52 protein-coding genes, 3 tRNA genes, 1 other RNA gene, 1 pseudogene and 1 riboswitch (1 of these 58 cut by a window edge) are annotated in these 57671 nt (G+C 56.6%); of the genes and pseudogenes, 12 read left to right on the top strand and 45 right to left on the bottom strand.

Annotated elements, in window-relative coordinates:
• Positions 1-135: 135 nt before the first annotated feature.
• Both NOR51B_RS11040 and NOR51B_RS11035 read right to left on the bottom strand, forming a co-directional pair.
• Positions 136-978, bottom strand: a complete 843-nt coding sequence (locus NOR51B_RS11040; protein WP_009020207.1) for a hypothetical protein — start codon at positions 976-978, stop codon at positions 136-138.
• Positions 979-999: 21 nt separating this feature from the next.
• Positions 1000-1896: an EthD domain-containing protein gene (locus tag NOR51B_RS11035; protein WP_009019615.1), complete on the bottom strand. Its 897-nt coding sequence runs from the start codon at positions 1894-1896 to the stop codon at positions 1000-1002.
• A gap of 491 nt (positions 1897-2387) precedes the next feature.
• Between NOR51B_RS11035 and NOR51B_RS15940 the strand changes: the two genes are divergently transcribed.
• From NOR51B_RS15940 to NOR51B_RS11015, 3 genes are all read left to right on the top strand, one after another.
• Positions 2388-2741, top strand: coding sequence for a hypothetical protein (locus NOR51B_RS15940; RefSeq protein ID WP_040482045.1), 354 nt, complete (start codon positions 2388-2390; stop codon positions 2739-2741).
• A 2-nt stretch (positions 2742-2743) separates the two neighbouring features.
• A complete protein-coding gene (locus NOR51B_RS11025; RefSeq protein WP_040482044.1) occupies positions 2744-3592 on the top strand; it encodes an SPFH domain-containing protein in 849 nt (282 codons plus the stop codon).
• A gap of 575 nt (positions 3593-4167) precedes the next feature.
• Positions 4168-4255, top strand: a riboswitch (cyclic di-GMP riboswitch).
• 88 nt (positions 4256-4343) lie between these two features.
• Positions 4344-4889 (top strand): Hcp family type VI secretion system effector, encoded by a 546-nt coding sequence (locus NOR51B_RS11015; RefSeq protein WP_081443950.1) that lies wholly within the window; start codon positions 4344-4346, stop codon positions 4887-4889.
• 350 nt (positions 4890-5239) lie between these two features.
• Here NOR51B_RS11015 and NOR51B_RS11010 read toward each other — a convergent pair.
• From NOR51B_RS11010 to NOR51B_RS10960, 11 genes are all read right to left on the bottom strand, one after another.
• A tRNA-Cys gene (locus NOR51B_RS11010) sits at positions 5240-5313 on the bottom strand.
• A 196-nt stretch (positions 5314-5509) separates the two neighbouring features.
• A tRNA-Gly gene (locus tag NOR51B_RS11005) sits at positions 5510-5585 on the bottom strand.
• A 34-nt stretch (positions 5586-5619) separates the two neighbouring features.
• Positions 5620-6189 (bottom strand): CDP-diacylglycerol--glycerol-3-phosphate 3-phosphatidyltransferase, encoded by a 570-nt coding sequence (gene pgsA / locus NOR51B_RS11000; protein WP_009020604.1) that lies wholly within the window; start codon positions 6187-6189, stop codon positions 5620-5622.
• Positions 6190-6249: 60 nt separating this feature from the next.
• Positions 6250-8076, bottom strand: a complete 1827-nt coding sequence (gene uvrC / locus NOR51B_RS10995) for an excinuclease ABC subunit UvrC (protein ID WP_009020175.1) — start codon at positions 8074-8076, stop codon at positions 6250-6252.
• Between the two features lie 2 nt (positions 8077-8078).
• A complete protein-coding gene (gene murB / locus NOR51B_RS10990; RefSeq protein ID WP_050759468.1) occupies positions 8079-9104 on the bottom strand; it encodes a UDP-N-acetylmuramate dehydrogenase in 1026 nt (341 codons plus the stop codon).
• Complete coding sequence (gene kdsB / locus NOR51B_RS10985; RefSeq protein WP_009020826.1) at positions 9101-9856, bottom strand: 3-deoxy-manno-octulosonate cytidylyltransferase; 756 nt, start codon at positions 9854-9856, stop codon at positions 9101-9103. The genes murB and kdsB overlap by 4 nt, the downstream gene beginning before the upstream one ends.
• Entirely contained in the window at positions 9841-10866 is a 1026-nt protein-coding gene (gene lpxK, locus NOR51B_RS10980) for a tetraacyldisaccharide 4'-kinase (protein ID WP_009018945.1), read from the bottom strand. Before lpxK ends, kdsB begins: the two co-directional genes overlap by 16 nt.
• Entirely contained in the window at positions 10863-12692 is a 1830-nt protein-coding gene (gene msbA, locus NOR51B_RS10975) for a lipid A export permease/ATP-binding protein MsbA (protein ID WP_230198454.1), read from the bottom strand. Before msbA ends, lpxK begins: the two co-directional genes overlap by 4 nt.
• On the bottom strand, positions 12689-13117 hold the full coding sequence (locus tag NOR51B_RS10970; protein WP_009020843.1) for an ExbD/TolR family protein: 429 nt from the start codon (positions 13115-13117) through the stop codon (positions 12689-12691). Before NOR51B_RS10970 ends, msbA begins: the two co-directional genes overlap by 4 nt.
• Positions 13114-13737 (bottom strand): MotA/TolQ/ExbB proton channel family protein, encoded by a 624-nt coding sequence (locus NOR51B_RS10965; RefSeq protein ID WP_040482042.1) that lies wholly within the window; start codon positions 13735-13737, stop codon positions 13114-13116. Before NOR51B_RS10965 ends, NOR51B_RS10970 begins: the two co-directional genes overlap by 4 nt.
• Positions 13738-13794: 57 nt before the next feature.
• Entirely contained in the window at positions 13795-16038 is a 2244-nt protein-coding gene (locus NOR51B_RS10960) for a DNA internalization-related competence protein ComEC/Rec2 (RefSeq protein WP_009019681.1), read from the bottom strand.
• 176 nt (positions 16039-16214) lie between these two features.
• Between NOR51B_RS10960 and NOR51B_RS10955 the strand changes: the two genes are divergently transcribed.
• Positions 16215-16733 (top strand): DUF2062 domain-containing protein, encoded by a 519-nt coding sequence (locus NOR51B_RS10955; protein ID WP_009021577.1) that lies wholly within the window; start codon positions 16215-16217, stop codon positions 16731-16733.
• On the opposite strand, the gene NOR51B_RS10950 is transcribed toward NOR51B_RS10955, so the two are convergent.
• The 12 genes from NOR51B_RS10950 to NOR51B_RS10895 all read right to left on the bottom strand — a co-directional run bounded on the left by NOR51B_RS10950 (position 16730) and on the right by NOR51B_RS10895 (position 28747).
• The gene (locus tag NOR51B_RS10950; protein ID WP_009021005.1) at positions 16730-17956 is read right to left on the bottom strand and encodes an FtsX-like permease family protein; all 1227 of its coding nucleotides are present in this window, start codon (positions 17954-17956) and stop codon (positions 16730-16732) included. The two genes, NOR51B_RS10955 and NOR51B_RS10950, sit on opposite strands and share 4 nt — an antisense overlap.
• Positions 17957-18634: an ABC transporter ATP-binding protein gene (locus NOR51B_RS10945; RefSeq protein WP_040482040.1), complete on the bottom strand. Its 678-nt coding sequence runs from the start codon at positions 18632-18634 to the stop codon at positions 17957-17959. It lies immediately after the preceding gene.
• Positions 18627-19862: a lipoprotein-releasing ABC transporter permease subunit gene (locus NOR51B_RS10940; RefSeq protein ID WP_009021539.1), complete on the bottom strand. Its 1236-nt coding sequence runs from the start codon at positions 19860-19862 to the stop codon at positions 18627-18629. The genes NOR51B_RS10945 and NOR51B_RS10940 overlap by 8 nt, the downstream gene beginning before the upstream one ends.
• A 15-nt stretch (positions 19863-19877) precedes the next feature.
• Positions 19878-20096 (bottom strand): (Na+)-NQR maturation NqrM, encoded by a 219-nt coding sequence (gene nqrM, locus NOR51B_RS10935; RefSeq protein ID WP_009019159.1) that lies wholly within the window; start codon positions 20094-20096, stop codon positions 19878-19880.
• Positions 20097-20144: 48 nt separating this feature from the next.
• On the bottom strand, positions 20145-21188 hold the full coding sequence (locus tag NOR51B_RS10930) for an FAD:protein FMN transferase (protein WP_040482039.1): 1044 nt from the start codon (positions 21186-21188) through the stop codon (positions 20145-20147).
• Complete coding sequence (gene nqrF / locus NOR51B_RS10925) at positions 21172-22395, bottom strand: NADH:ubiquinone reductase (Na(+)-transporting) subunit F (RefSeq protein ID WP_009020796.1); 1224 nt, start codon at positions 22393-22395, stop codon at positions 21172-21174. The genes NOR51B_RS10930 and nqrF overlap by 17 nt, the downstream gene beginning before the upstream one ends.
• A 32-nt stretch (positions 22396-22427) precedes the next feature.
• Entirely contained in the window at positions 22428-23036 is a 609-nt protein-coding gene (nqrE, locus tag NOR51B_RS10920; RefSeq protein WP_009019715.1) for an NADH:ubiquinone reductase (Na(+)-transporting) subunit E, read from the bottom strand.
• Complete coding sequence (locus NOR51B_RS10915) at positions 23036-23695, bottom strand: NADH:ubiquinone reductase (Na(+)-transporting) subunit D (RefSeq protein WP_009020520.1); 660 nt, start codon at positions 23693-23695, stop codon at positions 23036-23038. Before NOR51B_RS10915 ends, nqrE begins: the two co-directional genes overlap by 1 nt.
• The gene (locus NOR51B_RS10910) at positions 23695-24471 is read right to left on the bottom strand and encodes a Na(+)-translocating NADH-quinone reductase subunit C (protein WP_009020724.1); all 777 of its coding nucleotides are present in this window, start codon (positions 24469-24471) and stop codon (positions 23695-23697) included. Before NOR51B_RS10910 ends, NOR51B_RS10915 begins: the two co-directional genes overlap by 1 nt.
• Positions 24458-25660 carry an NADH:ubiquinone reductase (Na(+)-transporting) subunit B gene (locus NOR51B_RS10905; RefSeq protein ID WP_009020502.1) on the bottom strand — a complete coding sequence of 401 codons (1203 nt, stop codon included), beginning with the start codon at positions 25658-25660 and terminating at the stop codon, positions 24458-24460. Before NOR51B_RS10905 ends, NOR51B_RS10910 begins: the two co-directional genes overlap by 14 nt.
• 3 nt (positions 25661-25663) lie before the next feature.
• Positions 25664-27007: a Na(+)-translocating NADH-quinone reductase subunit A gene (locus NOR51B_RS10900; RefSeq protein WP_009020105.1), complete on the bottom strand. Its 1344-nt coding sequence runs from the start codon at positions 27005-27007 to the stop codon at positions 25664-25666.
• Positions 27008-27262: 255 nt separating this feature from the next.
• The gene (locus NOR51B_RS10895; protein ID WP_009019350.1) at positions 27263-28747 is read right to left on the bottom strand and encodes a glyceraldehyde-3-phosphate dehydrogenase; all 1485 of its coding nucleotides are present in this window, start codon (positions 28745-28747) and stop codon (positions 27263-27265) included.
• A gap of 159 nt (positions 28748-28906) precedes the next feature.
• Here NOR51B_RS10895 and mfd point away from each other — a divergent pair, with 159 nt between their 5' ends.
• The gene (mfd, locus tag NOR51B_RS10890; RefSeq protein ID WP_009018963.1) at positions 28907-32374 is read left to right on the top strand and encodes a transcription-repair coupling factor; all 3468 of its coding nucleotides are present in this window, start codon (positions 28907-28909) and stop codon (positions 32372-32374) included.
• Positions 32371-33774: a hypothetical protein gene (locus NOR51B_RS10885; RefSeq protein ID WP_040482038.1), complete on the top strand. Its 1404-nt coding sequence runs from the start codon at positions 32371-32373 to the stop codon at positions 33772-33774. The genes mfd and NOR51B_RS10885 overlap by 4 nt, the downstream gene beginning before the upstream one ends.
• On the opposite strand, the gene NOR51B_RS10880 is transcribed toward NOR51B_RS10885, so the two are convergent.
• Positions 33769-34887 (bottom strand): mechanosensitive ion channel family protein, encoded by a 1119-nt coding sequence (locus tag NOR51B_RS10880; RefSeq protein WP_040482037.1) that lies wholly within the window; start codon positions 34885-34887, stop codon positions 33769-33771. The genes NOR51B_RS10885 and NOR51B_RS10880 overlap by 6 nt on opposite strands.
• Positions 34888-35036: 149 nt before the next feature.
• On the opposite strand from NOR51B_RS10880, the gene lexA reads away from it, so the two are divergent.
• The gene (gene lexA / locus NOR51B_RS10875) at positions 35037-35633 is read left to right on the top strand and encodes a transcriptional repressor LexA (protein WP_040482036.1); all 597 of its coding nucleotides are present in this window, start codon (positions 35037-35039) and stop codon (positions 35631-35633) included.
• Positions 35634-35639: 6 nt separating this feature from the next.
• Here the strand turns inward: lexA and NOR51B_RS10870 are convergent, their stop codons facing one another.
• From NOR51B_RS10870 to NOR51B_RS10855, 4 genes are all read right to left on the bottom strand, one after another.
• The gene (locus NOR51B_RS10870; protein ID WP_040482035.1) at positions 35640-35903 is read right to left on the bottom strand and encodes a hypothetical protein; all 264 of its coding nucleotides are present in this window, start codon (positions 35901-35903) and stop codon (positions 35640-35642) included.
• Positions 35904-35983: 80 nt separating this feature from the next.
• A complete protein-coding gene (locus NOR51B_RS15030) occupies positions 35984-36448 on the bottom strand; it encodes a hypothetical protein (RefSeq protein ID WP_050759467.1) in 465 nt (154 codons plus the stop codon).
• Positions 36449-36451: 3 nt separating this feature from the next.
• Positions 36452-39205: a type I DNA topoisomerase gene (topA, locus tag NOR51B_RS10860; protein WP_009021608.1), complete on the bottom strand. Its 2754-nt coding sequence runs from the start codon at positions 39203-39205 to the stop codon at positions 36452-36454.
• Between the two features lie 166 nt (positions 39206-39371).
• Positions 39372-39812 (bottom strand): hypothetical protein, encoded by a 441-nt coding sequence (locus NOR51B_RS10855; RefSeq protein WP_009019699.1) that lies wholly within the window; start codon positions 39810-39812, stop codon positions 39372-39374.
• A gap of 87 nt (positions 39813-39899) precedes the next feature.
• Between NOR51B_RS10855 and NOR51B_RS10850 the strand changes: the two genes are divergently transcribed.
• Positions 39900-40337 (top strand): universal stress protein, encoded by a 438-nt coding sequence (locus NOR51B_RS10850; protein ID WP_009019713.1) that lies wholly within the window; start codon positions 39900-39902, stop codon positions 40335-40337.
• Positions 40338-40369: 32 nt separating this feature from the next.
• Here NOR51B_RS10850 and NOR51B_RS10845 read toward each other — a convergent pair whose 3' ends face one another.
• The gene (locus tag NOR51B_RS10845) at positions 40370-40585 is read right to left on the bottom strand and encodes a glutaredoxin family protein (RefSeq protein WP_040482034.1); all 216 of its coding nucleotides are present in this window, start codon (positions 40583-40585) and stop codon (positions 40370-40372) included.
• Between the two features lie 74 nt (positions 40586-40659).
• Between NOR51B_RS10845 and NOR51B_RS10840 the strand changes: the two genes are divergently transcribed.
• On the top strand, positions 40660-41412 hold the full coding sequence (locus tag NOR51B_RS10840; protein ID WP_009020943.1) for a TrmH family RNA methyltransferase: 753 nt from the start codon (positions 40660-40662) through the stop codon (positions 41410-41412).
• A 72-nt stretch (positions 41413-41484) separates the two neighbouring features.
• Here the strand turns inward: NOR51B_RS10840 and NOR51B_RS10835 are convergent, their stop codons facing one another.
• From NOR51B_RS10835 to NOR51B_RS15410, 11 genes and pseudogenes are all read right to left on the bottom strand, one after another.
• Complete coding sequence (locus NOR51B_RS10835; RefSeq protein WP_009020164.1) at positions 41485-42660, bottom strand: vWA domain-containing protein; 1176 nt, start codon at positions 42658-42660, stop codon at positions 41485-41487.
• A 9-nt stretch (positions 42661-42669) separates the two neighbouring features.
• A complete protein-coding gene (locus tag NOR51B_RS10830) occupies positions 42670-43515 on the bottom strand; it encodes an AAA family ATPase (RefSeq protein ID WP_009021106.1) in 846 nt (281 codons plus the stop codon).
• A gap of 68 nt (positions 43516-43583) precedes the next feature.
• The gene (locus NOR51B_RS10825; RefSeq protein ID WP_009019329.1) at positions 43584-43901 is read right to left on the bottom strand and encodes a hypothetical protein; all 318 of its coding nucleotides are present in this window, start codon (positions 43899-43901) and stop codon (positions 43584-43586) included.
• Positions 43902-43924: 23 nt separating this feature from the next.
• Positions 43925-44179: a YcgL domain-containing protein gene (locus NOR51B_RS10820; RefSeq protein WP_009019804.1), complete on the bottom strand. Its 255-nt coding sequence runs from the start codon at positions 44177-44179 to the stop codon at positions 43925-43927.
• Positions 44176-45294: a ribonuclease D gene (gene rnd, locus NOR51B_RS10815; protein ID WP_009020147.1), complete on the bottom strand. Its 1119-nt coding sequence runs from the start codon at positions 45292-45294 to the stop codon at positions 44176-44178. Before rnd ends, NOR51B_RS10820 begins: the two co-directional genes overlap by 4 nt.
• Positions 45291-45896 (bottom strand): recombination mediator RecR, encoded by a 606-nt coding sequence (gene recR / locus NOR51B_RS10810; RefSeq protein WP_009021336.1) that lies wholly within the window; start codon positions 45894-45896, stop codon positions 45291-45293. Before recR ends, rnd begins: the two co-directional genes overlap by 4 nt.
• A gap of 14 nt (positions 45897-45910) precedes the next feature.
• Complete coding sequence (locus tag NOR51B_RS10805) at positions 45911-46228, bottom strand: YbaB/EbfC family nucleoid-associated protein (protein WP_009019949.1); 318 nt, start codon at positions 46226-46228, stop codon at positions 45911-45913.
• Positions 46229-46236: 8 nt separating this feature from the next.
• Positions 46237-48006 (bottom strand): DNA polymerase III subunit gamma/tau, encoded by a 1770-nt coding sequence (gene dnaX / locus NOR51B_RS10800; RefSeq protein WP_040482561.1) that lies wholly within the window; start codon positions 48004-48006, stop codon positions 46237-46239.
• A 54-nt stretch (positions 48007-48060) separates the two neighbouring features.
• Positions 48061-48157: signal recognition particle sRNA small type (gene ffs, locus NOR51B_RS15260), an RNA gene on the bottom strand.
• Positions 48158-48373: 216 nt separating this feature from the next.
• Positions 48374-50497, bottom strand: coding sequence for a choice-of-anchor U domain-containing protein (locus NOR51B_RS10795; protein ID WP_009021512.1), 2124 nt, complete (start codon positions 50495-50497; stop codon positions 48374-48376).
• A 237-nt stretch (positions 50498-50734) separates the two neighbouring features.
• Positions 50735-50874, bottom strand: a pseudogene (locus NOR51B_RS15410) (IS3 family transposase); the annotation flags it as partial.
• Between the two features lie 281 nt (positions 50875-51155).
• Here NOR51B_RS15410 and NOR51B_RS10790 point away from each other — a divergent pair.
• Positions 51156-51232: transfer RNA gene (locus tag NOR51B_RS10790), tRNA-Arg, on the top strand.
• Positions 51233-51420: 188 nt separating this feature from the next.
• Here NOR51B_RS10790 and NOR51B_RS10785 read toward each other — a convergent pair.
• From NOR51B_RS10785 to NOR51B_RS10775, 3 genes are all read right to left on the bottom strand, one after another.
• Positions 51421-53202: an amidohydrolase gene (locus NOR51B_RS10785; protein ID WP_009018877.1), complete on the bottom strand. Its 1782-nt coding sequence runs from the start codon at positions 53200-53202 to the stop codon at positions 51421-51423.
• 429 nt (positions 53203-53631) lie between these two features.
• Positions 53632-54228 carry a DUF4136 domain-containing protein gene (locus tag NOR51B_RS10780; protein ID WP_009018941.1) on the bottom strand — a complete coding sequence of 199 codons (597 nt, stop codon included), beginning with the start codon at positions 54226-54228 and terminating at the stop codon, positions 53632-53634.
• Positions 54229-54524: 296 nt separating this feature from the next.
• The gene (locus NOR51B_RS10775; protein ID WP_009020453.1) at positions 54525-55319 is read right to left on the bottom strand and encodes a ThuA domain-containing protein; all 795 of its coding nucleotides are present in this window, start codon (positions 55317-55319) and stop codon (positions 54525-54527) included.
• Positions 55320-55553: 234 nt separating this feature from the next.
• Between NOR51B_RS10775 and NOR51B_RS10770 the strand changes: the two genes are divergently transcribed.
• Both NOR51B_RS10770 and aguA read left to right on the top strand, forming a co-directional pair.
• Positions 55554-57293: an amidohydrolase gene (locus tag NOR51B_RS10770; protein ID WP_009019128.1), complete on the top strand. Its 1740-nt coding sequence runs from the start codon at positions 55554-55556 to the stop codon at positions 57291-57293.
• Between the two features lie 101 nt (positions 57294-57394).
• Positions 57395-57671 carry the start of an agmatine deiminase gene (gene aguA / locus NOR51B_RS10765; protein ID WP_009019361.1) on the top strand. Its footprint extends 830 nt past the window's final position, so only the first 277 of its 1107 coding nucleotides appear in the window; the start codon lies at positions 57395-57397; its stop codon lies off the right edge, out of view.

The raw sequence follows: 57671 nt of genomic DNA, 5'->3' as shown, positions 1-57671 counted from the left end.
CCTCTTTTGTTATGCGAGTTATTAACCAACTTTCAGCTCACGATTCTATGTTGAGGCCGCGTTTAACCTCCGCGGTAATCAATCAATACCTTAGTTCTGTACCCTCCAGCAATAACATAAACCTTTTACCACCCATTATCGATGATAGAAGCACGGCGGCTCCGAGCGATCAGGAAGAACCACGACGGTCTCGTCGACTTCGCAAAAAAAACCAGTTTCAAAAAGACGTTTCTCCTCCTCGCGTAATTCAGCCCTCATACTCGATTGCCATGACGCCATGGCGTCAGGGTCAACCCACCAGTACTCGGTAATAGCGTCGAATCCAGCACGGAAGGCTTCCCTACGGACAATTTCACTATCGTCAAAAGCGCCCGTCTCTGGCGCAAAAAAACCAGACATAACGTCTAATGAAGTCGGAAAATTGATGATCATTCCAAGCAATCCCGGAACCTGGCCAGATAGCTTGCCGCAAGCGCCGGTCCAATCCCTCTGAAACATTTCGTTCGACACATCGCTTCGTCGCTTCGCAAATTGAAGCACTTTAAATATCTTGTGCTCGGGTCGCCCAACGGGCTGTAACACCTCCTCAATCACCTGAAACTGAATAGGCGGATGTCCGAACAGGAGCGACAAGTCTCCGCCGACGTCCGCAACGCGATCATCTTGCTCCAGCCCTTCGGGACCAGGCTTGTCCAACGCAGGACTTTTACCCTGGAAGTAGTCCTCCAATGAATCAAACATCAGTTGGCCGAAACCACTCCAATAGTCATCAAAATCCGCAGGCTTTTCTGCAACTAACTCGGCCGCATTTTTTCCAAGAGGTTCATCTAGAAGCCGGTTGACACGTACATTAAGAATATAACCTCGAATGTTCCTAAGTCGGCGCCCATAAGAATTGTGGAAACCAACATGACCACAACGATATTCATCATGGCTTAGGGAAGGGTGGCGTCGTACAAATCCAAATACTTTTAGCATGAGCTTACCAATCCCCTCAATTCAACGGTAATAGAACGATGGAGCGGCCTGGCGGTTCGGCATGACGATTACATTCTCATCCACATTCACATACCAAAGTGCATCAAAAAGCTGATCCTCTAGGGCAATAATCTGGCGCCAATCAGGGTGTTCGCTTCGGGCACTCTCGAAGTCCTCCAAAGCATCTACAAAGATTTCGTTTGCGCCATCCCAGAGCGAATAGAAGCTCTCGCGAAAATCTCGTCCCTCATCACTGAAGCACCAGTGATCCGCGGGATAGTAGCCGTTCACCGCCGTGTCAATGTCGCGATAACGCACATTCGAAATGTACCCATTTAAGCTGGGCAAATTGGCACAAAGGGGTAGATATTCATTGAAAAAACGCGAGCGAAAATCATGCTCCGGCAATGATTCACGCCGGCGGAAGAACTGAATCAGCTTGCACGGTCGCGATTCCTTTCTCACGACTGGCAATAAAACATGCTCCTCCATGCGAGTATGGTAGGAACGAAATTCATTACTTTGTCCAATCCGGTCAAAGAGATAAGGCGTGTCACCCAACGAAAAATCTTCATCGACGACTAATCCTTCTTCAGTTACCCGGGTCGGCTCGGGCTCGCTGCTCGTTACCCAAGCGTGTCGATCGTCAAAGTGTACGGCGGGGAACCCATCCCATAAATCCAAAAAACCGGCAGGCTCGTTTCGAACTAGTATCGAGTCCAGTGATGCAAGCCTGTCTCCAAGCCCAGTGTCTTCGTCATGGATATTTACGGTATAGCCGCGAATGTCCTTCAAACGGCGAGTAATACTGCAGTGGAATCCTACGTGTGCAGCCCGGTAGTCATCGTGACTGAGCAGCTCAGCGTTGCGCCTGAGGAACGCGAAGACTTTAAACTCTGCGGGACTATCATTGGACATAACACTCTCGCTGTATTTATTTTTTTACACATTACCATACAGGTTGCTAGCGTCAAGCAAGTAAGTCTAACTTGATGTGAAGCGTCATCATATTGCCAGCACCGGCCAGCCATACTGGATTAGCCTGAATTTGGAGGCGACTTCCCAGCTTTGATTTAAAGTTTTGTGGAGCTTAAATAAGAAGCATCCGTGCAGGTAACTGATCCCGGCAATAGCGAGCTCGAATGGGGTATAAATATACGCTGATCGAAGCTCGTAATGGTTTTCGTGGTGGGGAAGTGGACACCAGCATTACCGCCACACCGCTTCTTCATCGCCCTGCCCTTCACAACAAATTTCCGCTATCGGCTGTGGAATCAATCGGTCATGCAACACCGAGACTCTGCTAACACAGAGAAGGAGGTTGCCAATGTCGTACCCGACCAGGATTCGTTACACCGAGACGGATAAGGCCCTGATGTGGGAACGCTGGCGTAAGGGCGAGTCTCTCAATGAGATTGGCCGTCTTTTTTGCCTTAAACATTGATGTTCATTTGCTCTACCAAATTTTGATAGGAATCATCAGCTGGTTCTTCTTCGTCGCGTTTCATTACAGTGTTTGGCGGAAAATTTTGGTATCAATTGCTGACAAGGTCCTTGCGCCCACGATTACTCAATCGGGTGTTGATGGGTTAATTGGAAGAAAAGCAATTGTCAAAGAAGTAGACGGCAAGATTTTGGCATCTATACAAGGTGATCTTTGGCCCTTTAAAAGTGACGAGAACTTAGCGCCAGGCGGGGTATGTCAGGTTGGGAGCGTAGACCATGGCACCCCTATTTTAAAGCGGCACTCTGAGGAGAAATAATCATGTCGTTGTTCTATACAATTCCTCAAAATCATAAAGTAGTTTTGGAACGATTCGGAAAGTTTGCGCGAATTCAAGAAGCTGGTTTACGAATGCGCCTGCCAATCTTAGAGCAATTTCGTACGGTAAATGATTGGAATGGTATAGCAAATAAGCGCGGTTTCATCCTAGAAATGAGTGAGCAGCAAATCGATACTCAGCCGCGCACCTGCCATACTCGCGACAATGTGGGCGTGACCGCTAATGCCTCGGTTTATTGGGCAATTGTTGATCCCGAGCGCGCTTTGTATGAAGTTGATGTTCTGCCAATTGCGCTGGCAGATATTACATTGAATTCACTCCGCTCTTATGTGGGCAGCATGCAACTCGATGAGGTGCTTACGAATCGAAAGCAGCTAAATGAACGCGTTTCTGCAGATTTGATAGATACTGGGCAGAAATGGGGAATTCGAATTTCTCGAGTTGAGATACAAGAGCTTGCTGTAAACGACGATACCAGCCGCGCAATGCTTCAACAAATGGAGGCTGAACGTAAAAGCCGCGCTACTGTTGCTGAGGCGGAGGGGCAAGCAAAAGCGATCCGTATGACTGCCGAAGCTGAGCGAGACGCTGCCATTGAGAAGGCTAGAGGTGAGGCCGAGGCGCTGGCCTTGATTGCCCAGGCAGAGACGGCATATTTGGCGCAAATCTCGCAGCATTTGAGTGAAGAAAAAGCCGCGCAGCTGCTAACTGCTCAAAAGGTCTTGGCGGGTTACAACACCATTTCTAAAAACCCGGCAGATAAAGTGTTTTTACCCAATCATTTCTCGGGGGTCTTCACGCTCCCGACAAACAACAACCGCACCACCTGAAAGACTAGTTATCACATAGGAAAGACTCGTGGCACACTCGACAATAACCTTTAAGCACCCAAATACAGGAGCCATAAAGTAAGCTCCAGTCGGTTTTTCTTGGACTACTCTTTTTTTTGGTGGGATCCCTGCTCTCATTAGAGGCCATGTCGGCATGGGGATATTGCAAATCATAATACAGATTATTACGTGGTCATTATCAACAATCGTTTTTGCGTTCATCTACAATAAGATGTATGTAAAGTATCTCGTTGGAGAAGGTTTCAAAGTCAAAGAAATCTCCTCTACTAAAGACAAAGAAGCTATTTACTTAGAAATTGGTATCGAACCTGAAGAAGTGGTAGCTGGATAGTTTTTTGAATATTCCCGGATATCCAAGAAACCCCTTTTTTTGAGAGGATACGATCGCCCGGCTCCACGGTACGCGTAGGGGGCCTCTTCGATGTCCGCCTTCGGCCAACAACGGAATCGCTCCCGAGAGGGCTGAAAAAAACTCAGCTTACTGTTCGGCACCTGTTGACCACTACAGTGGCCTAAACTTCATTATCTGCTATCTTGATCGAGGCAGCGCCATTGCTGCTTAAAGGCAACCCCGCTGAAAGGCGGGCAACGCAAAGTCACGGGTCTAACGGGCGCATGCCCTATGACAGCCGGACTGCCGATAATGCCGCCCTACGGGTGGCATTAACGTCAATCTGACTAGTGACATGCGACAAACCATGACGTGGTCTTGGGCCACTACGGAGAACGCATGAAATCTAAGAGTAAAAATACCTTACGAGCGGCGGCTTTAGCTTTTGGGCTAGCCAGTTTCAGTGCAACGGCAGCAGTCGATATGTTCTTGCAAATTGGTGAAATTAAAGGGGAGTCTCGAGACGAGAAATTTAAAGATGCTATAGACGTGCTTGCATGGTCATGGGGCGCTAGCAGCGGGTTTGACGGAAGGGGAAAAGGGAACATCAGTCCTTGCATACAGGATTTATCGCTTACAAAGTGGATTGACTTGGCGACTGGCGACTTAATGATGGGAATGATGATGGGGATAGAATACCCAAGCGCTACCCTTACTGTTCGAAAAGCTGGCCAAGACCCACTCGAATACATTGTTATCACTTTTAATGATGTGAGAATCTCAAGCGTTTCAACAGGCGGTAGTGGTGGTGAAGATCGCCTAACCGAAAACATCTCGTTAAATTTTGATTCGGCAGATTGGACTTACACACAGCAAGATGAAAGGGGGGGAGCCAGAAACCAGTCTAAAGCAACCCTTGAAGGCAGCACTGGTGCTTGTAGGTAGAAATCGTAATCGGTTTTGTTCTAAAACGTGTCGAGTTATCGCAACTAGCACAGCACTCTGAGAACCCGCCAAGGCGGGTTTTTTGTGGCCCTGCGAACCTGGGCGTGACTAAAATTCTGGAATTAGGCGAAAGCCGACCTCCAGCGACACTTAGCTGACCGTCTCTGAGGGGTCGTGGACATTGGCTTCTCTGGCTCCACGGTGTGCGTACGGGGCTACCTCTACGACAGAGAACCGGAAGTAGGAGCTAATCCCGTGGGACAAGTGAGGCACGCTTTCCCGATTCGAGTATGGAAAAATAAAACCCGATTTTCTAAGTTATTGGTTTAAAGAATATTTGTTCAGAAATCTGGAGGCTCGGGTCGGAATCGAACCGGCGTTGACGGATTTGCAATCCGCTGCATAACCACTCTGCCACCGAGCCTTTTTAGAAATCCAGAACCGCCAATCGGCGGTTGTGGGCACGACGCTTGGAACCTGCTCGTCGATGCGGCGCGCAGCATACCAAAGCCCGCAGCGGGAAGCCATGCCCAGACCCGTAATCTATCGAAAGCGTTTTGCTGATAATCAAGCCGACTTCAGGGCCCGCCCAACCAGCGGCCTGAGAGCCGCCTTAAAAATGGAGCGGGAAACGAGGTTCGAACTCGCGACCTCAACCTTGGCAAGGTTGCGCTCTACCAGCTGAGCTATTCCCGCTTATCGCCCCATTCTACGATCACAGGGTAGCGGGTCAAGCCGAGCCGTCTTTTTCTTTCACCACCCGGTAGAACGCCTGCAGGTAGACAATCATCGACCACAGGGTCAGTACTACGGCGATAAGCAGCAGCACCTCACCCATCAACAAGAGCGGTGTAGCTGTTCCGGGCAGCTGAGCCAGAAGCACGGTGATCGCAATCATCTGCAGGGCTGTCTTGAACTTGGCGATGGTGTTTACCGCCACCGACGCCCGGTGACCCAGCTGCGCCATCCATTCCCGTAGCGCACTGACAACAATCTCGCGCCCAATCACCACACAAGCCGCGGCGGTGATAAACCAATCGTCATAACGCTCGGCCAGCAGCACCAAGGCGGTGGCCACAATCAACTTGTCCGCCACGGGATCCAGAAACGCACCAAAGGCGGTAACCAGACCCGCGCGCCGGGCGAGCCAGCCATCGAGCCAGTCGGTGATGGCGGCCAGAGTAAATATCGCGGCACAACCCCAGGTGGCAATGGGCGGAGATAGATAGAACAGGACCACCAGCAGCGGAATGGCAGCCACCCGCAGAAGGGTCAGTATATTGGGGAGATTTAAAGGCACCGGTTCGTTCTACATGGGATAAGTGGTAAGTATCGCACAACCGCTCGCAATACCGGGGCTTTAACCCTCAACGGTGTGTAAGGTATCGTAAATGGTCTGCGCCAGATTCGCATTGATACCGGACACTTTCCTGAGTTCAGTAATGCTCGCGTTCTCAACCCCTTTGGCGCTGCCAAAATGCCGCAGCAACTCGCGCCGGCGTTTGCTACCCACGCCGGGAATCGATTCCAGCGTCGAGGTATTGCGTGCCTTGCCTCGCCGGGCCCGGTGCCCGGTAATCGCAAAGCGGTGGGACTCATCCCGGATCTGCTGAATCAGGTGCAACGCGGGGTTGTCGCCACGCAACACGGTTTCGCGCTCGGTATCGCCGTCGATCAGGGTTTCGAACCCCGCTTTGCGGGTGGTGCCCTTGGCCACACCGATAACCCTGACCGTCGTAATCTCCAGTTCGGACAACACGGACATCGCCTGTGAAACCTGGCCTTTGCCACCATCGATGAACAGGATATCGGGCAATTTACCCTCCCCGCTGACAATGCGACGATAGCGACGACTTAGCGCCTGGTGCATCGCGGCATAGTCATCTCCCGGCTCGATACCATCGATATTGAACCGCCGATAATCGGCCTTGTTGGCACCATTGGCATCGAAAACCACGCAGGAAGCCACCGTGGCCTCTCCCGAGCTGTGGCTGATATCAAAACACTCCATTCGGGCGGGCGGCTCATCAAGCTGTAACTGCAGTCGAAGGGCCTCAAAACGCCCCGCCATGGTCTGTTTCCCCGAGAGATGCGAGGTCAGATTATTCTCCGCCGTCTGGACAGCCAACTGCAGCCAACGAGCCCGCGCTTCACGCACCCGGTGCCGAATCGTTACCCGCCGCTCCGATTGCACCGAGAGGGCCTCGGCAAGTATCTCCGCATCCTCCAGGGGCGTACTCACCAGTACTTCACGGGGAATAGTCTGGCGACCCGAAAGATAGAACTGGGGGATAAACGCTTCGAGCACCGCGCCCTCCTCCTCGTCCAGCTTGATCGGCGGATAATAGCTGCGGCTTCCCAATACCCGGGCTTCTCTGACGAACAGCACCTGGACGCAGGCGTGCCCGCCTCTGGCGCTGGCGGCAATAATATCGAGATCCCCGTGCTCACCCTCGATGCCCTGACTGGCCTGGACCTGCTGAAGCTGCGCCAGCTGATCCCTCAGGTCGGCGGCACGCTCATAGTCCAGTTCAGCGGCGGCGGCTTCCATATCATCGGCAAGCCGAACCATCAGCTCCTGAGAGCGTCCCTTTAAAAACAGTACCGAGTTTTTCACTTGCTCGGCATAGGCGTCGTCGGAAACCAGCCCCACACAGGGCGCCGTGCAGCGCCCTATCTGATGCTGCAAACAGGGCCGAGACCGATTGCTGAAGTAGCTGTCCTCGCACTGGCGAACCTTGAATACCTTTTGCAGGATATGCATCGTCGAGCGCACGGCGCCCGCGCTCGGATAGGGACCGAAGTACTCACCTTTGCGACGCTTGGGACCCCGATGGAGGCTCAGGCGCGGCCAGCGATCCTGACTGGACAGATAAACGTAAGGGTACGATTTATCGTCCTTCAGCAGGATATTAAACGGCGGCTTATGTTGCTTGATCAGATTGTGCTCAAGCAACAAGGCATCGATTTCTGTGGTAGTGACCGTTACCTGAATATCGTGAATACGCCGCACCAGCGCCATGGTTTTGGCGGTAAGGCCACTGGCGCGGAAGTAACTGGTGACACGGTTTTTAAGGTTTTTGGCTTTACCGACGTAGAGCAGTTGCCCGTCGACGTCCATCATCTGGTAAACACCGGGGCGCGTCGTCAACCGTTTCAGGAACGCTTCGTGATCAAACTCGGCCACGGTCAATGGATACGGTCTGTCCCGATGATGCGCGGCTCCATAACCAGGTTGACCCCGAATTCGTCTGCGACCGAGCCTGCAATCTGGTCGGCAAGTTCGAGAAACGCCGAGGCATCGGTGGCTCCGCGACCGATCAACACCAGCGCATGGCGATCAGAGACCGCCGCTCCCTGGTGAGATCGCCCTCGCCACTGGAGTTGGTCAATCATCCAGGCGGCCGATAATTTGGTGTTGTCATCATCGATCGGGTATTGCGGCATTTCAGGGGCCACGTGCAAAAGCTCCAGCGCCTTGGCACGGCTGACCACCGGATTTTTGAAGAAACTGCCGACATTTGGGTCAGTGGCTGGATCGGGTAAACGCTGCTGTCGAATGCCGATCACTGCATTCATGACCGCTTCCGGTGTTGCCGACTGGTCTTTCAATGCGTGCTGCAGCGCCGGATACCCCACGCTGACCGCGGCGTCCCGGTGCAGTCGGAAATCGACCGCGGTAATAATGTACTGGGCACCCGCCTCGCTCTTGAAAACGCTGGTCCGATAGCCAAATTGGCAATCTTCGGGACGCAGTGCGAGGGGCGCCTGGGTTTCCCGGCAGTAGACGTGGACGCATTCAATCATGGCGGCTATTTCAATGCCGTAGGCACCGATGTTCTGGACCGGCGCAGCGCCCACGGTACCGGGAATCAACGCCAGGTTTTCGAGGCCATAAAGGCCATTGGTGACACTCCAGTGCACCAAACGATGCCAGTTCTCCCCCGCACCGACACGAATCAATACATCGTGCTCGTTATCGGCAAGGAGCGAAATCCCATGGTTTTGAATAGCGAGCACCAACCCGGGCACCCACGGCCTGCAAACCACGTTACTGCCCTCGCCGATGGGCACCACGCTATGGCCGGCATCAGCCGCCCAGCGGAACGCATCCATCACCTCGGATGCAGTCTGGGCGCGCGCAAAAAACTCGGCCGTAGCATCAAGACACAGAGTGTTGAATCCACGTAATGAGTGTTGTTGTTGTGGTATCAATGGTCCCCCTCCATCAACCCCTGAACATGCGCCAGATCCTCCGCAGTATCAACCCCAATAGGAATAGGGGCTTTCGCGGTCTCAACGCGAATCCGGTGACCGTAATAGAGTGCCCTAAGTTGCTCCAAGGATTCCAGCACTTCCGTCGGAGCGGGAGCCAGCTCCACAAAACGGCGCAGAAAGCCCGCGCGATAGGCATAGAGGCCTGCGTGTCGGTCTGCAGCGATTGCAGCGTCTTTGTTGTCCGCGGCAAAAACATCTCGGTGCCAGGGAATCGACGCGCGAGAAAAATACGCCGCGTAGCCATCCGCATCGGTAACGACCTTAACGACTGAGGGATCAAACATCTGGGATTGCTCGGTAATCGGTACACTCAGCGTGGCCACTGCAGCATCGGCGGAGACTTCCAGAAGTGCCGCGACCTGGCGCAAATTTTCCGACGGCATGAGTGGCTCGTCACCCTGTAAATTCACCACAATCGCAGCATCCGACCAATCCCTGATAGCAGCGACCTCCGCAAGGCGGTCGGTGCCCGAGGGATGGTCTTCCCGTGTCATCACGACATCAGCGCCCCGGGCCGACATCACATCGGCAATGCGTTGATCATCGGTGGCGACGACCACACTCAGGGGAGAGGCTTCGAGCGCCCTCTGCCAGACCCAATAAATCATAGGCTCGCCGCAAATATCAGCTAACGCCTTACCGGGCAATCGGGTGGAACCATAACGAGCGGGTATTACAACGTGGAACATACGTCTCTACCGTTCTTATTCTGTTGCAGCATACGATCCAGCAGATTCTCCGTGAACCGATCGGGCAGCACCGTAGCAATCTCCGCGACCCACAACCGCTGGTCAATGGCTGGGGGAAGCTTGACGGCGTCTTTTCCAGTAATCAAGACAATCTCGGCATTGATTGTTGCCAGCTGGGCCCGGCTAATAACCCGATGGTCGGGAAGCGATAATCCATCGACAGGAAACCCGGCGTCACGAAGGCTGTGGAAAAACTGGCCTGGCTGGCCAAGACCCGTAATGGCCTCAAGGGATTCGGTGTCCCACTGTTCACGTGCCTCGTTGGCGCCAAGCCTGACGCCGGAAGACAGTTGGCGAAACCCTGAGAGCTGATAATAAAAACGGCGCTCGGGGTTGCGCCCGTTGCGCTCAAGCACCGCATCGACGCTGGTGAGTCGCTCAGCCGGCTCCCGCAACGGCCCGGCGGGGAGGAGAAAGCCGTTACCGAGACCGCGGTCCCCGTCCAGCACCGCGATTTCAACATCGCGGGGAAGGCCGATATGTTGCAAGCCATCATCGGCCAGGCAAATATCGGCACCCAGTGTTGCGACGAGGCGCACCGCCGCTGCTCGATCACGGGATACCGCCACGGGAACACCGGTGAGGCGAGAGAGCAGCAGTGGCTCATCGCCGACAACCGACGCCAGCGAATCCGGAGCGACTGCCAGGGGTACCGATGGCATCGTGCCCCCGTAGCCGCGACTCACCACACCGGGACGGTAACCCCGCCGCTGGAGTTCATCAATTAAGGCCGTTATTACCGGTGTCTTTCCCGTACCGCCCACGGTAATGCCACCGACGACAATCACCGGAATAGGAAGCCGCTGATGACGCGTCGACTGCAGTCGGCGAGCGCGTATAGACACAACAATGCCAACGATGAAGGATAGCGGTAGCAGCAACCACAGCCACGGCGCCTTCGCATACCAGGCTCGGCTGATGAAGCTCTCCAGTTGACTGATAGCGCTCACACGTCGTTGAAGGACTGCCGATAGAGACTGGCATAGAGCCCCTCCTCTGCCAGCAGACTGCGATGGGTACCCTGGGCAACAACCCGGCCGGCATCGAGCACGACAACACGATCAGCGGCCTCTACTGTAGAAAGCCGGTGGGCAATAATCAGCGTGGTCTTGTCGCGCATCAGTTCATTCACCGAGTCCTGAATTTTTGCCTCCGACTCGTTGTCCAGCGCCGATGTCGCTTCATCAAGAACCAAAATCGGCGCGTCTTTCAGGAACGCCCGCGCTATAGCGAGCCGCTGCCGCTGGCCGCCAGACAAGCCAGCGCCGGCGTCTCCGAGCAGCGTATCGAAGCCCTGCGGTAATCGCTCAATAAAGTCCAGGGCATTGGCTGCGCGGGCAGCTTCCCGAACCGCCGATTCGGGTGAATTGCGCAGCGCACCAAAGGCAATGTTGTTGCGGACCGTATCGGCAAAAAGAACCACGTGCTGCGATACCATCGCAATCTGGCGTCGATAGTCGAGCAGCGCGTAATGCTCAATTGGCACGCCATCAAGGCTGATCTGACCGGAGCCTATAGGATAGAAACGCGCCAACAACTGCACCAGCGTGGTTTTACCACTACCCGAGCGACCGACGAAGGCCACCGTTTCCCCCGCGGGAATATCGATAGAGACGTCCTGCAAGGCGTGGCGCTCGCTTCCGGGATAGGAAAAAAAGACCGATCTCAAACTGATATCCCCGCGGGCACGCTGCAGCGGGATGTGGCCCCGATCCGGCTCAGGGGGCGTATCGATCTGCGAAAATACGTCCTCTGCGGCGGCCAGCCCCCGCTGGATCACGCTTTGAATACCGCTCAACGTACGAATGGGTTTACCCAGTTGTGCAGCAGCGGTCAGAAATGCCACCAGCGAGCCCGCGGAAAAACCCGCGAGGATTGTGGGATCCAGCGCGAACCAAAACAGCGAGCCCAGTGCGAGCGCCAACAGCGTCTGTATTACCGGGGTCGAGATCGCCTCAACGAGTGCGAGTTTCAGGCTCTGGTTGCGGTTGAAACGACTGGCATCACGAAAACGTCGGCTCTGCTGCTCGGAGGCCTCGAACATCCGGACTTCTTCGAAGGAGGTCATGGTTTCGCTGGTGACCTCGGTCACCGACCCCATCGAATCCTGAATTCGCCGGCTATACCGACGAAAGTGCCTGCCGACAACAACGACCACAATACCAATCGCGGGCGCTACAGCGAAAAATATAAGGCTCAGGCGCCAGTTGAGAAAGAGCATGTAAGAAACAAGCGCTGTAATCGTGAGCCCTTCGCGCAAGATAACCTTGAGTGCATCCGATGCCGCGCCACTCACCTGCTCGACGTTAAAGGTAATTTTTGAGATGAGCGCACCGCTGCTATGGTGATCATGATGCCGCTTGGGCACACGGATCAAAACATCAAACAGCTGGGTGCGCAGATCGTGTATTACCGATCGTGCCACACGATTCATAAAATAATTGCCGGCGAAATATCCGAGCGCCCTGCCCAGTGAGAGAACCACGGCGGCAACCGGCACCGCAATCCGTGCATAATCGAGTGCGGATTTATCGCCGGGTGGCCAAATCGCATGGGCCACCGAAGCGACAATGCCAAGGTTGCCCGGTGTGGACTCCCCGAGTGAATCGAGCAGAAACTGGGTCAAGTCCGCAAGCAGTACATTGCCCGCGGAATACACAATAAAACCAACGATACTCAGGCAAAATATAGCCACATAGGGCCTGACATAACGGAGCAGCCGACCATAAAGCGCCCAGTCGCTCGCGGTTTTGGGAGACGATGCGCCCTCCATCATTGCGCTTCCGGACTGGCCAAAGTCGGCGTTTGGGCAGCGATGGTCAGTTGCTGGAATCCCAGTTGGCTGGCGACATCCAGTGCTCTGACCACATAGCGATGCGCCGCCTCACCATCCGCTGCGATCGTCAGCGGTGTGGCTCGAGAATCCCCCGCAGTCGTGGTCAATGCCGTTCGCAGCCCCTGTGGTGATCCGGGAATCGGCGTCCCGTTCAGCGCAAAGCTACCCGCCGCATCTATGGTGAGTTTTAATCTCGCCGGCGAAACCCCTTTTTCACCCTTTGCCTCGGGAAGGTTAACCGACAGTTGGGTCTGGGTGGTAAAGCTGGTCGACACCATGAAAAAAATTAGCAACAGAAACACAACATCGATCAACGGCGTCAGGTTGATCGCCAGGTCATCTCTACGTTGGCGGCGAAATTTCAAGCGTCGTATTCCGTCTGATTCTTGCTGTGGAGCGCGTCAACCAGCTTGATTGTCTCCTGCTCGAGCCCGACCACGATAGTATCGATACGGGCGGTATAAAACCGATGCATGACCAGCGCCGGAATCGCGACCGCCAAACCTGTGGCGGTGGTTATCAAGGCCTCCGAGATGCCGCCTGCGAGCGCATTGGCATTGCCGGTACCCTGCACGGTGATTTCCGTAAATACCCGAATCATTCCAAGAACCGTACCCAACAAGCCCAAAAGTGGCGAGACGGCCGCCACGGTACCCAGGGCATTGAGAAATTTTTCGAGATCGTGGACCACGTGGCTCGCCGCCTCCTGAATACTCTCCTTCATGACGTCACGACCCTGACTACGATTGGCAAGCCCGGCAGCGAGAATCGTGCCCAGAGGCGAGCCCTGGCGCAGTTGCTTCAGGCGCATTCCGTCGAGCTCGCCATTCTGAAGCTGACGCCAGACCGTTGCCAGCAGGTGCGGCGGCGCAATTCGACGCGGATTGAGCGCAAAATAACGCTCAATGCAAATCGAGAGCGCAATAATCGAACATAAAATAATGGGCGGCATGAGCCAGCCCCCGGCCGCTAACAAGTCAAACACTGTGGTTTCCTCTGCTGAAGGTCGCAGTATATATGCTCCGCCGCGAGGACCCCAATGTCAGCTTGGGGGTACGCGAAGCCAAAATGGCGTCCACCGATTCCTCATGGGCTTGAAACAGAGTGCGCCCGGGGCATCGACCTCGAAGCGGAGCGTGCCAAGGTGGGCCGTTGATACCATATCGCGTGTATGAACTTGTAGCCGACTCACGACATTGGCATCGGGGTGACCGAAACGGTTCGCCAACCCGTGGCTGAGCACCGCATAGGCCGGCTTGACCCATTTCAGAAAGCCGTGACTCGATGAAGTCCCACTACCGTGATGGGATACCAACAACACATCCGCCGCAAGCTGCTCTCTCCAGTATTGCCCAAGGGCGAGCTCAACCCGGCTCGGTATATCGCCGGCAAGTAGAAAGACAACACCAAAGGCCTCTATCCGCAGCACACAGGAATGGGCATTACGGTTTGATTGAGCGTGCCCATCACCGTGTAAGACCTCGAAATTCACGTCCTCACCCCAGGACCATCGTGCACCCATCCGACAGGGTTCGCCGCCCCAGCCGAGATCTCTCTCGCTAGCAAAATTCGACTTGATCGTGCCCAAACCGGCGCTATGGTCAAGGTCACCGTGGCTGATCATCAGGGTATCGATGGCATCGGCCCCCGCAGAGCGCAGCAAGGGTGCAACGACCTTAACCGCCTGATTGAATCCGGACGCCGAGCCACCACCGGTATCGTAAAGCAGATGGCGCCCGTTGGCTTCGAACACCACCGCGGTTCCCTGGCCGACATCCAGCACCGACAACCGGGCGAGCGGCGGTGGTGTCCGCACCACAAAGCTCATAAAGATAAGCAGTGCAACGGCGAGCCAGCGGGTGTGCCGGACAAAAATCAGTAGCCCACCCAACGCCGTCAAGGCCGTAGAAAAACTCAGATGGCGTTCGATCCACACCCATTCACCCAGGTGCTGGTCCATCCAGTGCAACGCGTCCAACATCAGTGGCACCGGCCACAACGCCGCCCGCCAGAGCATCGCGGCGGATACCTCCATAACTGGCGCGAGAACGACCCCAAGCAACCCCAGCGGTAGTACCCAAACCGTGATGAGTGGGTTGACCAGCAAATGGGTAATAATCGCCCCCAGACTGCCACCGCCAAACCAGAACCAGGACATCGGCAGCAATACGATCGACATTACGATCTGCAGCAGAAAAAGCCTGGCCGCGAGCCCACCCGCCCACGGACGCTGCGATAACCACAGCAGTAGTGCAGTTGCCGTCACGCTCATCCATAAACCGGGCGACAGCGCTGCAAAGGGATTCAGTACGAGTATCAATACCACAGCAAATAACAGGCCATTTACGGGCCGGGTACTCCACCCCAGGATTCGCGCAATGCTGATTCCCAGTAACATGAGCAGAGCCCGCTGCGTCGCGACACCAAAGCCGGCCAGCCCGGCGTAGGCAAGCGCCATAAGTAGTGTCAGAACGATCCGCGGTCGTAACGACCCCGCCGCACCCCTTCGGTTCACCACGCGGGACAACACTCCGCCAAGCAACCAGCAAAAGCCCGCCACCAGACCGATATGCAATCCGCTGATCACCAGCAGGTGGAGCAGACCCATGCGACGCATCAGGGTCCAGACCTCCTCGTCCAAACCGGTGCCATCAGCCACCAGCAACGCTCGCAGCAGGCCTGCCCCGACCCCGGAGGGAACCGCGCGGTTGAGCGTGTCGACGAGTTTCTGCCGCGTCGCATCCAATAACGGTCTGGCAATACCCGCGTCGATACGGCCGACGGTGAATGATGCTACGGCGTCAAGCCCACTCGCCGCGTTACGTGCCTGATCGGGAATCATCCCGGGGCTCCATTGCGACGGTGGCGGGCGCAATAGCGCCTCACCGGCAACCAATGCGCCCAAGGGCAAGTCCCGGTTATCCCCATAGACCGCCAACAGAAATTCGCGGGGCAGTCCACAGTGACGGGGCAACCCGCTGACCAAACGGGCATGGACCCGTTGTACAGGCGTACCGTCTTCCAGGGTGCTGATCCGAGCGAAGGAGCTAATTCGGAAGGTCGCGGCATACTCTCCTCGATAGCAGCTGGAAGTCAGTTGCTGCTCCTGCCAGAAAAACGCGTGAAGTGTCGTGACAACGGCTCCAATGCAAAACCAGACGGGCAGTACCCGCCCACACCGGTGCGCAATAAGGGCCGCAACCAGGGCTGGAACCAGCACCACTGGCAACCAGCGAACGTCGGGGGTCGCCAGGGGCAGGATGAGCCCAGCGGTAATACCCAACATTCGTTCAGGTCGTATTTGGGATCCGGCTGTCACCGACCCGGAACTGAGGGCATAATTAGCGCTCTGCACCATGAACAGCAGGCAGTGACCCCGTTCGTGGGCGAAAAGGCCAGACCGGTGCCTGGAAAAGATCGCGAAACCAAACCGAAAAAGGGATATCGGCGGGCGCCGCTCAAATGCCAAAGAAAACACTAAAACGGCTGGCGATGACGCCGCAACGCCTGCGCGAGATGAAGGGCTTGAGCGTTTTCGGCGAGTGGATCTATGAGCCCAATCTTTGGCACATCAACCGACTGTGTGCCGCAAAGGCCTTCGCAATCGGGCTGTTCTGCGCCATGTTACCGATCCCGGGACAGATTTTTATCGCGGCGTTTCTCTCCGTAAAGTGGCGTGCCAACCTTCCGCTGAGCATCGCGCTGATCTTCGTTACCAACCCGGTCACGCTGCCCGTCATCTATTTTTCGGCCTACAAACTTGGAGCGTTAATCCTTGGCACCGAAATGCAGGATGTGGGCTTCCAAATCAGTATTGACTGGGTCACTCGTACCCTGGTCGATATCTGGAGACCGTTTTTGCTGGGGTGTTTTATTATTGGCGTTGCGATGGGAGCAACCGGTTATTTCATCATTGATGTGACGTGGCGCTGGCGCGTCATCAGACAATGGCGGAAACGGAACCAGGCCCGACGCCGTTAGCCCGCACTGGCCAGCGTAGCCGCTACCGGCAGCTTTGCAGCGCGGAGTGCAGGAAGCACCGCGGCGGCCAGGCAGAGAATAATCGACGCACAAAATACCAGCCCAACGTCCCCGATCCGTATATCAACCGGTAAAAAGTTGAGCGGGTAGACATCCGTATTCAGTAATTTCACGCCGAGTGCCCATTCGAGGGCCCTGGCGAGCCCCGGAGCACTATATGCCATAGCGAGGCCAGCAAGCGTGCCAATACCCGCACCGAGGCTGCCGATGATCGCGCCCTGGATCAGAAAGATCCAGCCGATATCGCGGGAAGTGGCTCCCATCGCCGACAGGATGGCGATCGAGTAACGGCGATCGGTAACAACCAGGACCAGACTGGACACAACATTGAATGCCGCCACCGCCACGATGGAGAGCAACAGAATCGAGATCAAATTACGCGACAAGCGTATCGCTGCGTACAAATTACCCTGGGTCAACGTCCAGTCACTCACATAAAGCGTAGCGTCAAGCTCTCGAGATAACTGCCAGCGCACTGCGGGGGCCGCAAAAAGATCATCGAGCTGTATCGACAGACCGGACACGCCAGTCTCGATTCCAGCCAGATCCGCGACAACGTCGATATCGGCCAATACCAAACGCTCATCAAGTTCGGTTCCCGAGTTGAGTAACCCGTTCACCGTCAGCCGACGGGGTTGTGCGCTTGCGGGCGATACCGGGTTACCCCCCGTGGGGACAAGCAGGGTTAAACCTGAGCCCGCTTCGACATTGAGACGCCGGGCAAGGGCTGCGCCGAGAATAATTCCACCGTCGGCAAACAGCTCAGCACCGCCGGGCGTCACCAACGACGAAAAGCGATCCGCCGAGGTCGCACCAATACCCAGCAGGCGAGTCGCCTCAACCGAACGGCCTCGCATCAGAAGCGCATCGGCCTCGACAAAGGGCTGCACCGATTGCACCCCGGATAACGCGGCGATATCGCTACTGCGCTGTGCCCACTCTTCAATCGGCGTGAAGCCGCGAACGGTCACGTGCGGAACCAGCGCCAGAATGCGTTCCCGCATTTCGCGCTCGAAGCCATTCATGACCGAGAGCACAGCGAGTAGCAGTGCGACCGCGAGAATCAACCCCACCATTGATAAACGGGACAGAAATGCGCTTAGTCCATCACCTCTATCGAGGGTTTGGCGCAACGCCAGATGCCATCGTTCTGACCAGGGCATTTAGGCGGGGTGCAACGCGCGATCGCGCAATTCGAGCCGACGATCCATCTGCGACGCTACAGCGGGGTCGTGGGTGACGACGATAAAGGCGGTGTTACGCTCGCCGAGCGCACGCATCATTGCCAACACCTGCTCAGACGCCTCCGGGTCGAGATTCCCCGTGGGTTCATCCATCAATACACACCCCGGACCGTTCACCAGTGCACGGGCGATGGCGACCCGCTGGCGCTCGCCACCGGATAGCGCCCCCGGTCTATGGTCGAGCCGATCACCCAGGCCCACTTCCTCCAGTAACTCCCGGGCTTTCGCCAACGACTGACGACGGGACAAACCCGCAATTCGCGCGGGCATGGCGACAGCCTCAACCGCAGAGAACTCGGGTAAGAGGTGGTGAAACTGGAAGACAAAGCCAAGATTCTGGTTGCGCCATCGACACCGCGATGCCTCAGAAAGACTATTCATTCGCTGGCCCGAGACCTCAACATACCCGGAGGTTGGAACATCAAGACCACCCAGCAAGTTGAGCAGCGTCGATTTACCCGCACCCGATTTACCGATAATGGCCACCCGCTCCGACGCCTTGAGGTCAAATTGAACCCCACTGAGCACGGACACACTGCGGCCTCCATCTCGATAGTCTTTGGCCAGGTCAATACAGCGCAAAATGGATTCAGCCACGATTCAAAACCTCTACCGGCGAAATCCTGGATGCTCGCCATGCGGGATAAAGCGTACTGAGCAGACTCAACAGCAACGCCACAATGACCGTCGCTATGACATCGTCCCAGAGCAGTCGTGCCGGCAGCCGCCCGATGTAATACACCGTCGGGTCGAACAGCGTTACGCCCGCAACCTGTTCAATCCAAACGGCAAGATCACTGACATTGATCGACAGGAGCACGCCCAGGGCGGCACCGAGAGTCACGCCGATAACGCCCAACAACATGCCGTAGCCTATGAATATACCGAGGATCGACGACGAGCGGGCGCCGAGCACTCGCATTACCGCGATATCGCTGCGCTTTTCGGTCACCGACATGGTCAGGGTAGACACGATGTTAAAGGCAGCCACTGCGATCACGGACAACAGCAACAACGCCACCGTCACCTTTTCCATCTGTACGGCGGTAAAGAGCGAGCCCTGGGTGTCTCGCCAGTCACTCAGCGCGATGGTGGACGGGAGCTGTGAGCCCAGTGCGTCGATAATTTGCGGCGCGGCCATCAGGTTGTCGGTCCTCAACTGCAATCCCTGTACGCCCTCCACACCCAGCAGGCGTTGCGCCGTCTCCAGCGAGACATAGCTGTGCGAGGCATCGGGCTCTGCACCGACCTCAAACTCGGCGACAACCTCCAGCCGTTTAATTCGCGGAAAAAGACCTAGCGGCGTCACGGTCAGCGAAGGCACCGTCACTATCACGCTATCACCGACGGAAACGCCCAGCAGACGCGCCAGTGATTGCCCGAGCGCCACCGTAAAGCGACGTTCCTCGATAGCGTTCAGTGAACCCGACACGATATGGGTGTGGAGCTGATTGATGTCGCGCTCAGCCTCGAGGTCAATACCTTTCATGATCGAGCCGCGGCTCTGACCCCAGGCCTGCATCAGTACCGTCTCGTCGATATAGGGCGCGACGGCCTTGATACCGGGTTGCCGCATAATCTTCCGTTTTAATTCGGGCCAGTCGGTCAGCACACCGCTGCTGGCGGTGAGTTTGCCGTGAGGCACCACCGCAAGAATGCGATTGTGTAATTCATCGGAGAAGCCATTCATGATGGACATAACGGTGATCAAACTGGCTACCCCAAGCACCATGCCAAAGGTCGACACCAGCGCCACCACGCGAGTAAATCGCTGCTGGCGGCGGCTTAAGCCATAGCGCAGCGCAATATCGCTAACAAAGGTCAAAGCGGCGCTGTTCGCTCAGTCTCGGGGGTTATATTGGCTGACACCCTCGGTACCGTCCCGGGTTTCGGTCTCGCATACCTGAGGGTCGCCACCACACAGTTCGCATTTCTGATCGATTCCCAGGGCACCCACGCCACCGCAGGAACCCTTGATCGGCTCGCGGCCCGCAATAACACCCACCGCCATGGCGGCCATGACTGCGGCAAAAGCGACGAAGGTCACAATAAAGATCACGAAATAAACTCCCAGATATTAAGTAAAGCGATGACCCGCACTCTAATACTACTCGGGTTGGGGTAACAGGTATTTTACCAGCGGCCCGGTCCAGACATCGACCAGATCATCCCCGTCCCGACTAACCATGTACACGGCCAGGCCCCTGGATTCCGCCAGTGCCAGCCCACGCTCGCTGCCCAAAACAATAAGTGCTGTCGCCCAGGCATCGGCCATCATCGTCGATGGGTGCAGCACCGTCACCGACACCACATCATGTCGGATAGGCCGGCCGCTTCTGGGGTCGATAAGATGCGAATAGCGCTGACCTTCAAGGATAAAAAAGTTCCGATAATCCCCGGAAGTCGCAACCCCAATATCGCTCACTGAAAGCGCCGCCTGTACACCCCGGACCGTGCCGTCGGGTCGCTCAACAGCGATTCGCCAGTCGTCCCCACGAGGGCTTTGCCCCCCTACCCTAACTTCCCCACCAATTTCAAAGAGGTAATCAGTTACACCCAATTCCTCGAGTGCATCGGCGCCCAGATCAACCGCATAGCCCTTCGCAATCGATGCCAGGTCAATTCCGACCTGATCGTCGGTTTTACCCAGTTCGCGGCGGGTCGGCGACCACACCAACTTATCGGCGCCGACCAGCGATCGAGCACGCTCAACAGCGGCATCGTCGGGGACGGTCGGTGTACCCCCGGGGGCAAAACCCCATGCGGCCATCAGCGGGGGGACGGTCACATCGTAGGCGCCATCGGTCAAGGCGCCAATAGTGAGTGCCTCGGTAAGTACGTAGGCAAAGTCCCAGTCTACGACGATGGTTTCCGTTGCCGGCAATCGATTGAAAGTGCCGATCGTGGATTCGGGATCGTAGTTGTTCATGCTGACATTGATCAGCGCGAACACCTCCAACAGGCGTTCTTCGATCGCTTGGGCATCGACGCCACTGTCAGGCGAACGATAGCTCAGGCTCCACGTGGTGCCAAAGGTCTCTCCCGAGAGGGACGGAAACTCAGGCTCCCGTGCGCAGCCCGAAAAAAGAAAGGTGAGAACGAGGACCGACAGAAGCGCCAGTCCGTTCTGTTTCTTAGCCACCAAAGTCATCCAGCAGGATATTTTCGGGCTCAACGCCGAGATCAAGCAGCATCTTGATCACAGCAGCATTCATCATGGGTGGGCCACACATGTAGTATTCGCAGTCTTCAGGCGCGGGATGATCCTTCAGGTACTGCTCGTAAAGTACGTTGTGGATGAAGCCGGTCAGGCCGTCCCAGTTATCCTCAGGCTGAGGATCAGAAAGCGCGACATGCCAATCGAAATTCTCGTTCTCCTCGGCAAGCCCATCGTAGTCCTCGACATAGAACATCTCCCGCAACGAACGTGCCCCGTACCAGAAGGAGATTTTACGCTTGCTGTTCAATCGCTTGAGCTGATCAAACAAATGCGATCGCATGGGGGCCATACCCGCACCACCCCCAATAAAGACCATTTCCGCATCGGTGTCCTTGGCGAAGAATTCACCAAAGGGTCCGTACACGGTGACCTTGTCACCCGGCTTCAGACTGAATACCCAGCTGGACATAATACCGGGCGGGATGCCCTCACTGCCGGGGGGCGGGGTTGCGATCCGAATATTGAACTTAACCACTCCGCGTTCTTCCGGGTAATTCGCCATGGAATAGGCACGGATTGTTGTCTCGTCACAGCTGGACTCATGTTTAAAGAACCCGAAACGCTCCCAATCACCGCGATACTCTTCGTCGACATCAAAATCGCTGTATTTGATGTGGTGCGGCGGGCATTCAAGCTGAACGTAACCTCCCGCGCGAAAGTCAACGCTCTCGCCCTCGGGAAGCCTCAGCGTCAGCTCTTTGATAAAGGTCGCGACGTTCGGATTTGACTCAACGGTGCATTCCCACTGCTTGACACCAAAAACCTCTTCGGGGATTCGGATCGACATATCCTGCTTGACCGGCGTCTGACAGGAGAGGCGCCAGCCAGCATTGGCGTCACGGCGGGTAAAATGGCTCTCCTCGGTGGGTAGCATCGCACCACCACCCGCATTAACCACACATTTACATTGCGCGCAGGTACCGCCACCGCCGCAGGCACTGGCGAGAAACAGTTCTGCATCGGCCAGTGTCTGTAAAAGCTTGCCGCCTGCGGGGACTTCAATCGTTCGCTCCCCGTTGATTTCGATACTGACGTTACCGCTGGCAACCAGCTTCGAACGCGCCGCCAAAATAATCATTACCAGCGCAATAACGATAGTTGTAAACATCGCAACGCCATAAACGATTGTCATATCCATACTGAAAATCCCCTGAACTCGCTATGGTTCGATCAGATATCAATGCCGCCAAACGACATAAAGCCGAGGGACATAAGCCCCACGGTGATGAACGTTATGCCCAGCCCCTGCAATCCGTCGGGGACGTCGCTGTACTTGAGCTTTTCACGAATACCCGCGAGAGCGACGATAGCCAGTGCCCAACCGACCCCTGAGCCGGCACCGAACACCATGCTCTCAGCAAAGTTGTAGTTGCGTTCCACCATAAACAGCGAGGCACCCAGGATGGCGCAGTTAACTGTAATGAGCGGCAGAAACACGCCAAGCGCCGCATACAGCGCGGGTACATACTTATCGAGAAACATCTCGAGTATCTGCACCAACGCGGCGATGACACCGATATAGCTCAGCAAACCGAGGAAGCTAAGATCCACGTCGGGAAGCCCTGCCCAGGCGAGTGCGCCATCGGCCAGCAGGTACTGGTAGATCAGATTGTTGACGGGCACCGTAATGGTCAACACCACCACAACGGCAACACCGAGGCCAAACGCGGCCTGTACTTTCTTTGATACTGCGAGGAACGTACACATGCCCAGGAAGAAGGCCAGTGCCATATTCTCAATAAACACGGCGCGCACAAACAGACTGAGATAATGTTCCATTACGCGGCCTCCTCAGCGGGCTTGTGTTTGGCGATCTGGAAATCAGGCGCTTCAACCTGATCGGTTTGCCAGCTGCGAATGGCCCAGATGAGCAGGCCAATCAGGAAGAAGGCACTGGGCGGCAGCAATAAAAGCCCCACCGGCTCGTACCATCCACCTTCGGTCGCCAAAGGCAGGATCTCAATACCGAACAACTTGCCAGAGCCAAAGAGTTCGCGCACAAAACCTACCGCGAGAAGCACAAACGAGTAACCCAGACCGTTACCGATGCCGTCCATAAAGCTCGGCAGTGGAGGATTCTTCATGGCAAACGCTTCGGCACGGCCCATCACAATGCAGTTGGTGATGATCAGACCAACAAATACCGATAACTGCTTGGAAATTTCATAGGCTACGGCCTGCAGCACCTGATCCACAACGATCACCAGCGACGCAATAATGGTCATCTGCACAATGATCCGGATGCTCGACGGAATGAAGTTGCGAATAATGGAAATAAACAGATTGGAAAATGCCGTCACCAGCGTCAGCGCAATACACATGACCACGGTCACCTTCAACGATGAGGTCACCGCCAGGGCCGAACAAATGCCAAGAATCTGCAGCGCGATGGGGTTATTGCGAAAAATCGGCCCCAACAATGTTTCTTTCATTTGCATCAGACGTCTCCCTTTCGAAGGTTGCTGAGATAGGGTTTAAACCCATCCTCACCGAGCCAATACTGCACCAGATTGTGAACGCCTTTGCTGGTAAGCGTAGCGCCGGATAAGCCATCCACCCGCCATTGCGAACCGTCGGCAGTCGGGTCTACCGAACCCTTCACCACCGAGATGGCCACCTCCTGATCACGGTAGGCTTTCTTGCCCTCCCAGATCGATTTCCAACGGGGATTATCGACTTCACCGCCGAGGCCCGGCGTCTCGCCGTGCTCATAGAATCCGAGGCCGGCAATGGTATTGGCATCGCTCTGCAGCGCCACGAAACCGTAGAGCGTTGACCACAGGCCCGAGCCGTGGACAGGAAGCACCACCTTGTCGAGGTCGCCATCGGCATTGTTGAACAGATAAACCAGCGCATGGTTCGCACGCCGACGGATTTTTGCCGGGTCTTCCTCGGGGGCCAACGCCTCTGACTGTGCAGGGTCACGCGCCGCCTCACGCTGGTCATAGGCCATGGCATCAACCCCATCGACATACTTACCAGTATCCAGATCGACCACTTTGGTGGTGACCTGCTCAAATTGTGCCTCGACACTGGCGCCAGGGTCATACTGCCCGGCCGCCATAAGAATATTGCGCTTCAGATCGCGAGTACGGTTGACCTCCTGATGCGGCTTTAGCATCACGGCGGCGGTAGAGACCACCACCGAGCAGACCACACACAGCGCCAGGGCGACGGTGAGAATACGGCCGAGACCCTCTTTACGGCTGGACACGGGCGAGCCTCCTCTTCACGTTTGACTGAACAGCAAAATGATCAAACAGCGGCGCAAACAGATTGGCAAACAGGATCGCCAGCATCATGCCCTCGGGGAAGGCCGGATTAACCACCCGGATCAGGACACACATCACACCAATCAAGATTCCATACGCCCAGCGTCCTCGATCGGTCATCGCCGCCGAGACCGGATCGGTCGCCATAAAAAACGCGCCAAAAGCAAAACTGCCGACGACCATATGCCAGTACCAGGGCATGGCAAATGCCGGGTTCGCATCCGAGCCCACGGCATTTAACAGCGTTGAAAACGCAATCATGCCAATGAAACACCCCGCCACCACTCGCCAGGAAGCGATTCGAGTCAGTAGCAATACTGCACCGCCAATCATTACTGCCAGTGTCGAGGTCTCCCCAATCGAGCCCGGGATGCTACCCATGAACGCCTGTGTCCAGGAATAGGCTTCGGTCAATCCACCCATGCCGTCTGCCGCCACAATACCGAGCGGAGTCGCTCCGCTATATCCGTCAACGGCGGTCCATACGGCGTCACCCGAGAGATCAGCGGGATAGGCGAAGTAAAGGAATGCCCGTCCGGTCAATGCCGGGTTGAGAAAGTTCTTTCCGGTACCGCCAAAGACTTCCTTGCCGATAACCACACCGAATGAGATACCGAGCGCGGCCTGCCACAGGGGCAAGTCGGGCGGAAGCGTCAGAGCAAACAGAATCGAGGTGACGAAAAAACCCTCGTTCACCTCGTGACCGCGCTTCATGGCAAACAGGACTTCCCAGAATCCACCCACGAGAAACGTCACCGCGTACAGCGGTAAGAAATACATCGCACCGAACACCATGCAGTCCCAAATACTGCCAGCGTCGTAGCCACCGAGCGCACCGATGATGGTACCGCGCCAGCCCGGCACTTCCGCACCCGTGGCAGCGAGGATGTCGTTAGCCTGGAAGCCGAGGTTGTACATGCCGTAAAACATGGCTGGAAACGCCGCAAACCATACGGTGATCATGATGCGTTTCAGGTCTACCCCGTCTCTCACGTGAGCGGTAGAGCGCGTTACCGACGAGGGGGAGTAAAAAAGGGTATCGACGGCTTCATAGAGCGCGTACCACTTTTCATACCGCCCTCCGGAGGTGAAGTGAGGTTCAATTTTGTCGAGCGTGCTGCGTAAACCCATGGTTCAGCCCTCCTTCTCAATTCTGCTCAGGTTGTCCCGCAGTATCGGGCCATATTCGTACTTGCCCGGACATACATAGGTACACAACGCCAGGTCCTCTTCATCCAACTCAAGACAGCCCAGGGCCTGGGCGGTTTCGGTGTCGCCAACAAGCAGTGATCGCAGCAACTGGGTAGCCAATACATCCAGCGGCATAACTCGCTCATAGGCACCCACAGGCACCATTGCGCGCTCGCTGCCATTGGTGGTCGTATTCATCGCCAGCGGCTTGGTACCAAACCAGCTGCTCAGGTAAATACCCATTACCGAGTGCTTGCGGGCACCCGGCGAGAGCCAGCCCATGAATTCACGCTCGCGGCCTTCAGCGAGGACCGACACCTGATTATGAAACCGACCGAGGTAGGCCACGTCGGTTTGGCAGTGGCGACCACCGAGCGCAGAGCCGGAAATCAAGCGACTTTCGCCGGAGGCAACCTGACCCGCAATCAACTCCTGGAGATCAGCACCCAACTGGGTGCGCAGCAGACGGGGATTGTTGACCTGAGGACCCGCGAGAGCGACGACACGTTCTGTGTAAAGCTCGCCATCCAGAAAAAGACGGCCGATGGCAATGACGTCCTGGTAACCGATGACCCAGGCAATCTGGCCCAGGGAGGCTCCCATCAGGAAATGGATATGGGTTCCGGCGAGCCCGGCGGGATGCGGCCCTGAAAAATCATGTCGTTCTATACGCCCATGGGTTCCCTGGGGAATATCTGCGCCCGGTGCGGCACAAAGATAAACCGGACAATCCGCCAACGCGGCGAGAAGATCCTGGCCCAGGGCAAAGGCATCGGATTGCTCGGCAATAATCAGTGCGGGGTCAGGAGCTCCCGGTTGCGTATCGATCGCGGTAATAAAGAGTCCGGTGGGCGCTGTCGATGGGTCGGCCACCTTGCTGTAGGGGCGCGCGCGGATTGCAGTCCACTGCCCACTCGCCAGCAGTTGGGTCTTGATCACATCGGCGGAGAGCCCTCGCGCCGCCTCTGGCGTATAGCTTGCAAAAGATTCGGCAGAATCGTCGTCGACCTCGATCACCAACGAACGGAATACCCGGCGCGCACCGCGATTGATGGCAACGACCTTGCCTCCGGCCGGTGCCGTGTAGTTGACACCCTCCAGCTTCTTATCGGTGAAAACAATCTGGCCCCGTTTCACCCGGTCGCCCTCAGCAACCACCATGGTCGGCTTCATGCCTATATAGTCGGGACCGACGAGCGCAACTGTTCGGGCCGCAGGGGCCGCGTCAATGTGTTGCTCAGGAGCCCCGGCAAGCGGAATATCCAAACCGCGCCGAATTTTAATCATGTGCAAACCCGCATCATCAAATGGCTGTTATCCCGAGGGCTCAAGGCCTCTCCGGGAAACGGACGCGGATGGGATTCTGTGGTCGAGACTGAATTACTTCTCGCGCATTTCAATCCTGAAAGATTGCCCCCAACGCGCCTGTTCATCAATGACCGAGGGCTCTGCTGGCCCGAGGCTTTGAAGCCTTCATCGGTCCCGTGAATTGTAGCGGAATGGCCCGCGGGTTACTACTGCACCCCGCTCAAAGGGCCAGTATTACAGCGTGCCTCTGTCACCAGGCGGGTATGTCAGGTAGCGGATGCCCGCCATCTGCTCAAGAATGCGATAAACCTGACAGCTGTAGCCAAATTCATTGTCATACCAGAGATACAGTACGGCCTGCTTACCGTTGACGATCGTCGCTTTGGCATCAAAAACACAGGCCGCCCGGGAACCCACAAAATCACTCGACACCACCTCGGGAGAAGCCGAGTAATCAATCTGCTTGCGCATTGTGGAGTTGAGCGCGGTATCCCGCATGAACTCATTGAGCGCCTCCACTGTGGTCTCCTCACCCAAGGTCAGGTTCAGTATCGCCATGGAGACATTGGGCGTGGGGACGCGAATCGCATTACCGGTCAATTTACCCTCGAGCTGGGGCAGCACCTTGGCAACCGCCTTCGCCGCACCCGTCTCGGTAATGACCATATTCAACGGGGCTGAGCGACCGCGGCGCTCGGCCTTGTGATAGTTGTCGATCAGGTTTTGGTCATTGGTATAGCTGTGAACCGTCTCAACGTGGCCGGTAACAATGCCAAATCGGTCATCCAGCGCCTTCAATGGCGGAGCAATCGCATTGGTGGTGCAGGACGCCGCTGAGACGATGCGGTCGTCCTCATCAATGATGTCATTGTTAATGCCGGCAACGATATTTTTAAGATCGCCCTTGCCCGGCGCTGTAAGAATTACCTTGCGAACCCCCTTTGACTTCAAATGCCCGGAGAGGCCTTCTCGATCTCGCCACACCCCCGTGTTGTCAACGACAATACAATCGTTGATTCCATACTGGGTGTAGTCGATCTCCTCGGGGCTATTGGCGTAAATGACCCGCACTTCGTTGCCGTTGGCGACAAAACTCTGGCGCTCCGCATCGCAGCGAATCGTGCCCTCGAAGGCGCCGTGGACCGAGTCCCGGCGGAGCAGGCTCGCGCGCTTCACCAGATCATTTTCAGCCTTGCCCTTGCGCACAACGACCGCCCGCAGGCGCAGACTTCTCCCGCCATCGGTTTTGGCGATGAGGATCCGGGCCATGAGACGACCGATGCGACCGAATCCGTACAGCACGACATCCACCGGCTTGTCCACCGGCTGCTGCTGGGAGGACAGCAGATAATCGAGCTGCTGCTCGACGTATTGCTCCACCGAGAGATCGGAGCCCTCACCCTTGTCGTAGTAACTGACCGCCAGACGTCCGATGTCGATGTGAGAGGGACCCAGGTTGAGGGACTGTATGGCCTTGAGCACTGGAGATGTTTCGAACTCCGACAGTTCATTGCGCTCGACCTGACGCACGTAGCGGTGGCTCTTCATGATATCGAGCACCGACTGATTGACGAGGGAGCGCCCATAGATATAGCATTTCACGTTGTGCTCACGGGCCAGTTGCCCCACCGCCGGCACCATGGATTCCGCCAACGCTTCACGCTGCTTCCAGTCTGAGAAATAATCGTCGGGTCGTTGTCGCTTGCGCTGTTCCGTCACACTGGCTCTCCTGTCGCCTGGCGGCAATTTCTGAGGCGCGGATTATCTGACCGAAGAACGATGGGTGCAAGTCATATCAGGCAAACCCACGCCATGTCCCGCGGTGGAGCCGGTCACCGAACACCCCTAAAATGTGCGACCCACTACCCTGGATAACCCATGTTCGACTCTTTGATCAGCAATCTCCCGTGGCCCGACAAGCCCGCCACGCGCAGCGCGATTGGGCCGCTTTACGGCGCTGCCGAGACCCTGTGCGTCGCCGAACTCGCGGAGCGGGGTCGACCGCTGCTTGTCGTCACCCCCAATACCAGCAGCGCGCTCAACCTCGAGCGGGAATTGGCGCTTTTTGCCTCGGCCGACACACCGGTGCTCGCCCTGCCGGACTGGGAGACCCTACCCTACGACCACTTTTCTCCCCACCCCGATATCGTGTCGGAACGCCTGAGCGCATTTTACAGGCTCCCCAAGCTCGATCGCGGCGTGGTAATTGTGCCGATTACGACCCTGATGCAGCGCACCCCGCCGACCTGGTACGTCAATGGCAATACGCTGAATCTCAGACCCGGCGAGGCGTTCGACCTCAACCAGGTGGTCAGGGACCTGCAGCGGACGGGTTATCGGGCGGTTGAGACCGTTTTTGAACACGGTGAATACGCAGTGCGCGGTGCGTTGCTCGATATATTCCCCATGGGCAGCGAGCTGCCCTATCGAATCGATCTCTTCGATGACGAGATAGAGAGCCTGCGCACCTTCGATCCCGAGAGCCAGCGTACCGTCGAGCGTATGGATTCAATCCGCCTGTTACCGGCGCGCGAGTTCCCGCTGACCGAGGAGGCCATCCATCGCTTTCAGATGAACTGGTTTCGTCAGTTTGAAGGGGATGCGGAGCAATGCCCTACTTTTACCGAGCTCTGCAATGGTCGGGTTCCGGGCGGCGCGGAGTATTACCTGCCGCTATTTTTTGAGGAAACCGGAACCGTATTGGATTTTCTTCCGGCCAACACGGCGGTGATCACCGTTGGCAACCATCATGGCGCTGCCGAGCGATTTTGGGAGGAGATCACCCATCGCCACTCCGAATATGGCATTGATCCAAGACGCCCCCTACTACCACCATCCCGTGTCTTTACCCCCGTTGAAGACTTGTATGCGTCTCTGAAGCAATACGCCGTGCTCGAGCTGCGTAACGATGCCCAGGCACCGGTACACGCGCGTACCGAGTTGGACAAACCTCCCGAATTCAGTGGCGATAACAGCAGCGGTAACGCCATCGATCGCTTGCGCGAATTTATTCAGACCCACAAAGCGCCCGTGCTGCTGTGCGCCGAGAGCGCGGGGCGGAAAGAGGTACTGCTGGAGAATCTGATCAAGCACGGCGTATCGCCGGAATCAGCCGATAACTGGCACGACTTTATCGAACGCGACCTCCCCCTGGCGATTACCGTCTCACCGGTGGATCGCGGCATCTACGCCGGGCCCGGCAAGCCCACCCTCGTCGCAGAGAGCCAGCTTTTTGGCCAACGGGTCGCCCAGCGCAGGCGGCGCGGGAAAACCGAAGAAACCGATGCCCAGGCGGTGATTCGCGATCTGACCGAATTGAGTCCCGGAGTGCCGGTGGTCCACCTGGAGCATGGTGTGGGTCGCTACATTGGTCTTCAGACCCTCGAAATAGAGAATGATCCCGCCGAATTCCTGGTACTGGAATATGCGAGCGACGACAAACTCTATGTGCCGGTGGGATCCCTACACCTGATTAGCCGCTATACCGGTAGCGATCCCGATTCCGCACCCCTGCATCGATTGGGCAGTGAGCAGTGGGAAAAAGCCCGCCGCAAAGCCAGCAAACGCGCCTCTGACGTCGCCGCACAACTACTCGAGGTTTACGCGCGCCGTGAAGCCCGCCAGGGTTTTGCGCACGCCTGGGAGCCCGACGCCTGGGATCGCTTCTGCAACCAGTTCCCCTTTGAAGAAACGCCGGACCAGGCAGCGGCAATCGAAGCGGTGCGCAACGATATGTGCGCGCCCGGAGTGATGGATCGCCTGGTCTGCGGTGATGTGGGTTTTGGCAAAACCGAAGTCGCCATGCGTGCGGCCTTCCTCGCAGCGCGCAACGGTAAACAAGTCGCGGTCCTCGTGCCCACCACCCTACTGGCCCAGCAACACTTTAACAGTTTCCGTGATCGATTCGCCGGCTGGTCGGTGACGGTAGAGGTCATTTCCCGTTTCAAGACGGCCAAGGATATTGCTGCGGTCGCCAAGCGCGTGGAATCCGGCGACGTCGATATTCTGGTGGGCACCCACAAGCTCCTGCAAACTGATTTTCGCTTCAATGACCTGGGACTTCTGATCATCGACGAGGAACATCGCTTCGGTGTAAAACAGAAGGAGTCGATAAAGGCGCTACGGGCGGAAATCGATATCCTCACCATGACGGCAACGCCCATTCCGAGAACGCTGAATATGGCGCTGGGGGGGCTGCGCGACCTTTCGATCATCGCAACGCCACCAGCGCGCCGGCTGTCGATAAAAACATTTATCCGCGAGCACAACACTGCACTGGTCAAAGAAGCGGTTTTGCGGGAAACACTGCGCGGTGGTCAAGTCTATTATCTGCACAACGAAGTCAAAACCATTGCCCAAACGGCACAGAAGCTACAAACGCTGTTACCGGATCTGTCGGTGGGCATCGCCCATGGCCAAATGCGCGAGGTCGAACTCGAACGGGTGATGTCGGACTTCTACCACCAGCGACACCATGTGCTCGTCTGCTCAACCATCATCGAGACCGGCATCGACATTCCAAATGCCAACACGATTATCATCGAGCGTGCCGACAAGTTTGGTCTGGCGCAATTACACCAGCTCAGGGGCCGGGTCGGACGGTCGCACCATCAGGCCTATGCCTATTTATTGTCACCGCCGCGATCGTCGCTAACCCGCGATGCCGAAAAACGACTGGAGGCGATTGAGGCCGCCGGCGCACTCGGTGCGGGCTATATGCTGGCCACCCACGACCTCGAGATTCGCGGAGCCGGAGAGCTCCTCGGCGACGAGCAGTCGGGCCAGATCCACAGTGTTGGGTTCTCGCTTTATCTGGATATGCTTCACAACGCGGTGGCCGCGCTCAAGCGTGGAGAGATTCCCGACGTGGACGCTCCGCTCGACAAGGGTACCGAAGTGAAGTTGCATGTGCCCGCGCTGATACCTGAGAACTATTTGCCCGACATCACCATGCGGCTTGTCCTCTACAAGCGCATTGCCGCCGCCCGAACCCACGAGGATCTGCGTAACATACAGGTCGAGATGATCGACCGATTCGGACTTCTTCCCGACGTCATAAAAAACCTGTTTGTTCAGGCGGCCATTCGCGTTCGTGCGAAACGCCTGGGCATTAACGAAATCGAGGTAACCGCCAGCGGTGGTAGTATCGAGTTCAGCGATGCCACCCGGGTTAACCCCATGAGTCTTGTAAAACTGGTGCAATCGGACCCCCACGGCTACACCCTTTCCGGTGCCAATCGCCTGCGATTCAAGCGCGACCTACCCGAACTTGAGGACCGTCGCGATCACGTTGAAATTCTGCTCGACACATTCTCCGATGAAGCCGCCTCGGGTAAAGCCGCATGATGATTCTACGTATCGCTACGGCTGTTTTTCTCGTGTCCCTAGTGGCGATGGCCGGCGAGGCACAGCCCATAAGCAATGCCCGGCAACCGATTGATGACGTCCTCCCTGGTGACGAGGCCCCTGACCTCGAAGCCGATTCAGGCTGGATTCGCGTTGAGCTGGCAGTGCTGGTTGATGACCGACCGCAGATGCTCGAATCCGAACAGTGGCCCGCTTACCCAGCGCCCACCTACCCTGCCGATTTTCGATGGTTGATCGACTCGGAAGTCCTTGATCGATTGCAAAAACAGCACCCCGGTGCCGATATAGACATCGACGAGAATGGTCGTATCCGCGTGACTCTGCCCGAACCCGAGCCCGCATTCACGGTTGATCCAACCATCGATCTCGACGAGGAAGGCACCCCGCTCCTTGATGATGGCCTAACCAACACCGAAGGCGCCGCGGCCAGCACCGAGGCCGATGAAGAGCAGGCCCCTGAGCTGGTGCCGCTGGAGTTCATCGATACCGGTACTGCCGGCGAGCAGCCCGCTGACGCGAGTGCCGAAATGGACCCCGAGTCAGACTCGGACCTATTGGGTGACGAGGAAAACAAGGGTGAGAACGCGCCGGAGTACGTGCCACCCCCTTTGCCCACAGCCTTTATGAAGCGGCCGCTTGATCTGCTGGCCAGCGGGCTTAACGCGTTGACTCGCAGCCAACCCGACCGGTTGGCACTGTCGACAGCCTGGGTCCAGCCACCGGAGAGCAAAAACCCCGCTATCGTGTTCGACGGTGCTCGCGCCCCGGACCAATGGCCGCAACTACAGGGCTTCGCCCAATTGCGGCGAGGGACGGAAACGCGCATCGGGGTGAACTTCTGGTGGAGCACAGCGGGCGACTATCTCCCCGACACCTTTTTTATGACACCGCCGCCGCCCGTACCCGAGCGGGTTGAGGTGATAGCCCCTCCACCGGCCCCAGCGTCAGTCCGGTTTGATGATGACCCAGAGGTGGCAGACCCGGATGCGATTACCGGTTTAACGCTGCCGGCGGATCGCTTGCCCTCAGATGCCGAGCCGGAAACCATCACTCCACCGGTGGCCATCGCAGGCCCCCTGGTCAACGGCGACGCCGGCCCGCTATGGCCCTGGCGCCATGTTATCCATGTCGCTGACACCCGCTCCGTGCCGGAAGGCCAGGTACGCTATTTCGATCACCCGGTAGTCAAGATCGTTGCTACGTTTACCGAGCTCACCTGGGGTGAGGTTTACGCCCTGGGTGCCGCTGACGACGAGCGACGCGCAGCGGCGGCAGCGTTGGAGGAACAGGCGAGCGAGTTCAACTCGCACGATAACCCCACTGCGCCCGTTGGCGACGATCTGCAAACTCCGCCCGCAGGCTTACCGTCTCGTTTATAAATCTTCCGGCGGTAGGCGCTGCTCGAGAAGCTTCGGATCCGGCTCTGCCATCACCAGGGTTCGGGTCGGGAACGCGACCTCAGCACCATGGCTCTCGATGATTGCGAGAATACTGAGCATGACTTCCTGCTTTATCCCGTGAAACTTCACCCAGTCGGTGGTTTTGGTAAACGCATAAACGAAGAAGTCCAGCGACGACGGACCGCAGGTCGTGAAGTTAACCATCAGTGTTCGCGCCTTATCGATGGCCTTGTGCTGCTGCAGCAGTGAGCGCACATCCGCAACAATCGCGTCCATCTGCTGTACATCGTCGTAGCGGATACCAAAGGTTTCAAAAATCCGTCGATTCTTCATTCGCGACGGATTCTCCAGTGCAATGGTGGAAAACATGGAATTCGGCACGTAAAGGGGTCGCAGGTCAAAGGTCCGGATTCGGGTCACGCGCCAACCGATATGTTCCACAACCCCCTCAATCTGGCGATCCGGCGAACGTATCCAGTCGCCAATGGCAAAAGGGCGATCGAGAAAAATACTCAGGCCACCCAAAAAATTGGCCAGCACATCCTTGGCGGCGAAACCGACGGCGATCCCACCTATACCCCCAAACGCAAGAATGCCCGAAATGGAAACACCGAGAGTCTGCAGCACCATGAGCGCGGCCAAAACCCAACCGCAAATTCTTACCAGGCGCGTTGTCGCGCTAATCGTTGCGCGCTGGTCGGAGTCCCGCGGACCGTGGTGCTCGGCGAGCAGCTCCATCTCGACCCCTTTCGCCAGGCGATGAATAAACCAGCCCAGCAACACGACCAAACCCGTATCAGCGACCTGAAGCAGCTGCGCCCTCAGACCGGCGAAAGACTCACCAACCCCGAGGGACGCATAGATGAGTACGATCCATAGCACCCACTCTGCAGGGGGCGATATGGCATACACCGCGACGTCGTCCCACTGGGTTCCCGTTCGATCCGCGACCCCGGCCAGGCGCCGTACCGACCAGCGTATGAACAGATGACCGATCACACCCAGCGAGAAAAGAACAGCAACCTCTAGCACCGCTGCCGAGACCCCCAGCGCCTCCGCTAATGGCGCCAGTTGGTTCATCAGTACTTCCATGTTTACCCCAAAGAAAAATCGCGCGCCGGCAAGAATAGCTCAGTTCGTATCCGCAGCCCAAAAAGGCTGGCACCGGCGGCCATTGCTGTATAAAATAACAGCTGTATAGAAAACCAGCGGCCTCGTCAAACGCTTCAGGAGAATGGCTCATCGTGAAACTGACCCAGCGACAGCAACAGGTGCTCGACATTATTCGCAGTAACATCGAAGACACGGGGTTCCCGCCCACGCGTGCCGATATTGCTCAGATTATGGGGTTTAAATCTGCCAATGCGGCCGAGGAACACCTCAAGGCGCTGGCCAAAAAAGGAGCCATTGAAATGATTCCCGGCACCTCCCGAGGCATTCGTCTGACCGGGCAAAAGGGTATTCCGATCGTCGGTCGCGTTGCTGCAGGTGAGCCTGTACTGGCGCAGGAGCATGTGGAGGAGCACTGCGAATTGCCGGGTTCGTTCTTCTCCCCTTCCGCTGATTACCTGCTCAACGTGCAGGGCGACAGCATGGTTGACGTGGGTATTTACGACGGGGATTTACTGGCGGTCCACAGCACACCGGTGGCCGCGGATAATCAGATCGTGGTGGCGCGTATTGATGATGAAGTCACGGTAAAACGCTTCAAGCGCACGTCAAAGCAGATTGTTACGCTGCTGCCCGAAAACAGCCTTTACCAACCCATCGTCGTCAACCTGACGACACAATCTTTTGCTATTGAGGGCATCAGCGTTGGCGTACTGAGACGCCACTGATCAGTGTCAGTGAAGCGTTCGGTCGGCGCTAGAAGTCGCCTCGTCTTCATTCCCGTCCATCTCGACGCCCGCGACCTCTGAGAGTTGCGCTGCGGTCTGAATACCGGCCTGAATCATGGCTTTTGCCACCTCAAGGTAGTTCTCCATCAGGTGGGCGTTGGCTTCATCTGAAAAATGGATGGTGAGCAGAGGGGCACTATCGTCGTCGGCACGCTGCAGGACGATTTCACCGTCGCCAAGATCAACAATTTCCAACAGGGAAGTAGCCACTGCATTACCTCTCTTTTCAGAACGTGCAGTCACTGTAACAGTCTGGACTACCCCGCGCCAACGCCTGCTATCGCGTTCGCTCAATATTCATCCAATGAATCGCTCATGCGGGCAAACAAGGCTTCGAAGTGGTCCTTGCACTCGCGACAGGCAGCGATGTCGAGATAATCATTAGACACCGCAAGACTCCCGGGCCTGCGTCGAGCAGGCATGCCGGCGGGCAAGGGCGCGCACAAACGCGACAGCCAGCCCTCGCGCTCGAGGCGGCGATATTCCTCTATTTCACCCGGCCGGCCAATACCGGCGGCGCGATCGGGTAATTGATCGACCCCCTGTGGCGGCGTGCCGGGCAACGGCGATATGCGCTGTACCGCGAGCAGAAACCAGCCATAAGCATCGAGAAGGTGAAGCCGGACCGCCGGGGCGTAAGCCGCGTCGATGGCGGAGCTGCCCGCCATCAGGTGCTCGGGTGCACCCTCCCACGCGTCAAGCAGTAACGACGCCATGTACAGCGAGTGGTTGGCCAGGCCTCGGGCGGAACTCACGGCTCAGCTATCGGTTGCGTCCGCGGCGACCGCCGGGTCTGCCTGGTCCACAGATGGTTTGGCGGCGCTTTTCTTGGCAGACTTTTTCTTCGCTTTGGCCTTGGCCGCTTTCTTCTTCGGCTTGGCTTTCGCCGACCCTTCCGGGATCCAGCGACCGTCGTTGAAGAAGGCCTTCCACCCCGTCGCCTTGCCGTCAACCTCGGTCATGACATACTGCTCTTTGGTCTTTCTGCTATAGCGAATCTGGCTTCGGTTCCCCGCATCATCTTTCACCGGAGCGTCAAAAAGAAAGGTGTACTTGGGGTCAATCTCACCCCTGTGCGGGAGAATTTCGTCAACATAGGGCGGACGCGTTTCCCGATTCTTCGGGAACTTACTCGCGGCGAGAAACATGCCCGAGGCACCGTCACGCAACACATAGGTATCGTCCACCTTGGCGCACTCGAGCTCGGGCATGGGAACCGGGTCCATCTTCGGCGGGGCCACTTCTCCATTGCGCAGCAGCTTGCGGGTGTTCTTGCACTCCTCTGCGGTGCAGCCAAAGTATTTGCCAAAACGACCCGTCTTCAACTGCATTTCGGCGCCACATTTGTCGCACTCGATAATAGGCCCGTCGTAGCCCTTGATCTTGAATCGACCGGTCTCGACCTCGTAACCCGGGCAGTCGGGGTTATTACCGCAGACGTGGAGTTTGCGCTCTTCGTCGATCAGGTAGCTGTCCATGGCGGCATTGCACTTTGGACAGCGGTGCTTGGTTAACAGCAAACGAGACTCCGCCTCGTCATCGGCATCAGCGCTCACCACCTCATCGCCGGGGATCAGGTTGACCGTGTGCTTGCAGCGCTCCTTGGGCGGCAGCGCATACCCCGAGCAGCCGAGAAAAACACCGGTACTGGCGGTTCGAATCTGCATCGAGCGCCCGCACTTTTCGCAGGCAATTCCCGTAGGTGTCGGATCATTAGCCTGCATACCACCCGGCTCAGGCTGGGCAGCGCCTTCGAGTTTGCTGCGGAAATCCGCGTAAAAACGATCGAGTAACTGTTTCCAGCTCAGCTCACCGTCGGCAACACGGTCGAGTTGCGCTTCCATCTCTGCGGTAAAACCATAATCCAGCAGGTCGCTGAAGGATTGCTGCAGTCGCTGGGTCACGATATCGCCCATCTTCTCCGCATAGAAACGCTTGTTCTCCAGCCTGACATAGCCGCGGTCCTGTATGGTCGATATAATCGACGCATACGTTGAAGGCCGGCCAATCCCCTTCTTTTCAAGCTCTTTCACCAGGCTCGCCTCACCGAAACGCGCGGGTGGCTTGGTAAAGTGCTGCTTTGGATCCAGCGATTTCAATCCCAGTACATCGCCCTCGGCAAAAGGCGGCAGCACGGCGTCATCTCCCTTTTTCGCCATCGGGGACTGGACACGGGTATAACCATCGAATTCGACGATGCGGCCCCGGGCTGTCAATTCGTAATCCGCTGCGGCAACAGTGACCGTCGTCGACTGGTACCTCGCCGGCGTCATTTGACAGGCCACAAACTGACGCCAGATAAGCTCATAAAGCCGCTCGGCATCCCGCTCCATCCCTTTGAGCTGACCCTGCAGTACGCCAACCTCCGAGGGACGAATCGCCTCGTGGGCCTCCTGCGCGCCCTCCTTCGCGGAATAACGGATGGGGGACTCGGGAAGATAGGCCGCGGGGAATTTGCCCTTGATGTAATCCCTGCAACTGGCGATCGCATCGGCGCTCAGATTGGTGGAGTCCGTACGCATGTAAGTGATGTAGCCGGCTTCGTAAAGCCGCTGGGCCATGGTCATCGTCTTTTTCACGCTAAAGCCGAGCCGAGTACTCGCCGCCTGCTGCAGGGTCGAGGTAATAAAGGGCGCCGGCGGCTTGGAGCTGGTTTTTCGAGCCTCCAGGGCACTGACTTTGTAGTCGGCGTCCCTCAGGCTCGCCACCGCGGCCATGGCCTCGGCTTCCTCTTTGGGAGCAAACTTTTTGCCCTGGTAACGCTTTACTTCAAAGGCAATGGGATCGCTCTTCTCGCGCAGCAGATGAGCGTGTACCTCCCAGTACTCCTCGGGAACAAACGCCCGGATCTCGCGCTCGCGTTCGACCACCAGGCGCACGGCGACCGACTGGACCCTGCCCGCAGAGAGACCGCGGGCAATTTTTGCCCAGAGTAACGGAGAGACCTCAAAGCCCACCACGCGGTCAAGAAAACGGCGCGCCTGCTGCGCATTGACGCGATTGGTATCCAACTGCCCGGGGTGCTCAAAGGCGGCCTGGATGGCCTTCTTCGTGATCTCATTGAAAACCACGCGCTGATAGCGGCTGATATCGCCCCCGATCGCCTCCTGCAAATGCCAGGCAATCGCCTCACCCTCCCTGTCCAGGTCAGTCGCGAGGTAGATGGCATCGCTGGATTTGGCGAGCTTCTTGAGCTCATTGACGACCTTTTCCTTACCCGGCAACACCTCATAGCGCGCACTCCAGTCATCGTCCGGGTCAACACCCATGCGACGAACCAGCTGATCGCGCTTTTTCCTGGCCTGGTACTTCTGCTTTTCCTCCGGCGCCATTTTACGGGTGATCGCGGCCTGCGCAGCGCGCTCCTTGGGATCGCTGGTTGCCCCACCACCGGATGTCGGCAGGTCCCGAATATGGCCCACACTGGACTTCACAATGAAGTCGGAGCCAAGGTACTTATTAATCGTCTTCGCTTTGGCGGGTGATTCAACAATGACCAGTGATTTGCCCATAATGGCTGTTATTAACTCCGAAACAGTGGCAACACGGCTCTGGCTTATCCAGATACCGTCGTTTTTCTAGCGCCCGCCGATGGCGAGGGAGCGCAGTTATATAGCCCGAGTTTGGTCCGGGTCAAGCCGCAGCCGAACGCGTTCGCCTATTTAAGCAGTAACGCACTTACCCCGCCGTCTGCAAGCGATCAATAAAACCAGCAATGCTTTCCACGGCTTCTGCATCGCCCTTTTCATCCCAAAAAATCGTTATCTGTTCGGGACTTAGCGACACTATTTGGGCGCCGGGAGGTAAGTCCTCCAAACCCTCCGGGATACGCAGGTCAACTTCCCGACACTGCCAACCCTGTTCGCCTTTTATAAAAACCCGGGGCTCCGCAACCGTGTCCATCGCCTCGGGGAAGCGCCGCTGATACCCCACAAGTTCCGTTGGCATCACGCCGAACCGGGGAGGTACCGACGGGGGCGGTCGCAAGGTAACGGTGAGCTCGTGGGATCGCGCCACATCGCGCTGCGCTGCGAGGTAGCGTTGTCGCTTCGAGGGCATCGCCGATAGCAGCGGGCCAATAATGACCCCCAGGGCAAGAAATACAATAATGTAGACCACGCCAATCCCCCGGCATTATCGACTGAAAGCATGGCATCCGCGCCAAGTCGGCGCTAAGCTACCGGAAAAACCAGGGAATGCCTAACCATGTCCTACAAAACCATTCTGGTCGCAGTCGATCTCGGTGAAACGTCAGCGGACGTTGTGCGCAAAGCCAGCGCCATGGCGACCACCTACGGTGCGCAGCTGCATGTGCTCCATGCCGTAGAGCCACTGAGTATCACCTATGGCGGCGATATACCTATGGATTTCTCATCGATACAGGACGAAATCTATCAGCAGGCCGATGAGCAGCTGGATCGATTCTGCGCCGAACTCGGTATTACCGAAGCCCAGCGACACCTTGTCGTCGGCCGACCCGAAAATGAGATTCCCGAGACCGCCAAGGCCCTCGAGGCCGATTTGATTGTCGTAGGAAGTCATGCACGCTTTGGCTTGGCCGTGTTGCTCGGCTCCACCGCAGACGGGGTTTTACACGGAGCGGCCTGTGATGTTCTGGCGATACGCGTAAAACGGCCCGACTGACTGACCCTCCCGGGAACTGGCGGGACGGCCGCCTACCCATGAAACCGGCGCAGCGCCGTGGCATCGAATGGCCAGCCCAACTCATTCCCCGCGTCATCCGCAACGACCGGAATACGCACCCCATAGCGCTCAATCAACTCGGGATCCTCGGCAATATCCACCGGTGTAAATGGAATCGCCTCGGCGTCCAAAATAGCCTCGGCATGCTCGCACAAGTGACAACCTGGAGTGGTGTAAAGCCGCAGCATAGTGTTTTCTCCTTCGACAACGCTTCGATCTGCCGAACCACGTCGCGCCGCGCCTTTGATCCCGTGATGCACTCGTGAAGCCAGACCACTTTGAAAAATTACTGGTACTGTACGGCAGAAAGCCCGTGTTGGAAGCGCTGATGGACGCATCGCTGGACTGCCGGACCCTGCATCTGGCATCGAGTAACCGTAGTGCCGGTATTTTGAAGGAGATTGTTGACTACGCAAAGTCCCGCGACATCCTGATCCGAGAACATACCCGAGAAGCACTCGGTCGACTGTCCAAAAATAAGAAGCAGGATCAGGGAGTGGCCCTCGATATTCGCTGCCCAAGCTTCATGTCCATCGAGCAGTTTCTGTCGGCACCTATCGACAGCGCTACCCGGGTGCTCGCTCTCGATGGGGTGACCAATCCACAGAATGTCGGCATGATTATTCGCTCGGCCGTCGCCTCCGGGATTGGCGGCATTCTGTATCCGCGCAAGGGTGTTGCCAGCCTGGGTCCTCTGGTCATCAAGGCTAGTGCGGGGACACTCTTCAAAGCACCGATCATCAGCTGCGAGACGCTTGCCCCCGCCCTGCGGCAATGTCTGGAAAATGGTCTCGACATTGTCGCCCTCGACGGCGCCGCACCCGACTCCTTGTTCGGAGATCGACCCTCCCGCGCCGCGGTCTACGTTCTCGGTGGGGAGACCCATGGTGTCTCTGACGCCACCCGTTCGCTCGCTACGCGAAGCTTGTCCATTCCAATGGCTGGCGGTGTCGAATCACTGAATGTGGCTGTAACCGCGGCGCTGATCGGCTACGCCGCGCAGATCGCCCCGTGATGATGATCCACCAAACCGACTAAGGGACATGATCTGTCCGTCCAGCGTCTGCCGGGCTTGCTTTGTCCTGGGTCATTTCGAGAGAAATGACATGCCCTGCTCCAGACCATCCAGCGTCAACGGATACATCTGATCTTCCATCAGTTGTCGTGTGATGCCTATCGACTGGGTGTATTGCCAGTCTTCCTGATGGGTCGGGTTGATCCAGATACATTTCTCGTAGGTGTTTCGGAGGCGCTGCAGCCACACCTGTCCGGGTTCGTCATTCCAGTGCTCCACCGAACCGCCCGGCTGAACAATCTCGTAGGGGGACATGGAGGCATCGCCGACGATAACCACTTTGTAATCGTGCCCGTATTTGTGCATCACATCGAGCAGCGGTGTCCGCTGGGCATGTCGCCGGACATTATTCCGCCACACACTCTCGTAGAGAAAGTTGTGAAAATAAAAATGCTCGAGATGCTTGAACTCGCTCCTCGCGGCTGAAAACAGCTCCTCGCAAACTCGCACATGGGGGTCCATCGAGCCACCCACGTCGAGAAATAGCAGCACCTTAACCGCATTGTGCCGCTCGGGTACCATTTTGATATCGAGATAGCCGGCATTTCGGGCGGTCGAAGAGATGGTGTCATCCAGGTCGAGCTCATCGGCGGCGCCAGTGCGGGCAAACTTTCGCAGTCGACGCATGGCGACCTTGATATTTCGGGTACCGAGCTCAACGCTGTCATCGAGATTACGGAAGTCCCGACGATCCCATACCTTTACCGCGCGCTGGTTTTTACCATTGGGCCCAACGCGAATCCCCTCCGGGTGATACCCCTCCTGACCAAACGGCGAGGTGCCCCCGGTTCCGATCCACTTGTTGCCGCCCTGGTGGCGCTTCTTCTGCTCATCAAGTCGTTTCTTGAACTCTTCTATGAGCTTTTCGAGGCCGCCGAGGGATTCAATTTTGTCGCGCTCTTCCTGCGAGAGTTGCTTCATAAACTCACTGCGCAACCAATCTTCCGGGATCATCGCCTCGATGATGTCATCGAGCCCCTCAAGATCCCGAAAATGAAGTCCGAAGGCGCGATCGAAGCGATCAAAGTACTTTTCATCCTTTACCAGAACCGTCCGGGACAAGAAGTAGAAATCATCCATATCGGCAAACGCGAGCCTGGCTTCCATCGCCTTGAGAAGGTCGAGCAACTCCCGCGGGGTTACCGGAACCCCTGCATCTTTCAGCCCCTGAAAAAAATTAACCAGCATGAGAGGGCCTCAGCGGTTTTCCCGGCGGTGCATGAAGGCCAGGCGCTCGAGCAACTGAACGTCCTGCTCATTTTTCAATAACGCGCCGTACAACGGCGGAATGGCCTTCGACTGATCGCGGTTTTTCAATACTTCATCGGGGATGTCGTCGGCTAGTAAAAGCTTGAGCCAGTCGATCAACTCGGAGGTCGATGGCTTTTTCTTGAGCCCCGGTATCTCGCGCAAATCGAAGAAGGTCTCCATCGCTTCGGCCACCAGGTTTTGCGAGATTCCGGGATGGTGCACGTCGATAATCGCGCGCATGGTCGCTTTATCGGGGAAGTTAATGAAGTGGAAAAAACAGCGACGCAGAAACGCGTCAGGAAGCTCTTTCTCATTATTCGAAGTAATCACAATAATCGGTCGATGCCGAGCGCGTACCACTCGCCCGGTTTCGTAAACATAAAACTCCATGCGATCGAGCTCGACGAGCAAATCATTGGGGAATTCGATATCGGCTTTATCGATCTCATCGATAAGCAGCACCGCCTGCTCTTCAGACTCGAAGGCCTCCCACAGTTTTCCCTGTTTTATGTAGTGCCCAATATCCTGTACCCGATCATCCCCCAGCTGGGAGTCACGCAGCCGGGACACCGCGTCGTACTCATACAAACCCTGCTGGGCCTTTGTGGTGGACTTGATATGCCACTGGATAAGGGGCTTGCCCAGTCCCGCCGCGATCTCCTCGGCCAGCATGGTCTTCCCGGTCCCGGGTTCACCCTTGATGAGCAGGGGCCGCTGCAGCGTGACCGCGGCATTCACCGCCATGCGCAAATCGTCGGTCGCTACGTAGCGTTCAGTTCCTTCAAATTTCATGATGATCTCTTCGTCCGTTTCATTAAGCGTTGTTCGATGTGTGCCGTTTAGTGCCGAGAAAGCCCCGGTTATTCTTCGATCGAGGACCGTCGCCCCCAGACCAGGTGATAGATCAGCCCCAACACGAGCGCCGCTATCACACCGAGCGCCAGTGTCAGGAAAGGCACCGAGGCCGCGTCCCAGCCGCCTGCAAAGAGCAGATTAAACACAGCCACAATCGAGGCCGGGGCCAGAGTGGTCGCGTCCTCGCTGGGATAGGCAGGCACCAGGGCCAACGCCGCCAACACCAGGAGCAGGAAGCGACGCGGCGTGGCGGGCCAGTTGGACAGTAGCCAGAAGCGCAGCAACAACAGACAGCCCGTGCCCGCCAGCACATAAATGACCATTGCTACCACATACGACTGCGCGGTCAGCATCGTTCGTCGTCCTCCAGCGGAGGCGGTATCTGCAGAAAAAAGCCCTGCTCCTCGATCGCTGCGAGCACCTGGGCGCCGGAGAACCGCGCCAGGGTACGATCCGGGGTCAGGCGCATCGACAACACAGGAGATAGCTCGCCCAGACCCGCCGTCAATGCCTCAGGCAGCGTCTCCAGATCATGCCCCTGTGCGACATAAATATAGGTGTCGGTGCGCTTCGCTGACTTTAGAACCTGAACGAGCTTCATTTCGCACCTTCTTGATTTTTAACGGCTTCACTGATAAATCGAAGCGGTTTTACGATGGCGCCATCACGCCATCCCTGCCAGTGGCTCGGCACCTCGATCGAGTCACCGCACAACTCCCTGGCGAGCAATTCGGCATCCCGTTTGGGGAAGAGAATCTCCGGGCTTAGTCGCAGCTCACTGGCGCGATTTTCGATGGCCTGGGCAAGCACCTTGGCCATTCGCTTTTGCGTGCCGGATAAGGGCTGGGCAACCGGCTCGGGGGGCTTCGACGACGCATCGCGACGCGCGGCGGCTATGAGTGCGAGTAAAGCTTTACCCTGGCGTCGCACCACGCCCTCTGACATCCCCTCGAGCCCGGCCAATTGATCAAGGCGCTCGGGCAGGGCACGGACGATCTCGTTGATGACTTTATCGTGAAGAATCCAGTTGCGGGGCCTATCCCGCTCCCTGGCCTGCTGTTCGCGCCAGTCCAGGAGCCCGTACAGCACGGCGAGCGCCTCCGGCTGCAATTTCCACGCGTTTCTGAATTTGGCCAGAGGGCCGCGGCCACCCACCGACACCCCTTCGCCCTCTTCCAGAATCCACTCGAGGCGTCCCTGCGTTCCCGCATCACCCAACAATCGCGAATACACATCAACGAGATACGTGACGTCCTGGGCGGCGTAGCGACACTGGGCGGACGTTAACGGCCTGACCAGCCAGTCTGAGTTGGTCTCATCCTTATCGAGACTGACCTGACACACCGCTTCCACCAATTTGGCGTAGGACAAGCCAAACCCGTATCCCAGTAGCGCCGCCGCTTTCTGGGTATCGAACAAGGGCGACGGCAGAACACCGAGCCAGGCCTGAAACACCTCAAGGTCTTCCCCGGCGCTGTGTAACACCTTGGTCAGCGTGGACTTCTGCAAAAGTTCCGCCAACGGCCCTGTGTCGGTCAGCGGCAATGGGTCAATCAACCAGACCTGGTCGGCGGTGGCTATCTGCACCAGCGCGACTTCTGGCCAGAAAGTATCCCGGCGTCTGAATTCCGTATCGATCGCCACAAAATCGCCATCGATCACCTGCGCTACGACCTCAGCCAGGCCACGGTCGGAGTCAACCCATTCCCAGCTCATTGCTCTGCCACCCGCGTCCGACCGCTTAGCGCATGGGCAAGCGTGGTGGCATCGGTAAACTCCAGTTCGCCGCCCAGCGGAACACCGTGGGCGATCTTGCTGATGGTCACTCCGGCGGAGCGGGCTTGTTGAGCAATGTAATACGCCGTAGTCTCGCCCTCCACAGTGGGGTTGGTGGCGAGAATAACCTCCGCCAAATCGCCCTCGTGGAATCGGCTCGCAAGCTCAGTCAGACCTATCTCCTCGGGACCAATGCCGTCGATCGGTGACAGGTGTCCCATCAGTACAAAAAAGACGCCGCGGTAACTGCCACTGTGCTCGATCGCCATAACATCAGCGGGGGTTTCCACCACACACAACAACGCCTGATCACGACGCGGATCGGCGCAAATCTCGCACACCGGCAATTCGGTAAAGTTGCGGCAACGCTGGCATCGCCCGACCCGCTCCAGTGCGGTAGTCAACGCCTGCGCCAGGAGGGCAGCACCCTCCCGATCGCGCTCAAGCAGCGTCAGGGTCATGCGTTGCGCCGACTTGGGTCCAACACCCGGGAGACACCGCAATGCCTCAATCAACGCCTCAATAGAAGGGCTTAATTTCATTTATTTTCAATCACTTAAAAAGGCATCTTGAAGCCGGCAGGGAGGTTAATTCCGCCCGCGGCCTCGGCCATTTTCTCCTGCGACGCGGCCTGGGCCCGCTGTACCGCATCATTAACCGCCGCCGCAAGCAGGTCCTCAAGCACCTCTCGGTCCTCGTTGAGCACGCTGGGATCCACCGTCACTCGCACCACCGATAGCGCACCGGTCATGCGCACTGTCACAAGACCAGCACCGGCCTGCCCCTCTACCTCAATCTGTTTCACGGCCTCCTGGGCGGCTGCCAACCCCTGCTGCATCTGCTGGGCCTGCTTCATCAAATCATTAATTTTCATTTCAATCGTCAGCCTGTTTTTGGTGGCTCAATGCTACCGACTATTACCTCGGCATCAAAATCAGCGAGAAAAGTCGTGAGCACCGGATCTTCTGCGAGAGCGTCTTCCGCCGCCTTCTGCCGGGCGGCCTCGAGCTCCGCCCGTCGCGCCGCGGGCGTCGCCGCCCCAACCACACCCACCTCAACCTCAATGGTCACCGGCGGTTGCAGGTGGGCATTAAACTGCTCTTCGATAGCCGCGACATGGCGCTCGTTGAACAGTCCGGCATTACTCTGATCGAGGACAAAGGAGAGTGTACGGCCGCTGACGGATCTCAGCTCGCAATGCATGGCAATGTTTTCAGCGATGCCTCTCAGCGCCAGATCGTCAAAAAAAGCGGGCCACTCGGCCGGTGCGGGCAAATCAGCGGCCACCCTGGGGGGCTCTAAGGGCTCTGACTCTGCTGGTCCGGGCTGTGGATTCGATGTCGGCGCATCCACCACGGGGTCGATCGGTGCCGGTATCGCGTCAGCCTTCTCAGGCTGATCCGCGACAACCCGGGGGGCCAAACGGACTGGGGGACGAAGTTCTTCGTGAGTCAGCGATGGCGCCGAACCCGAGGTCTCGATGGCACCCGCCCCCACGGAGTCCACCGGCGGCACCGGTGGCTCAGTCTTTTTTGGCGGCGGCACCTCGTGGGCGTCGCTGATCACCTCAGCGGGCCGAAACGCGATCATCCGCAGCAGCACCATCTCCAGCGCCGCCCGAGGATCCGGCGAGCGCTGCACCTCCGGCCGCCCGGCAGCGGCAAACTGATAAAAGAGCTGCACTTCATCAACGGTGGTGCTGGCCGCCACTTTCGCAATCCGCTCCGACTGGCTCGCGGTGGGGTCGGCGGCATCGGGCACCCACTGGGCAATCGTCACCTGGTGTAGTACTGAAGCAAGGTCATCTAGAGTAGCCACGTAATCCGGCGCATGACTGGCGATTTGTTCAATAACTGCGAGCAATGTCTTTGGGTCGTTGTCGAGAATGGCATCGAGGACATCGAGCACGCGAGCGCGATCAACAGTGCCGAGCATGGCGCGCACATCGCTCTCGGCGAGGCCGCCATCGCCGAATCCAATGGCCTGATCCGTGAGACTCAAGGCATCACGCATTGACCCTTCGGCGGCGCGTGCCAATAAGGCGAGTGAACCGTTATCAAAGGCGACCGACTCTTCCTCGAGCACCTTGCCCAGATGGGCAACAATCTCCTCGGGAACCATATTTTTCAGATTGAACTGCAGGCAGCGCGACAGCACGGTCGCCGGAAGTTTCTGCGGATCGGTGGTCGCCAAGAGGAATTTGGCATGGGGCGGTGGCTCTTCGAGGGTCTTAAGCAATGCATTAAAACTGTGGCCCGAAAGCATATGCACTTCGTCAATGAGGTAAATCTTGAAACGAGAACGGGTCGGTGCATAGAGCACGTTCTCGAGCAGCTCGCGGGTGTCCTCCACCTTGGTTCTCGAGGCCGCATCGACCTCCAGCAAATCAACGCTGCGTCCTTCTGCAATCTCCAGGCAGGAATCGCAGGTTCCACAGGGTGTGGAACTGACGCCCTGATCACAGTTAAGGCATTTGGCGAGAATCCGGGCGACGGTGGTCTTGCCAACACCCCGGGTGCCGGTAAACAGGTAGGCGTGGTGCAGGCGGTCGTTATCAAGCGCGTTCACCAGAGCGCGCAGCACATGCTGCTGACCGACCATCTCCTGGAAATTGCCGGGCCGCCACTTACGGGCGAGAACCTGATACCCCATTCGCTTACCGGTGTCCTGGCTGGCCTTGGCGGCACGGCCTTTAAATGGAGGTAGCCCGGACAGCCACACCCCGGCACCCGAGTCGGTAATTACCGTTGCTCCCTTCCGGGCCTGGCGGGGTTCACTACCTATCGCTGCGAGGGGACCATCCGGACCACCATTGCGCCCTGCAAAAGCAGAGGGCGCGTAGTGTGTCGAAATACCGGGAAAGACGCAAGCGGCGCACAGCTTTAAGGGATTGTCACGCACCTGCTCAGGGCGGCTAAATGACACCAAAACTGCGGGCCAATGCCAGACCGATCGTTTCCACACGGTCTTCTCACAACCCGGAAATAATGGGGCTGATCGCCCAGCCCACTAACCCGGATTAGCGCTTGCGCCTGATCAGCAGGCCCAACCCTGCAATTAGCCCACCCAACAGCAGCAGACCAAAGCCGCCCAAAGCAGGAACGGGTCTTGCTGGGGCGCCGGGGGTAGTGGGGTTAGTAGCTGAAGGCACCGCTGTTGCAACCGGATCAACAATCGTGCCATTGGCAACGCCGTCAGAATCCAGAGGCCCACCGTCGGTGACGGTGTAGCGCACGGAATTTCCTGAAACGACGGCACCGGGGATTTCCGACCAAACGCCACCGGCGGAAACCTTGTACGCGACGCTGCCATCGGGCAGTGGGTCGCCGAACTGCGCGATAACTTCGACCGGGCTTCCACACCCCTCGATAGTGAACGCAAGCTGGAGCGGTCCGGCTGGGCCGGGTGCATTGGTAGTATCGGGAGCGCTGGATGCGACGCTGTTAATTTGGCATCCCGGCGACGCGCCGACCACGCTCAAGCCAACGCGAGTCCCACCGGCATCACCGTTATCACCGATGCCATCGTTGTCACTATCGGTGTCCTCTGTGGGATCATCTGGAAAAGCATCACTATCGTTGGGCGTGCCGTCACCATCATCATCTGGAAGGGGTACCGCTGTTGCAACCGGATCAACAATCGTGCCATTGGCAATGCCGTCAGAATCCAGAGGCCCACCGTCGGTGACGGTGTAGCGTACGGAATTTCCTGAAAGGACGGCACCGGGGATTTCCGACCAAACGCCACCCGCGGAAACCTTGTACGCGACGCTGCCATCGGGCAGTGGGTCGCCGAACTGAGCGATAACTTCGACGGGGCTTCCACATCCTTCGATAGTAAACGCAAGCTGAAGCGGTGCGACTGGGCCGGGCGCATTGGTAGTATCGGGAGCGCTGGATGCGACGCTGTTGATTTGGCATCCCAGCGACGCGTCGACCACGCTCAAGCCAATGCCAGTCCCACCGGCATCACCGTTATCACCGATGCCATCGTTGTCACTATCGGTGTCCTCTGTGGGATTATCTGGAAAAGTATCGTTACCGTTGGGCGTGCCGTCGCCATCATCATCTGCATTGGGGTCAACGATGGTAATCGTCAATCGACCCGGGTTGCTTCCTCCCCATTTCCAGATGTATTCACCGGGAACCGCCTGGAGATTAACAAGGAGGGACTCGTCGCTGAAGGTGCTGGAAGCGCTAATTGGGTCACCCGAGCTGTAGCCGCTGGGCAGGATTAGTTGCGCTCCCCGCCCGGTGGAAGTTGCTCTGTCGGATTCTGTGACGCCAGCGCCTCCTCCACCTGAGGATGAGTCTCCGGGGGTAAAAAAGTTCGCACTACGCGGTCGATTCGCGGTCGGCGGAATGCCGTATTGGGTGCAGTCTCCAACACACGGCCCGGTAACGCTTTCGAAGAGCCTACCGTTAGCGATGGAGCCTCTCCAGAACATTCCGTTTGCTGAACTGGCGAGGGTGTAGAGGGTGGGGTCTAACAACGTGAGCTCTGTGATGTCAGCCGACCCCGTCGCGGTGGCGACCACGTCATTACCGACCTGCTCATAGGTGACGTTGAGTTCACTGGTTTCTGCGGAAGGGTCAACAATGAAAAGCGTCAGGGAATCCGGGTTGGCGTTGCCCCATTCCCACGTATAAGTACCCGGGCGTAGACTGAGCGAGGCGATGGTCTGATTATTGAAAGTAGCGCTCGAATTAATGGGGTTGGGTTCGTCGAAAGCGCCGCCGTAGTCAGGGGGTAGAAAGAGAATGGCTTCAGATCCCCCCACCTGTAAGCCAACCGCTCCCCCCGTCGCAGAATCAGCCGCCAGAGAGGGAAACAGGTCGCCGGCAATGTAGAAATTGGCGGGAACTGCAGGGATGCGGTACTCGGACGCGTCAAGGGCACTGTTGCCCACTATGATTGCCCCCGAAACGACTCCGCTATCATCTTGATGGAACAGGTTAGGATCTAAATCTGACTGGGAGGACAGCGCTAAATCCGTAAAGAGAGCGGAACCGACTGCAGTGACTACAACGTTGTCACCGACTTCTTCGATAGTGATGAAGACCTTGGCCTGGGTTACGGTTGCGGTGGTCAGGAAAACGAAGAAAAGAAAAAACGGTGCAAGGCTGAGTAATCGGTGAGGCATTTGTTGATGTCCTGTCAATGCTCGTAACTGGTGAGCAGATTACATGGAAGGCAGTTGGAAGCAAGGGTTGCGCTCACATCGATGGCCGGTCGTCAGCGCGAACTCCTTTTTCTTTAACGCTCCTGGCCTCTGCGCGGGCTTCAGCAAAATCGCAGAGTTGAATCGCACCGGGTCTATTGGAGACCGTTTTGTTCAAGTCAGGATGCACACCGGGCTCACTCAGTGGCTCATAATGTGCCAAAGCCCTTTCCGGCTAATCACTTCAGTTTTGAAAAGGCCGATCACGCTTTCAGCCATCGCATTATCGTAGGAGCCCCCTTGCGACCCGACAGACGGTTCAAAGCGAGGCTTTCGGTGTAACGGATCGCCAGGATCTGGCCGTCGCTATATCTGGATTTGCGCATAAAAAATTCATTTGATTCAACGTAAAAGAATTTCCTACGAATGACTGTTCTGGTTCGTTGGAAGAATTACACCTCCAGTACAACGTCTAGGGCATCCAATACTTCCCACAGGTCTTCGGTTAAGACGGTAGTTCACTGGCCGTCATTTTCGGTTACGTCGCTCATGCCCTACCCCGCCGCGAGATTCTTCAATGACCCAAAAAAAATTGCAGGATGATGACCACTTAATCCCAATAGGCTAGAATCCGCGCCACGCCCCGATAGCTCAACTGGATAGAGCATCGCCCTTCTAAGGCGGCGGTTGCAGGTTCGAATCCTGCTCGGGGTGCCAAATTATCCGCAAACATGGCAGAACAAGCGTCTATGCGGAGTAAAAACTGGCTCTCCCCAGTTACAGTGGGGTGGACCGGTTTTCACTAAACCCTGTTGATGATGAAGAGTCTAAAAACTGCCTTCTAGGCTGGCGGTTGCAGGTTCGAGCCCTGCCGGGCGGACCACTCTTAAAGCGTTGTGGCCAATCTAGCCATCAAAATCCGGCCATTCTCCCTGCACCAGCGTGCCATCGAACACCACAGCTGTCGGTACAATTTCGCTGATCCTGGATGGATCCATAGAAAACAGATCTTCATTTAGAATGATGAAATCGGCTTTTTTCCCGGCTGTGAGTGACCCCAGATCAGATTCGGTTCCCAGCTGTATCACGCCGCCCATGGTGTACCCCTTCACCATGGTCTCACGACTCAATTGCTCGTACTTTGGGCCGCTTGCGGGGTCATCGGGCCCAGCTTCTCTGCCTTTCCTGGTATGTCCCACCTGAATGCCCGTAAACGGACTGGCGGAATGATCGGCCCATTCGCTGGGGAAATACACATCGCTGGAGAAGTTCACGGTGGCGCCAGCTCTTATAAGCTCAGCCACAGGATAAGGGTGTTTGGCGCGCTCCCCGAGCGCCTCTGAGTAATAGGGCTGATCGTAGGAATGCCATGCCGGGGTAAATTGGCCGATCACATCCAACTCGGCGTAGCGTGCAAAGTCCGCTGCGTCGACCACTTGTAGATGAGTGATGGCTACAGTGATGCCGAGGGGTCTTCCCAGCTGCGTTCGCGCGGCTTCGACGGCATCGAGCACTGTTCGTGAAGACTGGTCGCCCAACGCGTGCACATGCAAATTAAAGCCGGCTTGATCCACCTCGATAACAAGCGTTGTCAGCGTGTCCACGCCGAACAGACTTCCGCCCCTGTTGCCGGGTGTATCGTTGTAGTCTTGCAACATATGAGCGGTGCGGGTTTCTACCACCCCATCGAGGAAAATTTTCAAGGTGTCAATTTTCAGGTTTTCTGAATTGTAGGACGCGGCCAATCGCTTGAGCTCTTCCACTGCCGTCTCGGACTGACCGGGCAAAAATACCGTGTAAGCGCCGTGGTAGCGCAGGGGCAGCGCACCACGTTCATCCAGCCCCTTTACGGCACGATACACCTCTTCATCGAGTCCAAAATTACCCGCATCGAGCAAGCTGGTGACACCCCGACTGCTTAGGTAATTAATGAAATCAGACAAAATGGCGGTTTCAGACTCTCCCATATCGAAGAAGCGGTTGATGAACAACGTGGCCGCGGATTCGGTGATGTAACCCGTGAGTTCACCCTTCTCATCCCGTTTGTAATAAGCCACATCGGGCAAGGGATCGACCGGGTCTTCACCTATTCCGGATGCCTCCAGCGCTCGGGAATTGACCCATAGACTGTGCATGGTGATGTCGTAAATGAGCACCGGTCGCTCAGATTCCAACGCATCCAGCTCCTTCCGGCTTGGGCCATCGGTCCCGAAAAAGCGGTTGTCCCAACCAATGGCATAGACAATGTCCTGATCGGCATTTTCCGCCAGCAAGGTTTTTATATCCTCTATCTGATCCGCGCGGCTTGCAGCCTCTGGCAGATCAATCAGCCGGTTATAGATTGCAAGATACCCAGGATGGGTATGGGCATCGACCAGGCCGGGAAGAATCAACTTCCCCGCGAGATCCACAGTGACTGTGCTGTCAGCAACGAAAGGCGCTACGCCCTCTTCGTCGCCGACATACACAATACGGTCGCCATTGATCGCCATTGCGGACGCAAGCGGCACCCCCTCATCAGAAGTGAAAATCCTGGCCCCCACAAAAACATGGGACGCTGAGTTCTCCGCCACTGTTTGATCCGCTGACGGACCTGATGACTGCTCGCGAGCCTGCTCTGGCTCACAGGCAAGCAGAGAAAAAGCGGCACAGAACAGCAAGATGTTACAAAAGGGAAATTTACGCATGCGCAAAACCAAAGCCTCTAGGAAATGTTCAACACCCAGTGTACGAGCTAATTGCTGAGGTGAGAAACCGATCGAAAAAGAGTTTGAAATCAGTTAACCACTACAGTCGGGTTTTTTGGGCTCTTATGATGAGTTTGGGCGTGGTCGCGACGTTGCCGTGACCCTTAGGCTGACACCGAAACATGCCGACATGGGCGACCAGGTCCCGTGGAGTAAGCACAATCAGGAGACCGAATCTACGGAAGCATCAATCCTATCACCTGACCTCAAAGGCCTTTCAAACTAGGACGAATCCAAACACGGGTTGAACCGACATTCTCAGCGCTCGGTTGATGATGAGGAGCCATGCGTTCAGATGACTAGAGCCTCAGCGAGGTTTCGGCTTGCACGTTACCCGCACGGCTTCGATTTTGAAAGCTCAGCCGGAACTTAGAGCACCTGAGGGAGCGATGAAAGCCCTTTGTGTATCGCTTTCCGCACTTCCTCATCGTCTATGCGATTGGCGTTTTCGACGACGATGCTCATTTGAACCTGCCACAGCACATCGTTTGTCATCGCATCAAAGAACAGAAGCGTGATATCTCCGGTTTCAACAATGCCGCTGAGCGCATAGGCATTGTCGGCTGATGCGCCATCAATCTCTCGATTGGCGGAACTACCATACAACAGGTCATTCGAGCCGCCGTGTACCAGCTGTCCATCGTTGTGCCCGGATGCCACCAAATACTCGACGAGAAATTCGGCATCGTCTTTTTCAATACGCTGATAACCCAACTCGGTCATTTTTTCTTCCAAAGCCGCACGAATATAGGGGCTTTTCTGGGGAAGTATGTCCTTGCTCGACACCTCTGATGAGGGGGGCGCGCTGCGCCAGGCATAGGTGGTATAGCCTGTTGCTACAAAAGTATCAGTAGCCTCGGGGTTGACGTCAATGCCGCTGCAGGCGCTCATTGAAAATATTGTGAATACCGCCAAAAAACGAAGTGTTAAAAATGGCTTGAGCAGACGATAGGACGTGATCTGCATAGGGTATCCAGAAATAAAATAAGGCGCGAGCGAGGTTACCAAATATTTTACTGAAATTGCGATGTCGGTATCTCAGTTATCTAGATCTATTATCCAGACTCACCCTCGATGAAAGTGTAGCGTTATCGAAAGCATCGCCCCTAAAGGCGTCCCGGTTTCAGATCTCTACTTACCACTACCGGCATTGACGCTGGATCAGGGAATAAACGGCACCACTTAAAATGACATTCCGCTCCACACTGACTAGGAATCGGTGTTGGAGATATCCAATCCCTGTTTGTCTGCCCGCCTGCCTGTTAATTGGGTGCCACCCACCGGACTGCATTCTCAACCAATCTTGCATAGTTGCTATCGCGATAGGCGGTGGGGCCATCACCGGGCTGTAAATAGACAACCGAACTGTTACCCGCTTGCCGACACCAGCCAATCAGCGATGAGCCCGGCACGTGATCCCAGTCGTCATTGCAAAACATGCGTCCGTTCACCGCGTGGTGGGCGGAATAAAAATGATCGCGACTGAATTCGTAACTACTCGCCAACAGCGGCGTAACGTCGTCTTCGAAGACCTCGGCGAGATAGAGCTCGTCGGTCACGGTAAATTCGGCTTCAACGCCCTGGGTCACCGGGTGGCCTCTATCGAGCACGAACACGGTATGCGTGACCTCATGACGATAACCGGAATCGAGCACCGGTCTACCTCGGCAATTTGTCGGCGCGTAAAAAAATCGTCCGCCGACAACCTCGCCATACTCGGGCCACAGTGGCCAGCCGGCGAGCGCGTGGTGCAGAAACACCATGCCCATGCCACGCTCCAGCAACCCAGCGAAACCCCCGCGCAAGCGGTCACAGGGTTCGATAAAACCCGGAGGCTGGGTGCTGAAGTCAATACCCGGCATATCGTAAAAAAGTAGCGCATCCCACTCCGCGGCCGCACCCGTGGCAATCAGCACCTCGGTTGCCGGCTGCTCGACAATAGTCGGGGCAATGCCCTCAAAGGACTCGAGCATGGCTGCGAACGCGTCACGCTCATAAGGGTGCCCCTTCACCGAAACCAAGAGCTTGAAGGGACTTTGATAGTCAATAATGCCCAATTGCGACTTCCTTTCTGCGGCGAGTCTTCAATCAGAGCCACCTTCTAGCAATCGGCGCTAACTCGCAAGCCAATCTGAGTGGCGTCACATTGCCAGACTTAACTTTAGACCTTCCCCAGACTTCTACTTCCTTTTCAAGAAATGCGGTGGATAATCTACATCTGATCCTAAGACGAACCTATTGACCGAGTCATGACGTCGAAAAGACCTTAAAAATCGTGTGAGACACTCAATATGAAGCTATTCGGTCTAAAAACTGCAGCGACCCTCTTTTGTATCGCGTGCGTTGGTTTATTTTCGGCGTGCGAGCAGGAACGCGCACCACCCCAAGAACAGGCCAATGAACCACCTGCGAGGCAACTGTATTTCGGTGGTGACATTCTTACCATGCAGGGCGAAGAACCTGCCTATGTCGAAGCGCTCGTTGTTGATGCGGATAAAATTACTTTTGCCGGCGACCTCTCTGAAGCAGAAAAAAAATTTCCTAATGCCCAGACAGTCGACTTGGGTGGCAAAACGCTGCTGCCCGGACTAATTGATGGTCACGCGCATTTTTCCGCTTTTGGTGTGCAAGCCATCGGCGCTCAAATTCTACCCCCGCCGGACGCAGGCGCTAACGATATCCCCACGCTTATCAACATTCTTAGGGAGTGGAGTACCCCCGAGAACAGGGCCTTAACCGGCTGGATTTTCGGGATGGGTTTCGATGACTCTGTGCTCGAGGAGAAGCGCTTTCCCACCAAGCACGACCTGGACAAAGTCTCCAGGGAGTTCCCGGTAATGATCGTTCACATCTCAGGTCATTTTGCTGTGGTCAATTCCAAGGGATTGGAGAAACTGGGCTACGACACCAATACCCAAGACCCTGAAGGGGGGCTTATACGACGAGAAAACGGGAACGAGCCCAATGGTGTCTTAGAAGAATTAGCGGCGATACCCCATCTGATCACGGCGATCGCTCCAGCCAGCAGACAGGCTGCGGACCGGTTTTTTGAAGCCGGTCAGACTATGGCTTTGTCCTATGGCTATACCACGGCTCAAGACGGGAGGACTATGGAATCTGCCCACCAACAAATGGTCGATGCCGCAAATTCGGGACAGCTCAAACTCGATGTTGTCAGCTATGTTGATTACACCGCTGTTGATGAACTCATGGCGAGCGAGTGGAATAGTAAACAGTACAGTAATCACTACCGAATCGGCGGCATGAAAGTCACGCTCGATGGATCGCCCCAGGGAAGGACCGCCTGGAGGACCATTCCCTATTTACTACCCCCTGATGGCGCAGACGCGAATTACAAAGGGTATCCCGCCATTCCTAACGACGAGACCTTGCGCGCGATCTACGAGAAAGCCTACAAAAATAATTGGCAGGTATTAACGCACGCCAATGGAGATGCTGCGGCAGACCAACTACTGAGGACTCTGCGTTCGCTGGAAAAAGACTATAGCCATGCGCAAAGACGCGATGTGATTATTCATGGGCAATATCTGCGCGAAGACCAACTGGACGACGCGAAGGATTTAAATTTAATGGTATCTCTGTTCCCGTTGCATACCTATTACTGGGGTGACTGGCACAAGCAAATTATCGGTGAGCGTTTAGGTAATAAAATAAGCCCTACCCGCACGGCTTTGGATAAAGGCGTCAAGATTACCATCCATACCGATGCGCCGGTTGCCTTACCCAATCTGATGCGAATGATGGGAATCTCTGTAGAACGTAAATCGCGATCCGGTCGGGTTATTGGAGCCAACGAAAAAATCACTGCCTATGAGGCGCTCCAGGCCATAACCCGCTGGTCAGCCTACCAGCACTTTGAAGAGGACACGAAAGGGACCCTGGAAGCCGGCAAGCTGGCTGACCTGGTCATCCTTGATAAGAACCCGCTCAAGGTTCCGGAAGAAGACATCAAGAACATCGTTGTATTGGAAACCATCAAGGAAGGACGGACCGTTTACACAAAACAGTAAAACGTGAAAACTATTTCCACCTGTTGTATTTAGCAATAGTTGCGGACTCACTAGGGTTGGCAAGAATCCAACGTTCAACATAGGCAAACACAGGAATCTACATGTCACGCACCCTCGAGAGCACGCCGCTGCAAGACGGGTTTCGGATGCCCGGCGAATTCGAACCCAAGTCCGGCTGCTGGCTGGGCTGGCCTGAGCGGCCGGATGTCTGGCGTAACGGCGGGAAGAACGCGCAGCACGTCTGGGTAGAGATTTGTGCGGCCATTGCTCGCAGCGAACCCGTCACGGTATGCGTATCCGCCGCCCAGTACGCCAATGCCAGGAATAGGCTTCCGACGGACATTCGCGTCATTGAAATGAGCACTAACGACAGCTGGT

It is taken from the genome of Luminiphilus syltensis NOR5-1B (assembly GCF_000158175.1).
GTDB lineage: Bacteria > Pseudomonadota > Gammaproteobacteria > Pseudomonadales > Halieaceae > Luminiphilus > Luminiphilus syltensis.
This window is presented reverse-complemented; position numbering and strand designations above follow the sequence as displayed.

Coding starts and splice junctions, on each gene's coding strand:
- NOR51B_RS11040 (WP_009020207.1), bottom strand. CDS start 978: ATGCTAAAAGTATTTGGATTTGTACGACGCCACCCTTCCCTAAGCCAT.
- NOR51B_RS11035 (WP_009019615.1), bottom strand. CDS start 1,896: ATGTCCAATGATAGTCCCGCAGAGTTTAAAGTCTTCGCGTTCCTCAGG.
- NOR51B_RS15940 (WP_040482045.1), top strand. CDS start 2,388: ATGAGATTGGCCGTCTTTTTTGCCTTAAACATTGATGTTCATTTGCTC.
- NOR51B_RS11025 (WP_040482044.1), top strand. CDS start 2,744: ATGTCGTTGTTCTATACAATTCCTCAAAATCATAAAGTAGTTTTGGAA.
- NOR51B_RS11015 (WP_081443950.1), top strand. CDS start 4,344: ATGAAATCTAAGAGTAAAAATACCTTACGAGCGGCGGCTTTAGCTTTT.
- kdsB (WP_009020826.1), bottom strand. CDS start 9,856: ATGTTCCACGTTGTAATACCCGCTCGTTATGGTTCCACCCGATTGCCC.
- msbA (WP_230198454.1), bottom strand. CDS start 12,692: ATGATGGAGGGCGCATCGTCTCCCAAAACCGCGAGCGACTGGGCGCTT.
- NOR51B_RS10960 (WP_009019681.1), bottom strand. CDS start 16,038: ATGTTGGGTATTACCGCTGGGCTCATCCTGCCCCTGGCGACCCCCGAC.
- NOR51B_RS10955 (WP_009021577.1), top strand. CDS start 16,215: ATGCCAAAGAAAACACTAAAACGGCTGGCGATGACGCCGCAACGCCTG.
- NOR51B_RS10950 (WP_009021005.1), bottom strand. CDS start 17,956: ATGCCCTGGTCAGAACGATGGCATCTGGCGTTGCGCCAAACCCTCGAT.
- NOR51B_RS10930 (WP_040482039.1), bottom strand. CDS start 21,188: ATGACTTTGGTGGCTAAGAAACAGAACGGACTGGCGCTTCTGTCGGTC.
- nqrF (WP_009020796.1), bottom strand. CDS start 22,395: ATGGATATGACAATCGTTTATGGCGTTGCGATGTTTACAACTATCGTT.
- nqrE (WP_009019715.1), bottom strand. CDS start 23,036: ATGGAACATTATCTCAGTCTGTTTGTGCGCGCCGTGTTTATTGAGAAT.
- NOR51B_RS10915 (WP_009020520.1), bottom strand. CDS start 23,695: ATGCAAATGAAAGAAACATTGTTGGGGCCGATTTTTCGCAATAACCCC.
- NOR51B_RS10905 (WP_009020502.1), bottom strand. CDS start 25,660: ATGGGTTTACGCAGCACGCTCGACAAAATTGAACCTCACTTCACCTCC.
- NOR51B_RS10900 (WP_009020105.1), bottom strand. CDS start 27,007: ATGATTAAAATTCGGCGCGGTTTGGATATTCCGCTTGCCGGGGCTCCT.
- mfd (WP_009018963.1), top strand. CDS start 28,907: ATGTTCGACTCTTTGATCAGCAATCTCCCGTGGCCCGACAAGCCCGCC.
- NOR51B_RS10885 (WP_040482038.1), top strand. CDS start 32,371: ATGATGATTCTACGTATCGCTACGGCTGTTTTTCTCGTGTCCCTAGTG.
- NOR51B_RS10880 (WP_040482037.1), bottom strand. CDS start 34,887: ATGGAAGTACTGATGAACCAACTGGCGCCATTAGCGGAGGCGCTGGGG.
- topA (WP_009021608.1), bottom strand. CDS start 39,205: ATGGGCAAATCACTGGTCATTGTTGAATCACCCGCCAAAGCGAAGACG.
- NOR51B_RS10850 (WP_009019713.1), top strand. CDS start 39,900: ATGTCCTACAAAACCATTCTGGTCGCAGTCGATCTCGGTGAAACGTCA.
- NOR51B_RS10845 (WP_040482034.1), bottom strand. CDS start 40,585: ATGCTGCGGCTTTACACCACTCCAGGTTGTCACTTGTGCGAGCATGCC.
- NOR51B_RS10835 (WP_009020164.1), bottom strand. CDS start 42,660: ATGCTGGTTAATTTTTTTCAGGGGCTGAAAGATGCAGGGGTTCCGGTA.
- NOR51B_RS10830 (WP_009021106.1), bottom strand. CDS start 43,515: ATGAAATTTGAAGGAACTGAACGCTACGTAGCGACCGACGATTTGCGC.
- NOR51B_RS10825 (WP_009019329.1), bottom strand. CDS start 43,901: ATGGTCATTTATGTGCTGGCGGGCACGGGCTGTCTGTTGTTGCTGCGC.
- NOR51B_RS10820 (WP_009019804.1), bottom strand. CDS start 44,179: ATGAAGCTCGTTCAGGTTCTAAAGTCAGCGAAGCGCACCGACACCTAT.
- rnd (WP_009020147.1), bottom strand. CDS start 45,294: ATGAGCTGGGAATGGGTTGACTCCGACCGTGGCCTGGCTGAGGTCGTA.
- recR (WP_009021336.1), bottom strand. CDS start 45,896: ATGAAATTAAGCCCTTCTATTGAGGCGTTGATTGAGGCATTGCGGTGT.
- NOR51B_RS10805 (WP_009019949.1), bottom strand. CDS start 46,228: ATGAAAATTAATGATTTGATGAAGCAGGCCCAGCAGATGCAGCAGGGG.
- dnaX (WP_040482561.1), bottom strand. CDS start 48,006: ATGGGGTATCAGGTTCTCGCCCGTAAGTGGCGGCCCGGCAATTTCCAG.
- NOR51B_RS10795 (WP_009021512.1), bottom strand. CDS start 50,497: ATGCCTCACCGATTACTCAGCCTTGCACCGTTTTTTCTTTTCTTCGTT.
- NOR51B_RS10785 (WP_009018877.1), bottom strand. CDS start 53,202: ATGCGTAAATTTCCCTTTTGTAACATCTTGCTGTTCTGTGCCGCTTTT.
- NOR51B_RS10780 (WP_009018941.1), bottom strand. CDS start 54,228: ATGCAGATCACGTCCTATCGTCTGCTCAAGCCATTTTTAACACTTCGT.
- NOR51B_RS10770 (WP_009019128.1), top strand. CDS start 55,554: ATGAAGCTATTCGGTCTAAAAACTGCAGCGACCCTCTTTTGTATCGCG.